Consider the following 56,249-nt stretch of genomic DNA (forward strand, 5'->3'; position numbering starts at 1 on the left):
GCGACACCTTCAAGCCGATGTCGGCGTACGGACCGATGCGGAGGTCGTGCTCAACGAAACCGGGTGGGGCGTGCTCGCCGAACTGCGCGGGGTCGAGCCGACGGTGCCGGCGCGCGCTGCGGCTGCTGGGCGGTGCGCCATCTGCCGCGCCGGCAGCGGGTGTGTGTCCGGTACGGGCGCCGGCTGCTGGACGCGAGTCCGACCTGCCGCTGGAACACCTCGACGTGTGCGGTGTCCCGGAGGCCGTCTGAGCACAGTGAGCCTGCTCTATCGAACTGATCCGCACTCATCGACGATCACGGTCGGCTCCGACAGGAAGGCATCCCGGTCGACGGGGCCATAGGCGATGTTGAACGTGTCGAGCCAGTACGACCACCCGCGGATCCCCAGCGCGCTGCTGAACCGGTAGTTCAACTGCCAGCGGACCCACTGCCCGGGAAGCAGCCGAACTGCCGGCGGCCTGCGTGGCCGAGGCGGCAATCCGAAGAGCGGCTCCACACGAGCGAGCACTCGGAGCCGATCGCCTTCGTCCCGCAGGCTGACACCGATCTCGCGAAGATCTTTCCGGCTCGAATGGGGCTCGAAGCCGTTGCGCTCGGACATCTGGACGAAGTGGGCAAACCCAGAGGGCTCCTGAGGCAACGAGAAGCCGACCGGCGCCGCGTTCCTGCGGGCAGCGGCCTCCCCGCCCCGAGACTGCTTCGTCCAGGACGTCTTGATCCACTGCACCGTGATGTCCACCGCACCTGCCTTCGCCGAGAGCCTACGGTCAACACTTGCTCGACGTCACTCGGGTTCCGACGCAACCGCCTGCTGCGGTCTCACCTACGTGGCCGGCTGCGAGCGGCGCCTGCTCGTCAAGGCATGGACCGCTGTGGCGACGGCCAACTCCGCGAACGCCAGGCTTGCCGTGCCGAGTACCGCCCAGGCGATCGACCGGGCGGCAGGCACATCGGCGCCGTGAACGGGACCGTCGCACTCGGGCCCTGTCAGCGACCGACCTCGAGCACCATTCGGAAGCGCGCGTCGCCGGACATCATCCGCGCGTACGCCGCTCCGGCCTGCTCCAGGGGAACGGTCTCGACCATCGGGCGGATGTTGTGGGCGTGGGCGAAGCCGACGTTGCTCTCGTTGTCGTGGGGTGTGCCGGTCAGCGAGCCGACGATGGACCGGGCGCCGAAGACGAGTGGCACGGTCCCGACTTCGATCGGGTCCTGTGCCACGCCCACGACGACGAGCTGCCCGCGGATGGCAAGCCCCCCGACCAGCGGAGACATCGAGGTGCCACTGCTGGCGGTGGCGAGAACGACCTTGGCGCCACCAAGTTCCTGCAGTGCCTGCGCCGGGTCGTTCGCGGTGGAGTCGATGTAGTGGTGCGCGCCGAGCTTGAGCGCGAGCTCCTTCTTGTCCCGGCCGCGGGCGATCGCCGCCACGCGGAATCCCATGGCTCGCGCGTACTGGATCCCGAGGTGCCCCAGGCCGCCGATGCCCTGAATGGCGACGAGGTCGCCGGTGCGGGCGGCCGAGGCGATCAGGGCGTGATGCACGGTCAGGCCCGCACACATCAGAGGGGCCAGCTCGGCCGCCGGTATGTCGTCCGGCACGGCGACGAGACCCGATGTCCGGGCCGTGATGTACTCCGCGTACCCACCCTGCCGGCTGTCGCCCAGCACCGGCTGGTCGGTGCAGTACACGAAGTCCCCGCGGCGGCACATCGCACACGCGCCGCAGTGTCCGCCCAGGTAGCCCAGACCGACCCGCTGTCCGACGTGCCACCCGGTAACGCCGTCGCCAAGAGCGTCGATCCGGCCGATGACCTCGTGCCCCGGCACCACCGGTACGCCGGACGGCCGACTGCCGGTCATGTTCATGATTCCGGCCACGTCGCTGTGGCAGACCCCGCATGCCTCTACGGCGATCCGGACCTGTCCCGCCCCTGGGTGCTCCAACTCTCGCTCGACGAGGGTGAAATCACCGTCAGCGGTCGCCTCGACGGCGCGATAGCCGCTCATGACGTCCTCCTGTTCCTGCCCGGACCTTGTCGGGTTGACGTCCGTCGCTTCACGAGACCGTGATGTCGGTGAGGGCGATGGAGATGATCACCGGTTCGGCGACCTTCTGGTTGTGCTCGTCGGTGAGGTGCACCGAGCGCTTGGTCGGGAAGACGAGGCCGCCGAAGGCATGGTGCTCGTACGTGTAGTGCGCCGAGTCGCGGTCGGCGGCACCGAACACGTCGGGCCGGTAGTCGTGGCGCCGGATGAGGCCCTCGGCGTCGATGTAGTAGGTCTGCACCCGGCTGTGAGTGGCGATGGGCTCGGGGAAGGTCACCTCCAGGCGCCGCCAGGTCTCGCCGCTCTCCTCCCACGGCTCTGTCTCCGTGGCGGTGAAGCCCGGCTCGGTGAAGACGAAGGGCTCGGTCAGATAGGTCCACATGGCGTACCCGGCGAAGTACGCCGCGTGCAGACGGTCCCACGGCGTCTCCAGCGTGTGGCCGGCGAAGGACTCCCGCGGCTGGACGCGTTCCTGCGTCACCTGGCCGTCGAGGGACTCGATCGCGACCCGGTCGGGGGTGTACATCGCGCGCAGCCCCGGCTCGGCGAACGGTGCGAGGGTGGCCGACTGCCGGTGCAGGTCGGCGGTAATGCTGTATCGGTCGAGCACCCCGGGCTGGCCCTTGAGGCCCCACAGCGCGCCGCCGGCCTGCACCTCGGCCGTGACGCGAGTAGCGGAGCGCCAGCGGTCCAGGCCGCCGTGGGCGGCGATGACGGTGTCGAGAAGATCGGACATGGGGGTTCCTCCCTGGTTTCACCGGTTGAATATGACCGGTCGTCTTAAACTTACGGTCGGATCGGCCCAAACACAAGAGAAGCCCCTCGGCGAGACCCAATGGGCCCCGGCGGAGCCGCACTTCGGTCGCACCGGCGACGGGTGGAGGCGCACCGCCGGCCTGGGGTGTGTGTGCGGGGCGGGCACGCTTCGAAAGGTGAGTGTTCGCGTGTCGACCCGTCGCCATTGCTGCCCACGCTTCAGGTGCTGGGGTTGACGGGATGCCCGGTGCGGGACCATTCCGCGGTCACCGCATAGCCCGCGCCACCCACATGAACCATGCGCGGCACTTCGAGGAGACACCCGCCGTGGGCAGACCCGCGCGGCGACACTCGGTCAACCGGGATGTTCCTTGGTGGAAACTGCTAGACGACGAGTGAGTCGAAGACGTCGAAGAAGCCGTCCAAAGGAGCCCGGCTTCGGGTTACCTTCGCCCGCAGCACCGCGCCTTCCCACCCGTCCACGAGAAACTGCCCAAGTTGGTCGGGGGCCAGGGGGCTTGTGAGGGTGCCGGCCGCACGAGCTTCTTCCAGGACCTGTGTGACGGCGTCGGCCCACGCGCTCAGCCGGGCATCGACTTTGCCTCGCATGGTGTCCGTCTGGTTCGACAGCTCCGCCCCGAAGTTTCCGAACATGCACCCACGCCCGTAGGAGAAGCGCTCCAGATCCGCGGCGAGGTACTCGAAATGGGCGCGTAGCCGTGGCACGGGCGCCAGGTTCTCGTCGCCCAGCATCTCCAGTCTGCGGGAGGCCGCGTAGCGGTCCATCACCTCGCCGGCAAGGGCTTCCTTGTTCTCGAAGTGGTTGTACACCGACCCCTTGGGAATACCGGCCGTGCGGGCGATGTCCTGGATCCCTGTGCCGTTGAAGCCGCGCTCGTGGAAGCACTCCATGGCGGCCTCGACCAACTGCTCACGAACACTGGGTCTGGGCATTCGAGCTCCCTTTCTCGCACATGAAGAATATGAACGGTCGTCTTGGGTGTCAAATCGGACGTTCCCAGATTGGTGGCAGCAGGCCGCCCATTCCTGAGACCGACGGACGCGGTGCGCACCTCGCCTATCAGCTGACGGAGGCCGCCGGCCTGCATCGCGGCCGCCTCACTGGCCTTGCCCTCGGTCCGTGGCAGGGCCGGGGCACGAAGCTTGCCGGCGGGCGTCCGGCAGCTTGCGCCCCGGCCCCCTGCACGGTCAGGCACCGGGACGCAGCACGCCTTCGGGGTCGTAGCGCTTCCACAACTCGGTGACGCGCGTACCGACGGACCCCGGATAGGTTCGCTCGAACGTGACCTTGTCCGGATCGCTCTCGAAGTTCACGTACGCCCCCTCCGTGTGCTCCGCCACCGGTTCCCATGCCTTCCCCAGCGCTTCGCGTCCATACGGAGGGAAGGACGAGGCGATGACGAGAGACCGCTGATGTCGGTGGGGGAACGCGGTTGCCGAGGCGGCGGTGTCGGCGACCGCGCCGCCGAGTGACCGCATCTGGATCAGCAAGGGAGTGGGTCCGCTTGCCGCGCCGACTATGGCGCGGGCCGCGGCGGGCGTCATGTCGGTGATGAGACCATTCGTCGTGGAGGAGGCCATCTGCCCGACATTGGCGTGCAGGTGGTGCCGTGGCACCAGGCTCCTGTACGGCGTGACCAGAGCCTGCTGGAGCGTCACATCGCCGATGCCGAGGAGGGGTTCGATCGCGTGGCGAATCGCCTGCTGATCGTCCGTGGCGACGACCGCGGTGATGAAGGCATTCGTCACGGACCCCTGCGAGGACAGCATGAGGGCGGTCGTGAGCTCCCGCGGCGCGTCCCTCAGAACCGCGTCCAGGCGCTGAAGCACCTGACCCGCCGGATCGACGCGGGCGGCGAGCTGCGCGTATCCCACGGAGCGCAGTTCCATCGCTTCGATCTCGAAGGCCACGACCACGCCCGCACCCGCACCCGCACCCCGCATCACCCACAGGAGGTCCGGCTCGTTGTCCGCGTCCGCGCGCACCACCGAACCGTCGGCCAGGACGACGTCGACGGCACGCACACGGTCGACCGTCAGACCGAAGCGGCGGACGAGCCACCCGACACCGCCGCCCGTGGCCAACCCACCGACACCGACATTGCCGTGGTCCCCTGAGCTGATGGCCAGGCCGTGCGGACTGAGTGCCTCCGCCACCTGTGCCCAGCGGGCACCGGCCTCGACACGTACGAGACGCTTCTCGCGGTCGAGCACCGTGACCTTGTTCAACCGTCGCAGGTCGATGACCAGCCCCTCGTCGTTGGTGCTTCTGCCGGCCAGGCCGTGCCCACCGCTGCGCACCGCGAGGGGAAGCCCGCGGTCCCGTGCCATGAGCAGGGCGGCGGCGACGTCACCGGCGGAGTCGGGTACGACCACGACGGCCGGGTGGCCCACCGTGGTGTAAGTGGACCGGAACTCGCCGTAGCGCGGGTCGGTCGGCGTGATCAGCTTGCCGGACAGCTCAGCCGGCACGGTGTCGAGTTCGAGGTTCATCGCTGCCCCCTGACGGCCGCGACGCGTGCGCGCACGGCGGGTACTACCTGTGAGGTGAAAAGAGCGAGCTGCGCTTCCGCGTCCCCTACGGGCCAGAAGACGAAGGTGTCGAAGCCCAGTCGCAGGGCCCAGTCGCTGAGCGTGTCCACCCACACGCCCACGTCCCCGACGAGCCCTTGGCCGGCAGCGTTCGTTCCGATGCTGCCGAGGACGTTGTAGACGCGCCGGATGGATCGGGGATCGCGCCCTGCGGCCGTGGCCGCGTCGTCGATGATCTGCTGACGCGCGGGTACCTCCTCGGGAGGCACGTAGATGTTCAGCGGGGAGATCCAGCCGTCTGCCGCCCGGCCGGTCACGGAGAGCATCTTCGACTTCTGGGCCCCCAGCCACAGCTGCACCGGCGCCGGCGGCAGTGGGCCGGCGCGATAGCCCGTAACGGCGTGGTGGTCGGTCTGCATGCGCACCACGCCGCCGGCCAGGGCCTGGTGCATGAGGTGAAGGGATTCCTCGGTGAAGGTGACCATCTCCGCGCCGCGCCGCGGGTGTCCGCCCATCGAGGCGATCGCCTCAGTGAACGCGCCACCGCCGACCCCGAGCTGCACGCGGCCACCGGTGAGCACGCTCAACGAGGCAGCGGCCTTGGCGAGCATGGTCGGAGGTCGCAGCTGGAGGTCGGCCACGTCGGTGAAGAACGAGATGTGGTTCGTCACTGCCGACAGGTTGCTGATCAGCGTCCAGGTCTCCAGGTAGCCGGGCTGGTACGGGTGGTCCTGGACGGCGAGGTAGTCCAGTCCGGCAGCGTCGGCCTGGCGTGCGAGCCGACGGGTCTCTTCGAGTGCGTCCGCTGCCGGGGTGAGGCTCAAGCCGAACGACAGCTGGTGTCCGTAGTCGGTCATGCACACCACATTGCGACAGCCGGCCGCCCCCCAACAAAGGGACCGTAAGGTGCTAATATTTAGTAAGTAGCTTAAGGAGTGATCGAATGTCGCTAGCACTTGAGCGCAGTTCCATCCACGACGACACCTGCCCGAACCTGATCGAGGCCATCGAATTGGTCGGTCGCCGATGGACGGGTTCAATCCTGGTCGCTGCCTCCCAAGGCGCCAGGAGATTCGGCGAGTACCGAGCCGTGATCGATGGCATCTCCGACCGCCTGCTCTCCCAGCGGCTCAAGGAACTCGAGCGGCAGGGCCTCATCAGACGGACGGTGATCCCGACGACGCCCGTTCAGATCCACTACAGCCTCGCGCCCGCAGGCCGTGCCCTGATCGACGCCCTTCAGCCCTTGGCCAAGTGGAGTATGCGTCGGGCCGTCGAGGCCAGTGCCGTAGGCACGGGTGCCGTGGCTGAGCCGGCTGACGCCTCGCGCTGACCCCCGCCACGCCGACGTCGGTGTCGCCCCTCCGGGAGGCACCGACGTGGTGCGGCGGACACGTGCGCCGTGCGCCCCGGGGTGAAGACCGACGCCGTCGCTCGGGGTGCGCCTCGATGGCGTGTGCCTCCGCCTTGCGACCTAGTTCCGCCGCCGGATGTGACCGAGCGCCTCACGCCATAGCCTCCCCGCATGACGGCAATCGACTCTCGCCCCAGCGGACCCCGCAGCCCGGAGCAGCGTAAGCGTGAGGCGCTGGAACGGCTTGCGCGGGACAACGACGTATGGGTCGCCACGGCCGATGCCACCGGCGAGCCGTGCCTCGTTCCGCTGGCCTTCTGGTGGGACGGCGAGGCGGTGTGGCTGTCCACCCGCGACACCAACCCGACCGGGCGCAACCTGTACGCCTCGGGCCGGGCTCGGCTCTGCTTCGGACATACCCGGGACGTGGTCCTGGTCCACGGCACCGCACGCATGCTGACCCGTGACGAGCTTCCGGCCGAGGTGGGCGACGCCTTCGCCGCCAAGGACGGCTGGGACCCCCGCGAGGACCACCCCTCGTACGTCTTCTTCCAGGTCACCCCACAGGTGCTCCAGGCGTGGGGAACGGTTCCCGAGATGGCCGGACGGACCCTGATGCGCGACGGGAAGTGGCTGGTCTAGGACCTGTCCGGCCGATCATGTGACTGCGCCGCACCTGGGCTGCTCCCGCGCCTTGGGGGATGGCTTACGGGTGTGCCGCGCGTCGCTCGCCGTGTCGTCTGCTGGTGCTGCGTGGAAGCCTGAGTGGGGGCCACGAGGGCCGCCAGGATCCCACGTATGCTCGTTGCTTTTCTCGTCGCTTCCCTTGGTCGCAATCGGCGCCGAGGCCCTGCCGAACCGTGCGGCAGGGCCTCGGTGTTCTCAGCGCAGGATCTCGATCCGCACCCGCTCGTCCGGCGTCGCGATGTCCCAGAAGCGGGCTGTGCCCCGCGCGTTGCGGTAGACGCCCGTGCCGCCGGTGACGGCCATGTCGAGGGAGGCCGCTCCCTTCGTCCACAGCGACTGCATCGTCAAGGAGCCCTGCTCGACCTCCATCGTGATCACGCACTGCGAGGTCGTCTTCTCGCCCTTGGTGTGGACGACCTGGCAGTGTCCGCCCCCGCGTCCGACGCTCCGGCCGTCCTCGACGGCGGTGCCGGAGTACACGTCCAAGTCGCCCAGGCTCGGCCCCGCGGGGCCGAGATCGACGGCGGTGTACTGGTCATTCCGCACTTTGAGCTCGAGGACCTCCGGCTTCTTCGTGGTCTCGGCGGCCGCGCCCTCGACCGCCCACACGCCGGCCGCGACCGCGGCAAGTGATGACAGGGCGGCGAGCCTCATCCCCTTGGTGGCCATGATCAATGCTTCTCGGTGTGAAGGAATTCCGTACGCGAACGGGGGTCAGGCGAGCTGGTCCTTGTCGGACGGGAGCCAGACCGTCATGGTGGCCGGGTCGATGGGGATCGAGATGTGCTCGTGCGTGATCGACCACGCTCCGTCCGTCCGCCGGAGGCAGACGCTCTCCCGTACCCATACCGAGGCCTGGAGACCGCCCTTCCGCGCCCCCGAGTCGCGGTGGAGCATGTGCGCGAAGGCGGTGTCCCCGCTGGTCACGAGGGTGAGGTCGTGCGTCTCCAGACTGATGGGGCCGACATATCCGTCGAACCACCGCAGGAAGTTGCGGCGGATCTCGTCGGTGCCGGTGAACCTCAGCGGGGGAACGACGTCGTAGTAGACGGCGTCGGCGGCGTAGAAGGACATGAGCCGGTCGATGTCCTTGGTCTGCTGGGCGTCGGCGCGGCTCGCCAAGAGCGCCCGGAGCTCGGACTCGTGGGTGGTGGTCATCGCGTACTCCTTCGGTGGTGTCGTGCTGGAGGGGGAAGAGAGAGGGCCGGCTTCAGCCGGCGCGTCCGGCCTTGAGCGCGGCGGCGACCTCGACGACCCGGCGAGCCTGGTGGCGAGCAGCCTCCAGGCTCACCTCGCCGGGCTCCGCGTCGCCGACCACGGCCGAAGTGCCGTAGGGATTGCCCGACTTGAACTGGATCGGGTCGGTGTAGCCGGGCGGCACGATGACGCCGCCCCAGTGGTAGAAGGTGTTGCCGAGCGCCAGGAGGGTCGATTCCTGCCCTCCGTGGGCGCTGTTGGAGGCGGTGAAGGACGAGTACACCTTGTCCGCCAGCTTGCCCGCGAACCACAGCGGCCCGGTGGTGTCGATGAACTGCCTCAACTGGGCTGCGGGGTTGCCGAATCGGGTCGGGGTGCCGAACAGCACCGCGTCCGCCCACTCCAGGTCGCCGTGCCCGGCCTCGGCGACCTCGGCGGTGTCCTGGTGATGCCGGGACCAGGCCGGATGGGCGTCGATCACCTCGGCCGGGGCGGTCTCGGCCACCTTGCGGAGCCGGACGTGCGCCCCGGCCTTCTGCGCGCCCTCGACGACGGCTCGCGCCAGGGCGTGCACGTTGCCGCTGGTGCTGTAGTAGATGACTGCGACGTTCACGGGCTCCATGCCGTTCTACCTCCGTCTGCTTCCGTCGCGTTCCTTTGCCGGGTACGACGAGACGGCCCGGCGGAATGTGAGGCGGGGTGGCGGAGTACGAGGCGGGCCGGCGAGCTCACGTTTCGGGGCGCTGCCGCGTCATGACGGTGAAGGAAGACCCGACCGAGGAGCCTCAGGACCATGACGCACCGTTCGACCGCGCCGCAGGACAGCCGACAGGACTCGACGACGAGCGCGCTCGCGGCCGAGCGCCGCCGGCTGATCAACCTCGCGTACCGAATGCTGGGCTCCCTGGCCGAGGCCGAGGACACCGTGCAGGAGACGTACGCCCGCTGGTACGCGATGTCCCCGCGGCAACGGGAGGCGGTGGCGTCCCCCGCCGGCTGGCTGACCAAGGTCGCCGGCCGCATCTGCCTCGACGTGCTGCGCTCGGCACGGGCCAGGCGGGAGCGCTACGTGGGGGAATGGGTGCCCGAGCCGCTGCCCGCGCGCACCGAGTGGCCCGCCGGCGCGACGGACGACAGCACGGCCGACCCGGCCGATCGGGTCACACTCGACGAGTCGGTCAGCATGGCCTTCCTCATCGTCCTGGAGGCGATGACCCCGGCGGAGCGCGTGGCGTTCGTGCTCCACGACGTCTTCCGCTACCCGTTCTCCGAGGTGGCCGACATCGTCGGCCGCACCCCGGCGGCTTGCCGCCAGCTGGCGGCCTCGGCCCGCCGCCGCGTCGACGCCTCACGGGCTCCCCAGTCTCCGGCGACCCAACGGGCAGGTGTCGTAAGGGCGTTCAAACAGGCGTGGGAGGCGAAGGACATCCCCGCCCTCATCGGCCTGCTCGACTCCGGTGCCGTCGCCGTCGGTGACGGCGGCGGACTCGTCACGGCCACGCTCCACCCGATCGAGGGCGCCGAGCCCATCGCCCGCTTCTTCGCCGACCGGACCCTCCCGGGCCGGCTCACGGTCCGGGAGTGCACGGTCAACGGCCAGCCCGGCCTGGCGGCCCACGTGGACGGCGCCGTCGTGTCGGTGTACGCCTTCGACATCGCGGACGGCCTGATCCGGCGGATCTGGGCCGTGCTCAACCCCGAGAAGCTCAGGCCGTGGAAGTCGGCCTGACCAGGGCCTCTTCGGGCGATCTGCGGCCGGCGCCCGCACCGAATTGTCGTCGGCCCCGCCTCAAAAGGCGGCGCAGCGGCAGAACACCGGCACGAGACGCCGTGGTGGTCTCACCTCCCGCCTGGTGGAAGTGGTGCAGGAGGTGAGGGCCTGGGCCGCTCGCGCGGCGGGTTCACCACCAAGCTTCACCTGAGCGCGGACGGCCGCTGCCGCCCGCTGTTCGTCCCGAACTGGTCGCAGTCACTCGTTGATGGCCGCGACCAGCGCGGTCGCCTCATGGCGGACCGCAAGCTTGCCGTACCTCGCGGCCATGGACCGGTGCCTGGTGAGGCCTACTTCTGGCGCCCGGGCGATTCCCACCCGACCGCGACGATCAGTTTCCCTGGCTGTAATCGAGAACGCCGTTCACCCTGAGGTAGGAGTAGGCGCTGATCCCGCCCGCCCCGACGTGGACGGTGGGACCGAAGCAGCCGCGCTGGAACCCCGGATTCAGCGTGGACGAGTAGCAATCGGCGTCCGCCCCGAAGTCGGTTCTGACACCACCGGAGAGCGTGATGGCGTCCTTGGAATTGTTCACCACGACAAGAACAGCCTGCGCGTCCGCGTTGCTGTTGACGACGACGCACGTCTGGAAGCCGACCCCGCTTTTCGCCTTGTGAATCTTGGTGGGGCCGCACAGCCACTGAGGGCCAGTGCCGGTGTCCACCACCTGCCAGTACGGCGCGGCGGATGCCGGTGAGGTGCCGAGCGTCATGATGCCGGCGGCCATGGCGCCAACCATGGCCGCAGTAAGCCGACGGCCCAGCTTCCGGTTCTTACGGATTCGCATGCGGGCTTCCTCCCTGGGTTGATGACGCGCGTGTTCGGTGCAGCCTGCAGCCGCGATCACACTGCAGACCTCTGCGTACCGAACCTCATTGAGCGTCTTCAGATCGACGCCGTCACGCTCAGCGGTCATCGTGATGGGTTTCCGCCATGCGGCACACCTATGAACTTCCAGGTTCGCAGTCCAGCACGCCCCCACTCGGGTGGCGCAGGAAAGAGTTGGCGGGCCGCCGCGAGACGCCGGCCGGCCCCACCCGTGGGGAACATGGCCCCTTCTGCCCGGAAATTTCCGGGGTGTGATGGTAAATCTTTCTTGCCCGTGTCCCAGGGGCTCGACCAGTGTTCCTCACGGGTGCAATCCGGGTCACACCCGGGGAATAGTCGTGCGTGCCCCACGACGCCAGGGTCTGCCTGGCTCCTAGCAAAGGTTGTCGCGGATGCTCACAGCCGGCGGAAGAGTCCTGCACGTCTCGCACCGGGCGGGCCACTTATGGCGCTGCCCCACGGACTCGTACGCATGGCAGCACGAGAGCACTCCGGTGGGAGGCGTGCTTCTCGGGCGACCCAGGTAGCCGCCTTCACCTTCTCGTCGAGCAACGCGACCACGGCCCCCAGAGGCGAGGACGTGCAGCGTCCGGAGCATGAACGCCCGCACCGGGAAGGGCTCTTGAGCCTTCTCCGACGACTCCTTCCGAGAGGCGGGGGAGTGGTGCACGGCCGCTCGGAGCTCGGCCGACCCCACTGCCAAGCCTTCCTTTCGTCGCGACGACGTCACCTGGACTCAGAATCGAGGCGCCATGACACACGCAGAGGCTGAGACACGCCCAACCGGCCAGTCGCCCCCCGAACTGCCACTCGTCGACATCACGCTCAAGGTGAACGGCACCTCCTACTCCCTCCGGGTTGACGCGCGCGTCACCCTCCTCGACGCGCTGCGGGACCACGTGGGCCTCACAGGCGCGAAAAAGGGGTGCGACCAGGGGGCGTGCGGAGCCTGCACGGTCATGGTCGACGGCAAGCGAATGGTGTCGTGTCTGGGCCTGGCCGCCCAATACCAGGGGCGGGAGATCACCACGATCGAAGGGCTGTCCGCCGACGGCGAGCTGCACCCCATGCAGGCCGCCTTCGCGAAACACGACGCCTTCCAGTGCGGCTACTGCACACCGGGCCAGATCATGTCGGCCGTCTGCTTGATCAAGGAAGGGCGGGCGGAGACCGACGAGGACATCTGCGAGTTCATGAGCGGCAACATCTGCCGCTGCGGCGCGTATCCGAACATCCGCGCGGCGATCCGCGAAGTCGCGGGGGAGGGCTGATCATGCACCCCTTCGAGTACACCCTCGCCGACGACGCTGACCAGGCAGTGGCCGTGGCCACGGCTGACCCGCACACGTCCTTCCTCGCCGGCGGCACGACACAGCTGGACCTCATGAAGGACGGAGTTCTCCGCCCCGAGCGGCTCGTCGACATCACGCGTCTGCCGCTCAAGGGGATCACGCACACCGACACGGCGATCAGGGTGGGCGCACTGACGACGATGGAGGAACTCGCGGCGGATCCCGTGGTCCGTGAGCGCCTGCCGTTCGTACGGGAGGCCCTCCTGCTCGGGGCGTCGACCCAGCTGCGGAACATGGCCACCATCGGCGGCAACCTGCTCCAGCGAGCGCGGTGCCGCTACTTCCGGGACCCCACCGTCCCGGCCTGCAACAAGCGCGACCCCGGCTCCGGATGCGCCGCCATCACCGGCATCCACCGCATGCACGCGATCCTCGGCACCAGCGACCACTGCATCGCCCTGCACGCCTCGGACGTCGCGGTTCCCTTCGCAGCCCTCGACGCGGTGGTGCACACCCAGGGGGCCGACGGCGAGCGCGCGATCCCCTTGACGCAGTTCTACCTGCCGCCGGACGACACACCGAACGTCGAGAACGTGCTGCTGCACGGTGAGCTGATCACGGCGGTTGAGATCCCCCTCCTCCTGGCGACGGCACGGTCGCACTACATCAAGGTCCGTGACCGCGTCTCCTACGAGTTCGCCCTGACCTCGGCCGGCGTGGCACTCGTGGTCGAGGACGGCATCGTGAGGGAGGCGCGTGTCGCGCTCGGCGGCGTGGGCACGCTGCCTTGGCGCGCCTGGGACGCGGAGGACGCGCTGCGTGGTTCCCGGGCGGACACGGAAGCGTTCCGCTCGGCGGCGGAGGCCGCCCTCCAGGGCGCCAGGCCCCTGCCGGGAACGGCGTTCAAGGTCGAACTGGCCAAGCGCACCCTCGTACGCACCCTCGAGACCGTGGCAGGAGCGCAGTCATGACCACCCTCGAAACCGGCAGGATCGTCGGTGCGGGCATCGACCGCGTCGACGCCCCCCTGAAGGTGACCGGATCGGCTCACTACCCCAACGACTTCTCGGTTCCCGGCATGGTCCACGCCGCCCTGGTGGGAAGCACCGTCGCCGCCGGACGCATCCGAGGCTTCGACCTGTCGGAAGCGCAGGCCGCACCGGGCGTACTGACCGTCATCACGCATCTGAACGCGCCCAGGCTGGAGCGGGGCCCGATGACGTTGCTGGGCGGATCGCCGCCGGCGCCGGTGCAGGACGACCGGATCCTCCACTACGGCCAGCACATCGCCGTCGTGGTGGCCGAGAGCGCCGAACAGGCCAGGCACGCCGCACGGCTGGTGCGTGTCGAGTACGACACGGACAAGGCCGTGCTCGACATCGACGACCCCCGCGCCCAGATCGTCGAGAACCCCTGGGGGCTGGACACGGAGCGCGGCGACATCGCCGCCGGCTTCGACCAGGCGGACGTCGTCGTCGAGGACACCTACACCACCCCCGACAACACCAACAACCCGCTCGGCCTGATGACCACCCTCGCCTCGTGGCAGGGTGACTCGCTCACGGTGCACGACTCCACCCAGTGGCCGCACAACGTGCGTACCACGCTGGCCACCGTCTTCAAGGTGCCCGAAAGCGGCATCAGGGTCCTGGCACCCTTCGTCGGAGGCGGCTTCGGAGCCGGATTGAGGGTGTGGTCCCACGTCATCCTCACCGTGCTGGCGGCCCGGCAGGTCAAGCGCCCGGTCAAGCTCGTCCTCACCCGCCCCGAGATGTTCACCTCGGTGGGACACCGGCCCAACAGCGTCCAGCAGATCAGGATCGGTGCCACCCGCGCCGGTGACCTCGTGGCCATCGAGCACCGCGGGATCTCCTCGGTGGCCATGGAGGACGACGACTACGAACCGGTGTCGTTCGGCTCGGCCGTCGCCTATGCCTGCCCCAACGTGCTGACACGGGACCGGCAGGCGCGGCTGAACATCCCGTGCCCGGGCTCCATGCGCGCGCCGGCCGAAGGACAGGGCAACTTCGCTCTGGAGTCCGCCATCGACGACGTCGCCCACGCCGTCGGTATGGACCCACTTGAATTCCGCCTGCGCAACTTCGCGGGGACGCACCCGGTCCTGGGCCTTCCCTGGTCGAGCAACGCACTCAAGGAGTGCTACACCGAGGGCGCCGAGCGGTTCGGCTGGGCACGGCGCACCCCGGAAACGGGCTCGATGCGGGACGGCCGCTGGCTCATCGGGTACGGCCTGGCCGCCGTCTCCTACCCCTTCTACCAGGTCCCCTGCCAGGCACGCGCCTCCGTGCGCCGCGACGGCTCGGCGCATGTGCGCAGTGCCGCCACCGACATCGGTACCGGCACCTACACGGTCATGACCCAGCTGGCGGCCGAGCTGCTCGGCCTCGATGTCACCCGGGTACGGTTCGACCTCGGCGACTCCGACATGCCCTACTCGCCGCAGGCCGGCGGCTCCGGTCTCACCGGCGCCCTCGGCAACGCCGTCCACACCGCCTGCCGTCGCCTGGTGCAGGAATTCCTCGACGTGGTGGCGGGCGACGCCGAATCCCCGTTGCGCGGATGCCTGCTCGACGACGTGACGGTCACCGACGGACGCGTCCACCGCGCCGACGACCCGGCACAGGGGGAGTCCTACGTGGACATCCTGGCCCGCCACGGCCTGGAGGAACTCAGCGCCGACGGCAGGAGCACACCCCCTCAGTCCGAGGAACTCGGGATGGCCACCGCGGGCGCCTTCGGAGCGAAGTTCGTCGAGGTCCGCATCGACCCCGACCTGGGCCTGCTGCGCGTGGCCCGGGTGGTCTCGGCGATCGACGGCGGGCGGATCCTCAACGAGAAGACCGCCGCCAGCCAGATCATCGGCGGCACCGTCGGCGGGATCAGCCAGGCCCTGTTCGAGGAGACCGCCACCGACCAGGGCACCGGGCGCATCGCCAACGCCACCTTCGGCGACTACCTGATGCCGGTCAACGCGGACGTGCCCGACCTTGAGGTGCTTTTCGTCGGCGGCCCGGACCGGGCCACCGCCGTCGGCACCAAGGGAGTCGGCGAGGTCGGGCTGGTCGGACTGGCCGCCGCCATCGGCAACGCCGTCTTCCACGCCACCGGGCGCCGCATGCGCTCCCTGCCCTTCACCATCGACCAGCTCATGCTCTGAGCGTCGGTGACCGTCCGGGCAACGAGTGGCTGTCGCCTTCCCGCCGGTCGGCGGGGAGGCGACGTGCCGATGAGTGACGGGCAAAACGACCTTCTTCACGGCTCCGGGCACGACGACTGAAGACAGTCCACAGGAGATGGAGATGCTGGATATCGCCGGAGACCTGAACCGCTGGCTCCGACAGGGGCACGACTTCGCGGTGGCCACGATCGTCTCGGTCAGCGGCAGCGCACCCCGCGAACCCGGTGCGGCCCTGGCCGTGAACGACGAGGGGACGGCCGTCGGCTCGGTCTCCGGTGGCTGTGTCGAAGGAGCGGTGTACGAGCTCTGCCGGCAGGCGCTTCAAGACGGCCGGACTGTCCTGGAACGCTTCGGATACAGCGACGAGACCGCTTTCGCCGCAGGTCTGACCTGCGGCGGAACTCTGGACGTCCTGGTCACGCCGGTGCGGGGCGGAGAGCCGGTGCGGGAGATGCTCGTCCCCTTCCTGTCCGCTGTGCGCTCGGGCGAGACGATCGCGTTGGCCCGCGCCGTCAGCGGTCCCGCCGAACTGATGGGCCTGCCGTTGGTCGTCAGGCCCGACGGAACGTACGAGGGAGCGCTGGGCGACCAGGTGCAGCTCACCCGAACAGCGGCCGCCGGGGCACGGGCCATGCTCGAGGTGGGGCGTACCGGCACACTGGTGGTGGGGGGAGACGGAAGCCACTGCCCCGAGCCGCTCACCCTGCTGGTCGAGTCCAGCGCCCCACCACCGCGCCTGATCGTCTTCGGCGCGATCGACTTCGCGGCGGCGCTGGTACGGGTGGGCAAGTTTCTCGGCTACCACGTCACCGTCTGCGACGCACGGCCGGTGTTCGCCACCAGGGCCCGCTTCCCGGAAGCAGACGAAGTGATCACCGACTGGCCGCACCGCTACCTGGAGACGGCCGACGTCGACGAGCGCACGGTGCTGTGCGTACTCACACACGACGCCAAGTTCGACGTACCCCTGCTCGAACGCGCGCTGAAGCTTCCGGTGGCCTATGTCGGAGCGATGGGCTCCCGCCGCACACACGAGGACCGTGTCGTACGGCTGCGCGAAGCCGGCGTGAGACAGCGTGAGTTGGACCGGCTGCGCTCGCCGATCGGTCTCGATCTCGGGGCACGCACGCCTGAAGAGACCGCCCTGTCGATCGCAGCGGAGTTCGTCGCCGCTCGGTACGGCGGCACCGGCCGACCGCTGACGGGCACGGCCAACCCCATCCATCGCGACACGGTGACCGGCGCACAGCTCACACATGTAACTTACAAAAAGTAAGGTACTTATCTGCCCTTTGTCCTTGAGGGGTGCTCGTCGCACTCTGGATGCACGGCGGCCGGGCCGGTGATCCCGTCCCGCGGCACGCACCGCCGCATCCGGCCACATGCACGTCGTGCGAGTTCTTCCCCCAGCGGCTGTTGAGGAGCATGAGATGAGTTTCCCGTTCCCCGTTCCCAGCAAGGACGATCCGCGCTGGACCACGCAGGGCGGTGTGTTCGTCCGGCATTCCGAGGGCACCCAGCGGTGGCTCGCGGGCGACACGTACACGATCAAGGTCACGGCCGAGGACACGAACGGCTCCCTCGGTTTCGCCGAGGCCGTGGTGCCACCCGGGGGCGGTCCCGTGGCGCACAGCCACGGCAAGGAGGACGAGGCGTTCTACGTCCTGTCCGGACAGCTCGAGTTCCTCAATGGCGACGCCCTTCAGATGGCAGGCCCGGGGGACTTCGTCTTCATCCCCCGCGGAACGCGTCACCGGTTCAAGAACGTGGGGGACAGCGACGCGAGGATGCTCTTCCTGTACACCCCGGGCGGACACGAGAGGTTCTTCGTCGAGAACGGAGACGTGCCCGAGCCCGGGAAGCAGTCGCCGCCCTGGGGCCCCGAGCGCTACGCCGCCTTGGTGGACGGACTGCTCGAGCAGCAGGTGACGATCCTTCCCGAGGACTAGCCGTACGGGACACGGCGACATTACTCGCATCTTCAAGGAAGCGGAGCTTCGCATCATGACGTTCAACATCGAACTGCCGGACAGGGACGATCCGATCTGGACGTCCGCCAACGGCTTCGTCGTGCGCAGCGACGAGGGAGCCGTTCGCGTGACCGGCGAAGAGCGGTTCACCATCAAGGTGACGGCCGTTCAGTCCAAGGGCCAACTCGGCGTCATGGAGGGCATCGTCGCGCCCGGGTACGGCAACGTGCCGCACGCGCACCTCGCGGAGGACGAGGCGTTCCTCATTCAGTCGGGCCGGTTCCGGTTCGTCAACGGTGACCGGACCTTCGAGGCCGGTGCGGGCGATTTCGTGTACATCCCCCGCGGCACGCGTCACGGCTTCAAGAACATCCTCGACGTGCCGTCGAAGATGATGGTGTTCTACAGCCCGGGCGGAATGGAGCAGTTCTTCGTCGACCACGGGATGGACGAACACAACTTCGACCCGGAGGAGTGGGAGAACCGGCTCAGGACCGATACCGCGCTCCAGCAGGCGCTGGCCGGTCTGAACGTGCAGTTGCTCCCCGGCGAGAACGACTACGCCTGAGGTCATGGGCGCCAGCCCTCAGTGACGGGACGAGAGGTGCGGCTACCGCCAATGCCGAATCGGCGAGCCGTGAACTGGCCGCACCTCGACTCCCTACGGCCGCGCGCCGAAGTCGCCGTCCGGCACAGCCTCTCGGGCATCGTGCGCATCGCGCACCGACAGAGGTTCGATCAGGTCGGCCATCGTGCAGTCCAGGATGTCCAGCAGCGCCATCAGCGCGCGGAGGTTGAGCCGCTCCGGCTTCTCCACAACTAGCCGGTACACCTGGCTCGTCGACAGATCAATGCCGCGCTCGGCCAGTAGCGGACGCAGATCCGCAGTGGAGAACATGCCCCGGCTGGCCATGACCCTCCGAAGATGCCAGCGGTAGTCCAGCTTGCCAGTCATCCATAGCCTTTCGCGCTTCGAAACAGCGTTCGTCCGGGTGCTCCGAATCCCGGCTGCCCACTCCTCGCATCCTCACACCGTGGCGCGACATCGGAAGTTCGCGGGATGGCGATACGCACGGCACGCAACAGAGAGTCGTGCAACCCGTGGGCGCTCGCATCCGTAGCGTCCCCGGCCACCCCCGTAGCCATCGGGCGTGCCATCGCGCATCTTGATCCTGATGTTGCATCTGATGAATGATTAGCTCATCAGGCGGTGGCATGCCGGCGGTCGGGCTTCGCGACGAGAGTCGCTCTCCGTTCGTGGTGGGGGAACGGAGGTCGTGCGCGCGATCGGCGCGCAATGGAAGGTGACTCTCGGGTGATCGGCGAAGCAGGATCAGGAACCGGTGCCGGGCGTCGCCTGGGACTGCTGGGCCGGGAGACCGAGTGCGAGCAGCTGGAACGGCTGCTGGCGGCGGTCCGGGCCGGTGAGAGCCGGTCGCTGGTGGTCCGCGGTGAGGCGGGCGTGGGCAAGTCCGCGTTACTGGAGTACTTGGAGAAGGCCGCTTCCGGCTGCTTCGTGGTGAGCGCCGCGGGAGTGCAGTCGGAGATGGAACTGGCGTTCGCGGCGGTCCATCAGCTCTGCGTGCCACTGCTGAACCGGCTCGAGGACCTGCCCGAACCACAGCGCGACGCGCTCGGCACGGCATTCGGCACGCGTGCCGGGCCGGCGCCGGACTACTTCCTCGTCGGCCTGGGCGTGCTGAGCCTGCTCGCGGCGGCGGCCGAGGAGCGTCCGCTGGTCTGCGTGATCGACGACGCCCAATGGCTGGACCGCGCATCCGCGCAGGTGCTCGCCTTCGTCGCCCGCCGCCTGTTCGCCGAGTCGGTGGCCATCGTGTTCGCCGTTCGCAGTTCCGGTGAGGAGGACGGGCTGCCCGGGCTGCCGGTGATGGACCTCGCGGGTCTGGGCGACGACGACGCGCGTGCGCTGCTGGGCACAGTGGTCCTGGGCCGACTGGACGAACAGCTTCGCGACCAGATTCTCAGCGAGGCCCGCGGAAACCCTCTGGCGTTGCTGGAACTGCCGCGCGAACTGCCTTCACTCAAGCTTGCGGGCGGATTGGTCGCGCCGGCCGCGCGTACGCTCTCGGGCCGCATCGAGAAGACCTTCCAACGACGGCTGGAGCGTCTGCCCGCACCCACCCGGCAGCTGTTGCTGTTGGCGGCCGCCGAGCCGCTCGGCGACCCAGTTCTGCTGTGGCGTGCGGCCGATGTGCTCGGGGACGGTGTCGGTATCGCCGCGGCCGACGCGGCCGAGGACATGATCGACGTCGGGGACCGGGTGCGTTTCCGGCATCCGCTGGTGCGTTCGGCGGTCTACCGGGCCGCGTCGCCGGAGCAGCGCAGGAAGGTCCATCTCGCCCTGGCGGAGGCGACCGACATCGACACCGATCCGGACCGGCACGCCTGGCACCGCGCACACGGCACCGCGCAACCGGACGAGCCGACCGCCGCCGAACTCGAACGCTCGGCCGAGCGTGCCCAGGCTCGCGGTGGCCTGGCCGCCGCGGCCGCCTTCCTGGAGCGGGCGGTGGCGCTCACCCCCGACCCCGGCCGCCGGGCCGAGCGCGCGCTGGCCGCTTCCCGGATGACGCACCAGGCCGGATCGCCCGACACCGCGCTGAGGCTGCTGTCCATCGCCGCGGCCGGCCCGCTCGATGATCGGAGGCAGGGCGAGCTGGAAGTGCTGCGCGCCCAGATCGCCTTCACCGTGGGACGGGGCGCCGAGGGCGCGGGCCTGCTGCTCAAGGCAGCCCGGCGGCTGGAGTCCTACGATGTGCCGTTGGCGCGCGAGACCTACTTGGAAGCGATCAACGCGGCGATCCTCGCGGGCTCGCTGGCCCCCGGTGGCGGCCAACTCGAAGCGGCCCAGGCCGCCCGGGCCGTATCGCCGCTGCCGCATGCGAGCCGGGCGGCCGACCTGCTGCTCGACGGCACGGTGCTCCGCATCACCGAAGGACAGGCCGCCTGTGTGAGCACGTTGACAGCGGCGATGGACGCCTTCAGGGCCCCGGATCTCACTGATGACGAAGGGCTGCCCTGGCTGTGGCTGGCGAGCATCACCGCCGTGGGCCTGTGGGACTACGAGACCTGGTCCCTGCTGGCGGCCCGGCACCTGACGATCGCCCGGGAGACCGGCCGGATCACCAACCTCCCCCTGGCCCTGAGCTCGCGAATGGCCGACCGGGTTCTGGGTGGTGAACTGGCCGAAGCCGCCTCGCTCGCCCAGGAGTTGACGGCTGTCTCGGAGGCGATCGGGATCAGCCCTCCGACCTACGGGGGCCTGGTACTGGCCGGCTGGCAGGGCCGAGAGGACGACTACGCCGAACTGGCCGGGCGTGCCGCCATCGACGCCGCCCGCCACGGCGAGGGCATTTCGCCGGTGATCAGCTCCCTGGCGGCCACTCTGCTGGCCATCGGCCACGGCCGGTACGAGCAGGCTCTGGCGGCGGCACTCGAGTGCAGCCGGGGCCGCGGTCCCGCCGAGCTCGGCACCCAGACCTGGGTGCTCACTGAAATCGTCGAGGCCGGCGTGCGGAGCGACAACCACAGGGCCGCGGCCGAAGCCTTCGAGCAGCTCGCCGATGTGACGACCCCGAGCGGCACGGACTGGGCGCTGGGCATCGAGGCCCGCGCTCGCGCCCTCCTGAGCCAGGGCACGACGGCGGAAGGCCGCTACCGGGAAGCGATCGACCGGCTCGGCCGCACGAGCGTGCGCGGGGAACTCGCCCGCGCCCACCTCCTCTACGGCGAATGGCTGCGCCGTGAGCGGCGCCGGTCCCAGGCACGCGAGCAGTTGCGCACCGCCCACGAGATGTTCATGGCCATGGGGATGGAGGCGTTCGCCGACCGGGCGGCGCGCGAACTGAGGGCAACCGGTGAGACCGCCCGCAAACGGACCGTCGAAACCGCGGGCCGGCTCACGCCGCAGGAAGCCCAGATCGTGAGGCTGGCCCGCGATGGACTGACGAACAAGGAGATCGCCGGCCGCCTGTATCTGAGCGCCCGCACCGTCGAGTACCACCTGCACAAGGTCTTCGCCAAGCTGGGTATCACCTCACGGAACCAGCTGGGACGGCTTCCTTGACCGGCGGCCACGGCGAAGGTGCCGATTCGGCGGAACCGGCCCACGTCGTGAGCACTGTGGAGATCGGCTAGGGACACCACGGATGCGAGTGCGCACCGGCCACAGAACCCTGTGACGCATGCTGTATGCACCCGCATCCCTCGCTTGCCCGGACAGGTCCCTCGTCCCCGTGGCCGCAGACCTCCCGGCACCGCTGGACCGTAAGCGCCCGCACCGCTGCCTGACCCACTTCGCACAGCTCCGTGTCGCGCTGGGCGCCCGGTGACGCCGGTGCGCGTTCTGGGGCGCAGTTGGGAGTGCGGGCAGCTCGAAGATCTGGTCGATGCCGTGCGCGGAGGTGAGAGCCGGGCGTTGGTACTGCGGGGCGAGCCGGGCATGGGCAAGACCACGTTGCTCGAATACCTGGTCGGGCGTGCTCGGGGCTTTCGTGTCGCCCGGGTCACCGGCGTTCAGTCCGAGATGGAGCTGGTATTCGCGGGCCTGCACCAGTTGTGCAGGCCCGTGATGAACAGGATCGCCGACCTTCCGGCTGTTCAACGTGACGCGGTGAAGGGAGCATTGGGGCTGGGATCCGAGCGGGCACCTTACGGCTCGCTTGTCGCCCTGGGTGTCCTCAACCTGTTGTCCGAAGTCGCCCGGGACCAGCCGTTGCTGTGTGTCGTGGATGACGCACAGTGGCTCGACCAGGCGTCCATGCAGGCGTTGGGGTTCACTGCACGACGCCTACTCGCTGAATCGGTGGCCATCGTCTTCGCGACCCGAGTAGGGGACGACGGGCTCCCCAGCACCGTCGAGCCAGTCGGTCTGCCCGAGATCCTGATCGAAGGACTGCCGGATCACGATGCGCGGGTGCTGCTGCGTTCCGTGCTCCCCGGGCCGTGGGACGAGCAGGCGCTCGGTCGCATTGTCGCCGAGACCAGGGGCAATCCGCTGGCGTTGCTGGAACTGCCGAAGACCTCGACTCTGCTGGAACTGGCCGGCGGCTACGGCCTGCCGAGCGTGCGGCCGGTCACGGACCGGATCAAGACAGAATATGTGGATAGGGTCGCGGGACTTCCACCGAAGGCGCGGCGGTTTCTGCTGGCCGCGGCAGCCGATCCGACCGGCCAACCGGCTCTGCTGTGGCTTGCGGCCGAGCAGCTCGGAATCGACATCGACGCCTCTGCCCCCGCCGTCGCGGCGGGCCTGCTCACGATTGACGATCGAGTCAGTTTCTCTCATCCGATGGTTCGGTCGGCGGTCTACTGGGCCGCATCCCCCGAAGACCGGCGCAGCACGCACCGCGCGCTGGCGAGAGCGACGGATGCGGCGGCGGATCCCGACCGCCGTGCCTGGCACGCGGCGCACGGTGCATCCAGCCCCAACGAGGTCGTAGCAGCTGAACTCGAACGCTCGGCCGACCGGGCGCGGAGACGAGGCGGAGGTGCCGCGGCAGCGGCCTTCATGGCACGGGCCGTGGAACTGACACCCCAACCGGCCCGTCGTCGGATGCGGGCGCTGGCCGCGGCACGAGTGGCGCACGAGGCGGGAAACCCCGAAACCGCCTTGAAGTTGCTGTCCATCGGCGAAGCGGGATCCCTCGACGAGCACCGACGCGGTGAGATCGATCTGATGCGCGCCCGGATCGCCTTCACCAGGAACCGGGGCAGCGAGGCTCCCGTTCTCTTGCTCGAAGCCGCGAACCTGCTCGCCCGACACGACGTGGCGCTCGCCAGGGAAACGTATCTGGAAGTCATCGACGCAACGATTTTCACCGGCCCGCATGCCTACAGCGGCGAGCAGCGTGAAGCGGCCACGGCGGCACGCCGCGTACCGGCCCCGTCCACTCCCCGTCCGACCGATCTCCTGCTCGACGGGATGGCGCTGCGGATCACCGAAGGCCATCCTGCCGCCGTGCCCAGCCTGCGCCTGGCCCTGCGTGCCTTTCACGAGCCGAGCCGCTGCCCGGAGGAAGGCCTGCGCTGGCTGTGGCTGATCTGTCTGACCGCTGTGGGGCTGTGGGACAAGGAAACGCTGTCCCACCTGGCGGACCGGTATCTTCGCTTCGTCAGGGAGACGGGGCAGATCGCGACGCTTCCGTTGGCACTGACCACGCGGTGCGTGGTCCACGTACTCGACGGGGAACTGGCGGAGGCCACCTCGCTGGCAGCGGAGGTGCAGACGGTCTCCGACGCGGTCGGAACGGCAGCGCCGCTGTACGCCGCGCTCTTCGTCGCCGCCTGGCGGGGCCGCGAAGCCGACTGCGTGGATCTGAGCAAGCGCGCCGACGAGGGCGCCGCCCGCCGGGGCGAGGGACTCGGACCGGTGGTCAGCGGGTGGGCGAGCGCCATGCTGTACAACAGCCTCGGCCGGTACAACGAGGCCGCCGAGGCAGCGAGCGCAGCCGGCAAGGAGTACCGCCAACTGGAAATGGGCGTCCCTACCTTGTCTCTCGTCGAGTACATCGAAGCCACTGCCCGGGGCGGCGCGCCCGAGCGTGCCCTTGACGCCCTGGACCGCCTCACCGAGGTGACTCGGCCAAGCGGCACAGACTGGGCCCTGGGCATCGAGGCCCGCTCCCGTGCTCTCCTCAGCGAAGGAACAGAGGCCGAAAGTCAGTACCTGCAAGCGATCGACCGGCTTGACCGTGCCGAAGTCCGCGGAGAGTCGGCCCGCGCCCACCTTCTCTACGGTGAGTGGCTACGCCGCAAGCGACGCCGCCGGGCTGCCCGCGAACACCTGAACACCGCATACGAACTCTTCGCCGGAATGGGCATGGAGGGCTTCGCCCAGCGAGCCGCACGTGAACTGGCCGCCACCGGCGAAAACAGCCGAAGACACTCGGACAGAACCAGCAGCGAACTCACAGCCCAGGAAGCGCAGATCGTCAGACTCGTCCGCGAAGGCCTCAGCAACTCGGAGATCGGAGCCCGGCTCTTCATCAGCCCACGCACGGTCGAATGGCACGTCAGCAAGGTCTTCGTGAAGCTCGGAGTCACTTCACGCAAACAGCTTCGGACTAGCCTCTCCGCAGGGGGGCTGTAAAACGTCCGGCAGGGGCAGACGGGCCCCACCGGCCAGCCAGATATCTGCCTTCTGCCAGCGGCAGAACACCGGCCCGACCGGGCTCCACGATCACTACAGTCCAGTCTTATGACGACGGTGACAACGCGCACGATCGAATACGCGGCCGACGGCCTGACGATGATCGGGCACCTCGCGCTCCCGGCCGGGGTCGACCGCCGGCCCGCGGTCCTGGTCGGGCCCGAGGGGGTGGGGCTCAGCGACGTCGAGCGCCGCCGGGCCGACGCGCTCGCCGAGCTGGGATACGTGGCGCTGGCCTTCGACCTCCACGGCGGGCGCTATCTGGACGACCCTGAGGAGATGCTGGCCCGTTGCATGCCGCTGCTCGCCGACCCCGACCGGATGCGAGGCATCGGCCACGCGGCGCTCGACGTGCTCCTCGCCGAGCCGCGTACCGACCCGGACCGGATCGCCGCCGTCGGCTACGGCACCGGGGGCGCAATCGCGCTGGAACTCGGGCGCGACGGCGTCGACCTGCGCGCGATCGCGACAGTCAACGGACTGACCACGGGCGGCCGACCAGGCGAGACGGCACGCATTCACTGCCCGGTGTGGGCCGGGGTCGGGTCGGAAGACCCGATCATGCCGCCCGCGCAACGGGACGCATTCACCGCCGAGATGCAGGCTGCGGGCGTCGACTGGCGCCTCGTGGTCTACGGCGGCGCCTTGCACGCCTTCCATCACCCACCGGTCGACCACGTCGTGCTTCCCGGGGTCGGTTATCACCCTCAGCACGCGCAGCGAGCTTGGCGGGACGTCGTCGACCTGCTCGCCGAGTGCCTGCCCACAACGGAGTGATCTGGCCAGAAGGGTTTGTTCGCAGACTCTGCCAGCTCGTTGCTTCGAGGCATAAAGGGCCTCGGACATGGCCGTATCTTGTCCTGCACGGAACGCAGTCATGCCCCGCCGCAGCAGGTGTCCATCCGGCACGGCGAAGGCCGCAGTGGCCTTGAGCGAATCCCGCAACGGACCGAAGACACTCCCCGGCATGCGGAACCGTGGACAGCCCCTGTGCCGGACGGGCGGTGACGGCACGGCACGTACAACTCCGCCCGTCAAACCGCATCCGCTGCTTCGGCCAGAATCCGGGCCAGTTCGGCGGGCCGGGTGATCATGGGCCAGTGGCCCGAGCCGATGTCGGCGAAGTCGACGTGTGCGGCCCGGGCGAGTTCCGGGACGTCGCCGGCGTTGATCCACTCACGTGCCTGCGCGGGCGTGAACTCCGGACAGACGACCACGGTCGGGACGTCGAACCGTCGTTCGTCCGTCAGTCGCACCATGCCCTTGGCCACACCCGAGGGCACGGGGATCGCCTCGGCCGCGAACTCTCGCCTGGCTTCGCCGTCGAGGTCGGCCGTGTCCGGCCCTTCGAACGGGTCCCAGCCGGGGAAGGGCATGACGCCATCCCTCACCTCGAAGAAGTCGGCGTACGGCTGACCGTCGGCCGTCGGGAAGCCTCCGATGAGGGCGACCTTGGTGACGCGCTCCGGCCGTCGGTCGGCGGCCAGCCAGGCCAGTGTGCAGGCGGCGGAATGCCCGGCCACCATCAGCTTGCCCGGTGCCGCGTCCACTGCCGCCAGCACCGCCGCCACCTGGTCGTCGAGCGTGGCGGACGCGGAGCCGATGCCCTGACCCGGCAGCGTGACCGGTACGGGACGGTGACCGAGGTCCTCGAGTGCGGACGCCACGCGGTCCCACACGGATCCGTTCAGCCACAGGCCACCAATGAGCAGGATGTCCATCGTCAGTTCCTCTCCAGTTGCTCGACGCATGCCACCGTAGGAGGAGATCCGGACAATCCGCTGCCGGATCGTACGGCGACCGCCGAACCCTTCGGTGGAGCGGATTAGCCTGCTCCCGTGCCGAACGATCTCAGCCCCACCGCCCGAGCGCTGCGCACCCTGGAGATCCTCCGGGCCCGCCCCGGTACGACGGCCGACGAACTCGCCGAACGACTGGGCGTCACGGAGCGGGCCGCACGCCGGTACGTCGGGATCCTGCGCGAGGCCGGCATCCCCGTGGAGTCGGCCAGAGGCCCGCACGGCGGGTACCGGCTCGGGCGCGGGACGAGGCTGCCCCCTGTGCACTTCACACAGTCCGAGGCCCTCGGCCTGGTGATGGCCGTCCTCGGGGGACAGCCGGCCGCCACCGACGCCGACGACCTGATCGGCACCGCCCTGGGCAAGGTCGTCAAGGCGCTGCCGGAGGGCGTCGGGCAGCAGGCGGCGAAGCTGCGGGAGTACGCGTCGGCCGCGCCGGACCCGTACTCGACCCGCCCGGACCCCGCCGTCACCAACGAACTCGTCGACGCCGTCGCCGCCCGCCGCCGCGTCTCGGTGACGTACCGCAGCGAGGCCGGAAACGAATGGGAGGCGGAGGTGGATCCCTGGTCCCTCGTGGTCCGTTACGGGCGCTGGTACCTGCTGTGCCACTCCCATCGCGCGGACGCGATCCGTACGTACCGGGTCGACCGGGTCCGCGCGGTCCGGCCGACCGGGCACGGGTTCGAGCCGCCGGAGGCCCTCGATCCGGTGGCGATGCTGGAGGAGAACCTGGGCCTCGGGTGGGATTTCCCCACGCGCGTGGTGTTCGACGCTCCGCTCACCGAGGTGGCCCCATCGATCCGGCCGCCCATGGGGCGGCTCGAACCGTTGGGCGACGGATGCGTGCTCGTCGGCAGCACTCGCAACCCGGCCATGTACGCACAGGAATGGCTGGCGGGAGTGCCGTTCGCCTTCCGCGTCGAAGGCGGGGAGGAACTGCGCGCCGCCGTCGCGACACTCGCGGCACGCTTCACCGCCGCCGTGGCGGACCAACCGTGACCGTGCCCCACCAGGTGCTTCAGTTCGCGTCGCCGTCGAACCTGGCCCGGTCCGGGTTCGGACCGATCCAGTCCTGCGCGCGGCGCCATCAGCCAGGCATGGCGTCGCCGGCCCCGTCACGCGCCGCGGACGGTGGGTTCTCCCGCCGGCCGGCGGGCCCGGCGCCGCGCAGGCCGAAGGCGGACACGGCCGCCCCGAGCAGCACCATGACCACCGGGACGACGAGCGCGGTGCGGTAGGCATCCAGCACCGCGCCCGGTGAGCCGTCGGTGTCGGCCACGGCGATCCCGTAGACCGCGGTCGCCGCGGAGATCCCCACCGCCGCGCCGAACTGGGTGAACGTGTAGAGCAACCCGCCGGCCAAGCCCTGCTCCTCCCTGGCCACGCTCTCGGTCGCCGCGATGGTGAGCGGACCGTAAGCGAGGGCGAAGGCCGTGCCGGCGATGAGCAGGCTCGGGAACATCGCCGCGTACGGCCAGTCCGTCCGGACCGGCAGGAAGAGTCCGTAGGCCGCGGTCGCCAGAACGAAGCCGCCGAAGATCACCCGGCTGTTGCCGTAGCGGTGGACCAAGCGCGGGGTAAGAGTCGGCGCCAGCACGGCGTCGCAGCCCATGGCGATCAGCGCGATCGCGGTCTGGAGGGAGGACCACCCGCGCAGCTCCTGCAAGTAGAGCGTGATGATGAACTGGAAGCCGAAGAACGCGCCCAGAAAGAGCATCGCCGCGACGTCCGCCCGCACCATCGCGGCCTTGCGGAAGATCTCCAGCCGGACGAGCGGCGCTTCGGCGCGCCCCTCGATCAGGATGAACACCGCCACAAGTGCCAGACCGGCGGCGAGGGTGCCGACGGTCAGCCCGACCCCTTCGCCACCGTGCTCGAGCCGGACAATGCCGTAGGCGAGCAGCAGCATCGCGGCGGCGGCGCTGACCGCGCCTGCCAGGTCGTAGCCGTCTCGTGCGGGCTCGGGGCGGGCCTCGTCCGGCAGCAGCCTGAGCGCCGCGAGCAGGATGGCGCCGGCCAGGAACACCGGCGCGAAGAACACCCAGCGCCAGCCGATCCCGGTCAGCAGCCCGCCGATGACGAGGCCGAGCGAGAACCCGCCGGCGCCGACGCCGGCGAAGACCAGCAGGGCCTTGTCGCGCTGCGGCCCCGCCGGGTACGACGTCGTGATGATCGACATGGCGGCGGGGGTCATGAAGGCCGCCGCCACGCCGGTGACGAAGCGGGCCACGACCAGCATCCAGCCGTCGGTGGCGAAGCCGCCCAGCATGGAGAAGACCAGAAAAACGCCCAGCCAGGTGAGGAACATCCGCCGTCTGCCCAGCAGATCGGCGGCGCGGCCGCCGAGCAGGGTGAAACCGGCGTAACCGAGTACGTAGCCACTCATCACCCACGCCGCGGTACCGGTGGTCAGTCCGAGGTCGGCGCGGATGGAGGGGACGGCGACGGCAAGCATGGCGACGTCGCTGCCCTCAAGGAAGATCGTTCCGCACAGTACGAGCAGCAGGGCCCAGCTTCGTTCGCCCTTGCCGGCCTCGGAGTTGGTGGACACGGATGCGCTCCTCACCGGTTGAGCCGCGTGGTCGGCTCCGGGGCCTCGACGATCGTCATGGCCGTGACCGTACCGAGCCGTCGGCGACCGGGGCCACACGTTTGTTCTCCACCGGAGGCTCGCGTGGGCGTCCCGTGGGACAGCGAACTCCGTTGCCACTGGCGCTCACCGGCGGTTCGTCGGTCGACTGTCAGTCGAAGTGTTGCTCCAGCCGGCTGAGCAGCGCGGCGAACGCCGGGGACATCGTGGTGTCCGACTCAGTGAGAACCGTGGTCGAGCCGCCCTCCTCCACCGTGATCGTGTAGCTCATCACATCGCGGGCCCGGCCCGGCCCGGACGAGGCCTCAGCGGCGTGCGAGGAGGCCGCGGTGACCAGCCGGGCCAGCTCCGTCGCGGCCTCGTCGGGCAAGTCATCGCTGTCCAACACCTTTGGTGGGAGGCGGCGGTGAATCGCGGCCGCCTGCCCACCGTGTGTCGTCAAGGTCACCCTCATCCTGCGTGTTCTCCCGACAGGCGGAGCCTTTCGCGTCCGCGGCGAGGCGATCGTGGAAGGACAGGTCGGCACCAGCGGCCAGTGGTCATGTGTTCGCCTTCAGCGAGGCCAGCTCGTTGGCCAGCCCGGTCACCTGGTCTTTCAGCGCGTCGACCTGCTGCGTCAAGGCAACCAGGCCATCTCCCTGTTCCTGGCCGCCGTTCCAGTGAGCCTCGAAGCTTCGCGCACGGGCGACTCCGACCGGGACACCGCTGATGTGGATGCCCACTTCCTGCCATGCCGACAGCACGGCCAGCTGCTCGGCGCTGCCGGAACCGTACAGTTCCCCGGCCTTCTGGTGGGTGGTGTCCGCGAAGTCCTGGAACTGAGTCTCTGGGTTCGAGGCCTTCAGCGACTCGTACCAGATGAGCCCGGGAGCCTGCCACGCGGGACCGCCGATGCGGACCGCCGTGAGGTAGAAGACCTTGTTGGGGATGCCGGAGTTGTCGTGCACCGCGCCCCAGTCGCCTTCCTCCGTGTTCGGCTGGTGCACGTATTTACTCATGTGATCCGGTTGGGGGTCCCGGCCGAAGAGGGCGTTGTCGTATGCCTCCCCGGGGGCCTTCATCGAGCGCAGGGCGTCGGCGCCGATTCCAGGAGTGAAGATCTCGGAGCCGATCAACCAACTCGCTGTCTCAGCCGACTGGTTCAGCGACCACTGCTCGACCAATGCCCCGAAGACATCGGACATCGACTCGTTCAGGGCGCCGGGCTGATCGTGATATGCGAGGCCCGCGGTGAACTCAGTGACTCCGTGCGTCAATTCGTGGGCGATCACGCTGAGTGATCCGGTGAAATTGGTGAACCTCTTCCCGTCACCGTCACCGAACACCATCTGCCGTCCGTCCCAGAACGCGTTGTTGTACTTCTTCCCGAAGTGGACGTACCCGTCCAGGCGCATGCCCCGGTTGTTGAGCGAGTTGCGCTGGAACACCTGCTGGTAAAAGTCTCGTGTGGTGCCGAGGCCGTCGAACGCTCGATTGACCGCCTGATTCCCGGACGGCGCCCCGTTCTCCGACCGTGCGAGATCAGCGAGCGGAAGGAACCTGGTCCCGTGGCAGTCGAAGATGGTCCGCCGGCCGCCGCCGGGGGCTGCGGCGCCGGCGAAGGACGACCAGACCGCTCGCTCTCCCCGCAGCCGAGTCGTGGTCAGCAGGGTGTTCAGCGCAGTTTCGCGCACCTCACTGTCGTCGCTCTTCAAGAGCCTGAGCAGGAGCTGTGGGGGGATGATGCAATTCACGCGGCCGATGCCATTCATGGCATGCCTCCTGAGTGAGAGGGGCAGCGGCGCTCACCGCACCTCGAGGTTGAAGATGACGGGGCAGTGGTCCGACGCCTTGGGCTTGTCCTCCCCCACGCCCGGGAAGCGTGGACCCTTGTACTTGGTGGCGCGCAGCGGCAGCCCTTTGCGGAAGATCTCGGGCAGCCCTTCCGGGTCCGCCTGGGCGAGTGAGGTCGACAGCAGGAGGTAGTCGAGCTGCCGGTACTCGTCGCCGCCCTTCCAGTAGTGCGTCCACTGGTCGGCGGCGGGCAGGCGGGTCACCACGTTGTCGACCTGGTCCCAGGTGACGAGCTGATCGATGCCGGAACTGCCGTCGCCGTCGGGCTCCGGATAGTCGTTGAGGTCCCCCAGAATCGCGAATGGACGGGCTCCCGGCTCCCGCCCGAAGCGGTCGGTGACGATTTCCATCACCTTGGCGGACTGCCGCTCCCGCTTCGGCCGGGTTTCTGCGCGTCCGCCCAGCATCGACTTGAAGTGATTGACGAAGAGTGTGACAGGTACCTTTTGCCCCTGGCCCACCTCGATCTCGACGTCGACCTCGAGACAGTCGCGGGAGAACAGCGCGGCGGTCGGGCTCGCGGCATCCATGAAGTGCTGGTACGAGCGGACGTGGGTGATCGGCCACTTCGACAGCACCGCGACGTCGATCAGGCGGGGATCGTTGCCGTCCACTCCGGCCACGTACGGGTACTGGGACCTTCCGCCCAGCGCCTGGGCTCGGAAGTGCTTCAGAGTGTCGATGTTCTCCACTTCCTGGAGGCAGAGCACATCGGCCTTGATCTCCCGTACCGCTGCCCCAGTAATGGCTTTGTCATCGACACCCAGTTCCTCGAAGCGAGTCTGGTCGACGATCCAGCCCCGTGAGTTTGCGGTCGCGGGGTCTACGTTGTCCTTGAACCGCCAGCGCGCGAAGAGGTTCTCGACATTGAATGTGGCCAGTCGCAGCGTCGTCACGGGGGCCTCCCGAGTACATCGGGGTAGATACTCGGCCGTAGCAGCAAAAACAATCTGCACCGTGAGGCAGCAGCAACATGACGAACGTCGGTGCCTACCAGCCCCCTTTGTCCGGCAGCAGGCCCACGCGGATACCCTCAGTTTCCCGCCACTCACGGAGACTGGCAAATGCAGCGCGCGCACTTCTGGCCCACACGGTCCCGGGCCGCCTGGTCCGGGTCGTCGACAGTCCGTCCATAGCCGGTCGACTTCCTGTCCTGTAAACAATCCAATCCCAGCCCGCCCCCGGCGCGCAGTGCAGACGTATGCCCCGACCGAAATTGACACGGTCTGCGCACCGGGTGAACCTGGAATCGGTGCGCCTGCACGGCCCTCAGAAGTTCGCATTTCAATGAGCCTTGCGTTCGTCGACCTGGCCGCTTTCCGCACGTCCTCCGACGAGAATTCCGGCCGCGCCCGAGAGGGGACTCTCATGCACGGGCATGTGCGAACCATCACGGGGAACGAGCCGATCGCCATGATCAAGGTCAGCGTCTACCGCCCCGCCCTCACGCTCATCGACCGTGCCTACACCAACGACGACGGCGCGTACAGCGTGGACGTGCCCGCCGGTGAGACGGTCACCGTCCGGTTCGACACCCATCACTCGCTCACCAACGCGGACGACTGGCAGCCGTCACTGGTCACCGACGTGGTCGCCGACGACACCGTCCCGCTCGACCGCCACCTGGTCTCCGTGGGCCAGTTCGCGGATACGGCGCGCGGCATCGACGTACTCGCTGCCTTCCTCCAGGCCTCGGCGGTGGAAGGACCGGAGTACGCCGCCCACGCCACCACCCGGCTGTCCCAGCTCAAGCAGAACACCCTGTTCCTCCAAAAGATCCAGGGAGCCCTGCTCCAACACTTCACGGAGCAGGCCGACGCCTGATGGGCCGTACCCGACCCGGCATCTCTGCGCGGCAATTGTCCGAGTCCGCCCCGCCTGCGGCGGGGCCTGGGCGAAGGGAAGCAGGGGGAGACGCGGTCATGACTCAGCTGTCGTGGCGTCGGTCAGCGGCTTCCGAGGGTATGCGCGCAGCACGAGGGACGTGGTGACAGGCCCGTAACGGGCCAGTGCGTCGACAACCTCTTCAAGTCGTCCTGCCTGCGGGCAGTGGACGTCGAAGATGAGGCAGTCCTCCCCGGTGACTCTGAGGGTGGAGACGATCTCCGTGGTCTGGGAGGCGAAGTCCAGAGCGCGTGAGAGCTGGGCATGCGTGGTGCGCAGCCGGATGACCGCGTGAATGTTCAGACCGAGGGCTGCGGGGTCGACCACGGCTCGGTAGCCGGTGATGACCCCGTTCTTCTCCAGCCGCTGGATGCGCGAGCCGGCCGCGGGCTGCGAGAGTCCGACACGGCGTCCCACCTCCGCGCCGGTCAGTCGGCCGTCGGCCTGGAGCAGGGCGAGGATGTCTCGGTCTATCCGGTCGAGTGATTCCATCGTCGTCCGCACCACTTTCCTTGAGATCACTTGTGCCACTGCCGCAGTACTGCTGCATCCAACACAATCTGGGCCAGACGCCCCCGTAATCCTGGGGAGCGACGAGTGAGATGGTGGTGGGCAGTGACCGCGTACGTCATCATCCCGGGCATCGACGGCTCGGACGAGCAGCACTGGCAGACCTTGTGGGAGCGACAGTGGGGCACCTCGGCGGTGAGAATCTCGCCTGCCTCGTGGTCCGCCCCCGACCTGGACGACTGGGTCGACGCGGTCCAGGGCGCATACGACGAGGCTTCCCGGCGGGGCGGCCCGGTTGTGCTGGTGGCCCACAGCTTGGGCTGCTGGGCGGCATCCACCTGGCTGAACAGGAACCGCTCGAGCCTGAGGGGTGGCGCGTTCCTCGTCTCACCGCCCGACCCGCGCGGGCCGGCGTTCCCACACAACGCGGCAGCGACGTTCACCGAGGTGTCGGCACAACCGTTGTCGTGCCCGGCCCTGGTGGTGGGCAGTGCCGACGACCCGTTCTGCACCCCTGAGGCGGCTGTCGGTTTCGCGACTCGGTGGGAGGCGCGCTGGCACCTGGTCGGTGAGTGCGGACACATCAACTCCGCCAGCGGGCTGGGCTCGTGGCAGCAAGGGCGTGAACTACTGGACTCGCTGACCCCGCGATGAGCAACCATCGCCTGGAACGCATAACCACCAGATACCGCCCGGCGGTTCCCCCCACCACGAAGTCGCGGTCTGAGGCCCCGGAACACTGGGCCACAGGCCGGACGCCAGTGGCGTGTACAAAGGGTTCAGTCGAAGGGCTTCTCGATCATTGCGGACAGCCCTTAGCCCAGCCCACTCCGAGACGATGATTCGACCACGATCGGCGTCATGGTCCGTCGGCTCGTCCGGGGCCGTGTTGCGACACGTCCTCGCCCACGACCGCTCGTGCGACGCTCCTGGGAGACAGCCTGTCAGCCCCTCGACGTGGTAGCTGCCGTCAGCCGGTGTTGCCTGGCGCCGAAAAATGCCGAAGAAGGGGGACGACGACGCCCCGCCGGCGGGTGGTCCGGCGGGGCGTCGTCGGCAAGGGCGGCAAACAACGGCACTCGAATGAGGTGCAGCCCCGCCACCAGGTTCCCGAGCGGCGGGGCCAGCAGTGCCCGTGTTGGTCAGACTTCCGCCGGTTCAATGACGGCATCCGGGCCCGGGTACACGAGTGCCTCGTGGCCATCGTCGAACCGGACCACGTAGGGCGGCGACCCTTCGGGGCCACGCACCTCGATGATCTCGCCTTGCCGATCGCCCTGACCTACGACAGCGCCGTGCACGTGGATGCGGTCGCCGACCTTCGCCTCCATCAGCAGTGCTCCTCTCAGAGATCTTCGGCCCTGAAGCGGGCCGATCCACCACCTGAATCACATCAGACAGTGACCAAACCGGCACGTATTGTTGTTAGGTCACTGGAGCGCGAATCCGAATGATCGGGAACAGGGGCGGACCGTTCGGGCACCAGGTCCTGGGCCATGATGCTCACCAGCAGTTCTGCGATCGGTCCAACTTCAGCACCGATGGGCGGTTCCGCTGGAAGCGCGCCCGCTGCGGCCCCGCCTTCCGTCGGGGACATGGGGTGATGGTGCCGGCGGCTACGCGGTGGCCGGGTGCCGGGCGGAGTCCAGCTCCGTCAGGCGGGTCACCAGCAGACTGGCTTCCTCGGGGTCCGTGCGGATCCCGAAGACGTCGTCGAGCAGCTTGGGCACCTCGTGCGGCCGGACGGTCTCCGTCACCGGGTCCCGGCCCGGGCGTTCCGTCGTCCAGACCAGCGCGTCGAGCGTGTCGTGCCGGTCCGTGCCCAGCCGCTGGATGTACGGGCGGGTGACGAACGGGGAGCGGTCATGCGTGGCCACGAAGTGGTTCCCGACCGCGTAGTCGACGGGGTACTGCGGGGTCTCGGTGAAGACCTGCCGCACGACCCAGCCTTCCGGCCCTTCCGCATCGTCCCCGGGCTGGTGCACAGCCCAGCCCGGGGAGCCGTGAGTGATGTCCTGCCACCGCAGCAGGTACGGCCACGGGCCCGCTTCGCTGCGGCCGCCGTCGACCAGCTCGATGGGCTCCAGAGGGCTGGCACCGAAGCCGACGTCGCTCAGCCAACGCGTGCCGTCCAGGTCCACGATCAGCATCGCGTGGGTCGCCGGGCGGGGCGTGGTGGAGTCCGCGCCGAGTTGGACCCGGCCTGAGACGGCGGTAAAGCGGAAACCGAGCTTCTCCAGCACGGCGGCGAAGAGCACGACGTGCTCGTAGCAATAGCCGCCCCGGCCCCGGCGCACCAGCTTGTCCTGGACCGACGGCACGTCGAGCCGCACCTCGCGGTACAGGAAGCTGTCAAGGGTGTCCCAGCGCACGGTCAGCACATGCGCGCGTTGCAGGGCGCGCAGCGTCTCAAGAGTGGGCGCCCGGTCACCCTCGTACCCGAGGTGCGCGAGGTAGGCGTCGAGGTCGAGATGTTCGCTGCTCCACATATTCGGATCAACTTCATCGCTTCCAGCAGCTATTCCCGGAGCCCGTCGATGCAGGCTGGGGCTCGAGGGCCAATGGCGTCAACGACGAGCTCACCCAGGCAGCCAAGGTCGTGGGCCAATTCCACGCTCGTCCGCGACGACGCGGTAGAGGCGGCCCGCGCCATGAAGTCGAGCGGCTCGGGGCTCCTGAGCACGATCGGTAGCCTCAGCCTGTGCCGGTCCCTGCGGAGCAGGACGGTCTTCAACGAATGAGCGCGTTCTGGGCGTGGCTCATCTCGAAGTGCGCTCAACAATCAGGTCATGACACTGCCGCGCACGATCGGCCATCCCATCTCCCGCGGCAGCCAGCTCTGCCAGATAGGCCAGCGCATGGGTGATGTCCTCGTGATCCGGATGTGCGAAGAGGAACTCCTCGGTTGCCTCTGTCACCCCGCTTTCCGGTTCGAGTAGCACGATGCGGAAAAGGCTCAAGAACTTGGTGGCAACGTCGTCGGGTGGGTTCACCGGGGACGCGAATAGCCGACTCCACTGCTCCGCACAGGCTTCGGGACCCCCCTCCACAGTGTCGAGCATGAGTTTCTCGAACATGCCGTAAACATCTTCGGGGTCTGCTTCGACGGCCCGTTTCAGGTCCTCGCGTGCCTCTTCGTACCGGCCGGCCTGGCGGTGGGATCGGCCCCGTTCGGTAAGGGCCCAGGCGAGTGTGGGGTCGAGTTCGAGTGCGGCGGTGAGGTCGGTGACGGCCTGCTCGTGATGGCCCGTCTGGCGGTGGGTTTGGCCGCGGGAGCCAAGGGCCCAGGCATAGGTCGGGTCGATGTCGAGCGCCGCGGTGAAATCGGCGACGGCCTGCTCGTACTGTCCCCGCTGGCGGTGCGCTTCTCCCCGTTCGGCGAGGGCCCATGCGTAGGCGGGGTCCAGCTGGAGTGCGGCGGTGAGGTCGCTGACGGCCTCGTCGTACCGGCCGGCTTCGCGGTGTACCTGACCGCGGGAGGCGAGGGCCCAGGCGAGTGTGGGGTCGAGTTCGAGTGCGGCGGTGAGGTCGGTGACGGCCTGCTCGTGATGGCCCATCTGGCGGTGGGTTTGGCCGCGGGAGCCGAGGGCCCAGGCATAGGTCGGGTCGATGACGAGCGCCGCGGTGAAATCGGCGACGGCCTGGTCATACTGCCTCCGCTGGCGGTGGGTTTGGCCCCGCTCACCGAGGGCCCAGGCGTAGGCGGGGTCGAGTTCGAGTGCGGCGGTGAGGTCGGCGATGGCCTGCTCGTGATGGCCCGTCTGGCGGTGGGTTTGGCCGCGCGAGGCGAGGGCCCAGGCATAGGCCGGGTCGAGGTCGAGTGCGGCGGTGAAGTCTGTGATCGCTTGGTCGTACCGGCCGGCTTCGCGGTGTGCTTCTCCCCGGTGGGCGAGGGCCCATGCGTAGGCGGGGTCCAGTTCGAGTGCGGCGGTGAGGTCGGCGACGGCCTCGTCGTACCGGCCGGCTTCGCGGTGTGCCTGACCGCGGGAGCCGAGGGCCCAGGCGAGTGTGGGGTCGAGTTCGAGTGCGGCGGTGAGGTCGGCGATGGCCTGCTCGTGATGGCCGGCCTGCCGGTGGGTTTCTCCCCGTTCACCGAGGGCCCAGGCGTAGGCGGGGTCGAGTTCGTATGCGGCGGTGAGGTCGGCGACGGCCTCGTCGTACCGGCCGGCTTCGCGGTGTGCCTGACTGCGGGAGGCGAGGGCCCAGGCGAGTGTGGGGTCGAGTTCGAGTGCGGCGGTGAGGTCGGCGATGGCCTGCTCGTGATGGCCGGCCTGCTGGTGTGCCTGGCCGCGGGAGCCGAGGGCCCAGGCGTAGGTGGGGTCGATGTCCAGTGCGGCGGTGAGGTCGGCGATGGCCTGCTCGTGATGGCCGAGCCAGCGGCGGGTTTCTCCCCGACGGGCCCATGCCCGGGCGTTGCGGACGTCGTGCGCGAGGGCACGGTCGAACTCGACAAGGGCCTCTTCGTCCCGGTCGGAGAGGTAGAGGCGCTGGCCGCGATAGGTATACGCCCAGCTCCTGGCCGACGTACCTATCTGGCCGTGGGTAAGTAGACCACCCAGGCATGCAAGGACAGGGTCGTCGTCGGAGAGAGCGTTCCGCAAGCGCAGGGACCAAGCGAGCAGGGCAGTGTCCGTGGTGTCCTGAGCGGCTTGGTCCAGAATCTCGACCCACTGTCGCAGCACCGCCTCGTCCTGGCCCGCAGCATGCACCACCTGCTCAAGAGCGGACGTCAGATGCATTCCCGGACGCGCGCACAGCCGGTGGTACGTCTCATCCAAGCGATGCCGGCGCCATTCAGAGTCCTTCCACCGTTCCGCCTCGGGAAGCCGTTCCTCGACTGCGGCACGCCAGGCGGCATGAGTGTCCGCCAAGCGCAGATGCGCCGAAGCCCAGCCTTGAGGAGAGTGGGTGCGCTGCTGGCGGACCATGCTGGCACGGACCACCGCGTGATAGTGCTTGAAGTCGCCGCGGCCGCTGACGAACGGCTGTCCGCACAGCCACTCCCACAGCCCCTCTGCCCCAGGCCCAGTCGCGGCAGCGAAGACGTCCTCGTTCAGCTGCAGCGGCAACGCACACGCCCGCACAGCCTCACGCTGCTCAGGGTCCGTGATCCATTGCACGAACCGTTCCATCGCCACGTCCGCGAGGTCTCCGCCCGCGTCCACTTCCTCAACAGTCCGGGGGCGGGCCAGGGAGAGGAGCTCCACGAGCAGAGGCAGCCCCATCGACAGCTGCAGCACCGCTTCCACCACGTCTGGATCGGTCACGCCCCGCGAAGTCAGCAGCGCACGCGTCTCCACCTCCGTGAAGACCTCCAACGGCACGTCCGCGACCTGATCCCGCAGCGGCGACCACTCCCGCTCCGCGAGTTCGTCCCGGCCCGCCAGCACGACGATGACGTTTGCCGGCACCGCACCGAACTCTTCGTCCAGCAGACTCAGCAGCCACCCGTCCAGGTACTGGGCAGTCTGTTCCCACGTGTCGAAGAACAGCACCACCCACCGATGAAGACGGCATAACCGATCCAACTCGGCAACGAAAGCCCGGCTCACATCAGCCCCATCACTTCGGGCTCCCCGCCGCCGCGCACGAGCCTGGGATGAGGACCGGAGCCGGTCCAGCCCCTGGGCCGCGGCATCCGGATTCGCCATCGCCGTCACGACGCCGGCGCCCGGAATCAGCGACGCGGCTCCCAAAGCGGCCTGCGTCACCAACCGGCTCGACATCGACGCCTCGCCCTCCACGGGCATCGGCTCCCCTCGAGCCGCCTGCTCCCGCCGGAACTGCTCGACCGCCTTGTCGAACTCCTTGCAGGGACCGGCCTGCTCCGCCAACTGCCTGACCAGCTCGCTCAGGGCCTGCTGTACCCCGTGGACGTCGTTCTCGTCCACCATCGCCGTCACCGCATCCGCACGCCGGGCCGCCTCCTGCCACTGCCGCAGCAGCGTGGACTTCCCCACCCCACCCACACCACGCACATGGAACAGAAACTCCGCCGGATCATTCCCAGACTGCGGGTCCTTCGACAAATTCTCTGCGAACAGCGCCAATTGCGCCCGCCGGCCCACGAACCGCGCCTTCGCACGCTGCCGGATCAGCGCACCCCTCGACAGACCCCGATTCCCCGACCCCGGCATCGCCGCCCCCTCACTTCGCACGCCCCGCCCCGAGGCCCGCAAACACACCCGCCCGAAGCAGACGCGTCGGACGCAGGTCATCAGTGTCCGATCCAGGCCTCTCGCTTGTCAGCCAAGCGTAGGAGACAGCACTTGCGCAGGGGCCGGCTCCTGGGCGTGACCAGTGCGTCCCAGTTGTAGCCCGGCTCAATTCTGCCGTTCAGTTCTCCGGACCGGCAGTGAGCGAGCCGCCGACGCCCACTGCACGGCGTGATGTTGCCGCGACTGCGGCCGGCCGACGTTGCGTGGCGAGGCGTGACCTTCGGCCTGCTGGGCGTGGTGCCGCTCATGGTGGCGACTTTGAGTATCAGCGGTAACAGCGACCGAGGAGATTTCCTGTCCGTCGTCAGTGCTCTGGGCCTGTTCGGTGCGATCTTCCTTGTGATCGGTGCTGGCTTCTGGTGGGCCAGCGCGGGGGACATCCGACGCCTGCGGGACTGGCGCACTCTCACAGGGCAGGCCGTCTCAGTGACCGTCGTGGGTCCGGTGTTCCTGCGCTCCGGGCTGTTCCTCCTTGTCCTCGGAGCTGCCGCTCTCGGGCTGTACCAACTCGTGGACGCTGCGCCTTACGGCAGTTGGTTGTACGGCTAGAACTCGCCCTCAGCGGCAAGCGGTCACATGAATCGGCGGGCAGTGAGTCAGGGCGTTGTCAGGTATCCGCAAGGGGCGGGTGCGGGCGGCCAGGGGTGTGCTTCTGCGGTACGGGATGACGTCGGACAGCTCGCTGCGAGATGATGGCCGCGTGATTTCGGATCGCGGTGGTCGACATCTTCGATCTCTCGAGCGTCAAGCCGCGCACGCGCACAGCCACTGCCAGTTCCTGGCCGACCGGATGCGGCTGCTGGCCGGGTGGATCGACGCGGGGGACATGGCGCTGTGGGAAAGAGCGCAGCACCTACGGCGCTTGTTCGAGGATGTAGAGGAGCACTACCGGCGGGTGACGAGGGCGGCGGAGCGGCCGCCGCCGGACGACCGACGCGCTCGGCGAAGCCAACGGCGGGAACTCCGGGCGACTGTGGAGGAAATGCGCCGTAAGGTAGATGAGTTGGACAGAATGATCCTTGGGTTGGAGGTCGAGCACAGCCGTCAGGCCGGCACGAGCGGTCAGCGTCCGCCCGAAGCCGGCAACTGAGCGGATGGGACGCGCACGCGCCGTACCGTCGATGTCCCCTCGAGCAACCGGGATCGGCGCACTCGCCCGGGGCCGACAGCCACATGACTTCGGAGCGCTCGGCCCCCGCAGGGCGGCTGTATGTGCGCGGTGTCCTCATGGCCTCCTCTTTGACCCCCTATTCGCGTAGGCGGAAGGCTGCTGCGGACACCGCAACTGCACTGGAGACGAACGCGCTTGCTGACGGCGTCCGATGAGGCTGCTCTGCCTTCCCGCAGCGCCGCGCGCTGAACGTCCGGCATCAGGACGAGACCGGTGGCGCGGTGAGGTACGAAGGCTCAGCGGGGCGCTGGCGTGGGATCCTCGACCCTCCGATCCCGCCGCAAGTAGAGTCTTCTTCGAGACCTGACCGGTGACGTGCAGTCATGGATTCCAGAAGTCGATCCGGAGTCTGTTCTCGGGTTTCGGCACGACTTCCGCGCAGCGGCCGCCCATCGAGGGGTGGCTGGGCTACCCGGAGCAACGCAGCGTCGGAAGCCGACCCGGCAATCAGCCGTCGCAGCGCCCACTCCAACCGAGCCGTGCTGCACCATTTCTGCCGGGTGAGAGGCACCGTGTCGGGCCCGGATTACAAGAACACGCAGGGTTTGCCGGCGCCGCCGTCCAGGAAGTGCGCGTCATAGATCCAGAATCCGCGCAGCCCGATGTAGGACCAGGTGTTCCCGTAACTGTTCTCCACGTAGCACGACACGTAGAGCGGGGTGTCAGCCGGGATGGTGGCGACACGGGAGCAGGCCTCGTACGGACCCGTCCGGCCAGGTGAGGAGTCAATCGTGTAGTCGATGGTATTCAGGTCATCGTTGAGTGGTGTGCCCAGGTTGCAGTCGACGGCGGGCGCAGCCTGGGCGGGCATCGCTGCGAGACCGACCGTGAGAGCCGCAGCAGCCAGCGTGCCGACGAACGCGCGTAAGGGTCTCAACACGGTTTCACCTTCCTGCCGTTGATGACATGGGGTGCCCAGTGTCGGGGAGGAATGCCCTCCTCAGCAGCACTTGTTCAGGACATGCCCACGAACTGGAGCGGCGAGATACTCCTGGGGGCGCTGCTGGCCCGTCTGGAGGAACGGGAGCGCGAGATCGCCGTGCAGGCGGACGCGATCCGCGAGAAGATCGCCGAACTCACCGCAGTGGTGGACGGGAGTATGGGTTTCGCCAGGGTCATGTCGCGCAGGAGTAGCCCTGGGGAGCGCTGCGCGCCGGTGAAGCGGCAGCGCAGGCGGGCGGTGAGAAATTCCAGCCAGGAGGCAGGGTCTTCGCCAGTGACGGGCGCGTACCGGATCGGCAGGGTCCGCCCTCCTCGTGGGCCTGCGCACAGGCGTCGTCGTAGCAGTCCGCCGTGGTGACGGTGCCCGGTTCGGGGCGACGCACACGTGCAGGTGGTCCGCGTAGGATCATCTGCCGAGGGGTGATGGCATGACCATGAAGAACTATCGGTGGTGCGCGGCGGCCGCGGCCGTACTGCTGGTGGTCGGCTGTGGCGGCGGCGCGGAGAGCGACAGCGGGAACGGCAAGGCAGCGGTGCTCACGAAGGAGCAGGCACAGCGGACGTTGCCGGACGGCGAGGCCATGACGGGATGGAAGGAGGCCGCTCCGCCCAAGGCCGTCGAGATGAACAAGCTCTACCGTTCGCAGGCCTGCCCCATCAAGGAGAACGCGGGCTGCGAGGAGTCCCGCTTCTACGGCGCCTCGACCTTCCGACACGACGACAACGCCGCCACCGTCACCTTCCTGATCATCGCCTACGACAGCGAACAGGCCGCCCGGGATGCGTACGAGGTGCTCTGGGACGGCTACTACGGCAAGAGGGCGGGAGAGAGGGCCAAGACGTTCGAGCTCGGCCCGGTCGGCGACGAGCGGGACGCCCGGTTCGGTTCCTCCGGATTCCGCGGCGAGCCCGGCGCCGTGACCCAGACACGGGTCGGCACGACGCTCCTGTGGACCCTGGCGGCTTCCGCGGACCAGGGCGGCATCGACGAGAACGGTGTCAGGGATCTGGCGACGCTGCACGCCAAGCGGGCCCGGCAGGCCCAGAACGGGGACACACCCTCCGCCGCGCTCGACGGCTGACCGAGCGGAGCGGCCGCCGACGCAGGTCGGTCCTCTGGAGGAGGCCTGCCGTGCTGCCTGGGAGGCCGTGAGCGGCGCCCGTCAGGGAACGGCGGGCGTCGGAAGTGGACCGGCTCGCCGCCACGCTGGCCACCGCGATCGATCAGGCGCACCGCGTGGGCGAGCCGCTGACCAGGGGATACCAACGGCCACGGCGCGAGTGTGGGGCATGCACGCACGCGATGGGCGCGCAGACGCCCGCCAGGTCGGCGACGGCGGGCGTCCGATCGGCGGACGGGGCGACGTCACGCGGGGACGCCGAGCGGCGGGTGCTCGAGTACGCGGGGCTTGTACTCGACCAGCTGGATGCGGCCGTCGAAGGTGCGGTGCTCGGTCATTTCGAGGGCAACGTCCGGATAGCCGTCGTAGATGCGTTCTGCGCCTGTGGCTCCGGTGATCACCGGGAACATCACGACCCGGAAGCGGTCGACGAGTCCGGCTCGTAGCAGGGACCGGCACAGGCTGAGGCTGCCGATCGTGCTCAGGAGCCCCGAGCCGCTCGACTTCACGGCGCGGACCGCCTCGACGGCGTCGTCGCGGACGAGCGTGGAGTTCGCCCATGTCAGTGGCTCCTCGAGCGAGGAGGAGAACACGACCTTGGACGCTTGCGTGAGCTCGTCGACGGACGCCTCTTCTTCGGGCCGGAACTCGTCCTGGCCATCCGGGACCTCGCCCGCGGCGAAGCCCGACATCAGGCGGTAGGTGTTCGCTCCCATCAGGTAGGTGGCCTTGGGCTGCTCGCCGAGCCATGCGAGGTACTCCGGGCCCTCGAGGCCCCAGAACCCAGGCCATCCCTCTCCTGATGCGTAGCCGTCGAGGGAGGTGATGAAGTCGACGAGAAGCTCCGACATGGCGGTGTCCTTTCCTGGTGGTGTTGTCACGAGTTTGGACCGGCCGGGAGCCACAAACTCATCGGCCGCGCTGGGAGTGACGGGAAAACTCATGACGCTGCAGAGGACAGCGGTGGCGGAGGGAGTTTCGTCGTTGATCTCGATGGGGCGATGATCGGCCACATCCTGCGGCGGGGGGCAACGGAGCATCGGCGCCCGGTTGGCAGGGAAGGCCGATGCTGGCCGCCTGTTCCTTCCGCGCGAGAGGCGTGCCCGGCGGCACCCGACTGACGAAGCCGCGCGGGATTACGGTCGTATAGGCGCCTGAAGGGGCGGCGCGAAGGCGCGTTGTCCGTCGAACGGCTGCCGAGTCCGGAGGCAGGAGTGGGCCGGCTCGGGGCGAGGGGTTGAGCAGGCGGCGCCGGCCGGCGTTGTGCCGGATTTCGTGCTCGCGTCGACGTCGGTGGTGGGCGTTCGTGCAGGGCCTCACTGCCACGGAAGCGTGGCCTTGAGTCTTGGCAACCGCGACACCTGGATCACCTTGACCACCATCACGGCGCTCAGCGCGTCGCTGCCCCAAGAACCCCGGGCATCGTGGGCCCGTGACACCTCAGCCTTTCGAGGTCATCTCCTGAATGCCGATGGTGGACAGGAGATCGAGTTTGCTCCTGGCGTCCGTGTCGCGTGGGGTGTCCACGACGAGACGGAGGTTCGTGCTCTGAGTGGTGAGCACGTTGGAGTCGAGAGCGATGTCTCCCACCACCGGATGTGCGACGACCTTGCGCACGCCCTGGTGGTCACCCACCGATCGAAGCGCCCAGAGTTCACGGAACCGGTGACTGCCGTGCAGCCGCGAGATCAACGCCCTGATGTCGGGGTCGTTCGGGTACCGGCTCGTCGTGGCGCGCAGGTCGGCGACCAGGGATTCCTCGAACGCGGCCCGCTCCGCCGCGGTCTGCCGGATGCGGCTCGGCCGGTTCTCGAACTGAAAGATCAGCGCGTTGCGTTCATCGTCGCCTCCTCTCGTGGGATCGCCGAAGGTCGCCGCGAACAGCGGGTTCCAGTGCAACAACTGCCAGGCGGCGTCGCACACCGCCACCGGGCTGCCGACGAGTTGCTCCACGATCCGGTGCACGCTGGTCGGGACCAGGCGCGGAATACGGTCCGGGTCCGCGGCGTGGCCGGCCAAGCGCAGGAGATGGGCCTGCTCATCGTCGGACAATTGCAGCGCGCGGGCGAGTGCCGTGCAGACTTGCGCCGACGGCCTCGATGCCCGGCCCTGTTCGAGCTGGACCACATACTCGGGAGAGATTCCGGCCAGCTGCGCCAATTCGCCCCGCCGCAGGCCAGGGACCCGGCGGGGGGAATAGCGGGGCAGCCCAACGGCGCCGGGGTCGAGCCGATCCCGCCAAGCCCGCAACGCGACACCGAGTTCGTTCACAGGCGCCATTCTTTCGCCCGCCCGGCCGTCGTGTCCTGGTACCAGCTGTACCAGGAAGACCTTTGGCTTCCAACGGACCTGCCCGCGGGCGCACCGTCGAGCTCATGGACAACACACTTGACCGCCCTGCCACCGTGCTCCTGGAGCTCGTCGCGGGCATCGTCACCGCGTCCCGCGATGACCCGGGCGGCATCGACGACGGGCCCCACGAGGTGGAATGCCAGCCGACCTCTTCCTCATTCTCGGGTCCGGGGCACGCACGCAGCATGTGAAGGCACCTGAAGACCACCCGACGGCGCGACATGGTGCCCCGACCGGCGGATCAGGAACGCCGACCGGTCCTCTCCGGCGGCCGGGCACTCCCTTTCGCGGTGTCGGCACACCTCTCCGTGCCCGCAGCGCGCACACCACATCGACGTACGAGACGGCCATCAAGGACCAGGGAACCCACATGGACATATTTCTCACCGGCGGCAGCGGATTCGTCGGACAACAGCTCATCACCCGTCTGATCGCCGACGGCCACACCGTGTGGGCACTGGCCCGCAGCCCCGAGGCCGAACAGCGAGTGGCGCGAGCAGGAGCCACGCCCGTACGCGGTGATCTCGCGGACCTGCGCGGGCCGGGTCACCACCCCGGCGATACCCCCACGGGGACGCCACGCCCGGCACCGACCTGGACGGCTGTCCTGGACCGGTGTGAAGCGGTGGTTCACTCGGCTGCCCGCATGGATTTCTGGGGGCCGGACGCCGCATTCGAGCGGGACAACCACTGGCCGACCGTGTCCCTGTTCACCGCCGCGGCCTCCGCAGGTGTCAAACGATTCGTGCTGATCAGCGCCGCCGCCGTGTCGACGGACCGGCACCGCAAGCCGGCGGTGGTCACCGAGGCGACGCCAACCGGCCGGCCGATCATCGCGTACGGCCGGGTCAAGCTGGCGACCGAGCGGGCGTTGGCGAACATCACGACCCCCGGGATGACGCTGATAACACTGCGCCCGCCGTTCATCTGGGGCAAGGGAATGACAACGCTGCGCGACGCGGCGACCTCGGCCGCCGCCGGCCGATTCGCCTGGATCGACAACGGACGTCACATCATGGACTTCGTGCACGTCGACAACCTCGCATCCGCGACGGTCGCCGCGCTGAGCCGGGGCTACGACCGCAGGGTCTACTACATCACCGACGGCGCCCCGATGCCGATCCGGGACTTCTTCACCCCGGTCCTGGAGATCATGGGCGCCGATGTCAGCCGCGCGCGAAGCGTTCCGCTCGCAGTCGCCTCGCCGGTCGCCGGACTCCTCGATCGGACATGGCGACTGCTGCGCCGTCCTGCTCCGCCGCCGCTGTACAACTGGCTGGTTGCGATCATGGGGCGCGACCGCAGCTACGACATCACACACGCCCGCGCCGACCTGGGCTACCGGCCGAGCGTGACCTTCTCGGCAGGACTGGACGAGCTGCGCACGTCTGCGGGATAGCCACCACCCGCACAAAGACGCACCCGGTCGTCACCGTGGCGTGGGCCTGGCCCACCCATCACTGAGAGCGTCAACAGGCAGGGCGATGCCGACGCCGGACGCCAGTAGCTCTGGCTGAACCGGCAAGAACCCCATGAATGTGGGACGGCACCGACGTCTACTCCTGGGCGGCGGGGACGGAGGAATTCGCCCACCGTGGCGCCGTCCTGCTGCGCCCGCTGACGTCTCAGCTGCCGCGGCAACCCGGGCGTGATCGGTGATGTCGAGGCGGACCGGAACCACGTCGGGTTCGCGGACCGACCGCGGGTCGCGGGCTGCACCGTAGACGCGCCGTGCGCGGCGTTGGACGAGCAGCCGTGGCCATCACCTGTCCGAGCCCTCGGTTCGCGCCGGTCACGAGCGCCGTTTGCTCCCTGGATCTGCGTGGTTTCCCCATCTCGCCCGGCCGTTTGGTCGGCAGATTCCCGATCATGTACTGGACCATTTGAGATGAACAGCGGTCTCGTGGAACCCCAGAGCGCGATAGAAGTCGGCCGCTCTGCGGGTCGGCACGGTCACCTCGACGTCCTTCGCCCCCCGGGCCTTTGCCTGTACGGCCCGGATCAGCGCGGAACCCGCACCGCGGCCCCGCATTGGCTCGTCCACGGTGAGTTCGAGCAATTCGAGGATCGTCCCGCCGGCGAACAGGGTGGGCATGCGCACCGCAAGCAGGTACCCGACGACGCGCGAGTCCTGCTCGGCGACCAGGAACTCGGCGCTGCCGTCCGAGGCGGCCTCGATGATCCGGGGGAACGTGGCATCGTCGAAGACTGCTCGGTCGGGCCGGCGCCTCGTCACGAACCCGCTCAGCAGACGGTAGATGTCACCGGCGTCCGAGGGTGTGGCCTCGCGGATGGTCGTCACACCAACTCATCCGCCGGGAAGTCGGCGATCGACGCCGTAGCGGCCCCCGGGATGGCTGCCATGAGCTCCGCTGCCTCGATTTCGATGCTGCTGCCGGGCCGGCCGCTGCCGCAACGTACCCGTCCCAGTTTGCTGACCGTCCCGTCGAACACCACCACCGCGGTCCGGTCTGCGGATCCGGGACACGCTCCGCTCCGCTGCATTCCCGCCGGCGGAACGCCCAACACGGCCCAGACCTCCTGAGGGCTGGTCACGTCAGGGTGCTTGTGGAGCTGGAAGGACACACCGAGCGAAGCGAGGAGGTCCGGTGGATCAACGGGCGCGAGACCATTCACCTCGCCTAGATTACCGCGCTCCATAAGGAAGTTGATCGCGGTCGGCGGAGCAGAAGTCGGGCACGCCGCTGCACCGTACTTGCCCCGCGCACTGGCGGAGGCCCGCAGCCCGGTGAACGTCTCCACCCACACCCGCTCGGCCCTCAACACCCCAGCCATACAGCGGAGATGCCCGCGGTGGGGCGCCTGGTGCCTCAGGCACCGGGGGTCCCCGGCGCACCGTATCGGGCGAGCATGGTCAGCACCGCTTGGTCGACCGCGTTGGTGATGGCGGAGTCGTCGGGCTCCCAGCGCGCGAGCAGCATCCGCGGCCAGAACACGTAGTTGGAGATCATTCCGAGGAACTGGGTCGCCGCCATCTCCGCATCGTCAAGCCGTGCCGCGCCAGTGGCGTTCTCCGCTTCCAGGTAGCGGCGGACCGATTCGAAGTAGGGCATCTTGCCGAGATTGAACTGCGTCTCGCCGAGCTCGGGGAAGCGCGGTACCTCGGCGATGACGATACGGAATAGGGCGGCCATGCCGGGCTGGGTGAGAAGGTCCACGTAGCGGCGTCCGATGGTCTCAAGCCCGGCGCGGAGGTTCCCCGGCTCGGGGAGGGGCGCCTCCTCGTCGTCGACCTTCCAGTGTTCGGTGACGATCGCCTCGAACAGGGCCGCCTTGGTGGTGAACTGCTTGAACAGAGTCGCCCTCGACACTCCGGCCGCCTCGGCGATGCGGGCCAGCGAGGTTCCGTCGTAGCCGGAGTCGAGGAACAGCTTCGTCGCTGCCTCGATGATGGACGTCCGCTTCTGCGCTGCCACGCGCCGGTGGTATTCCGAAGGCTGTGCCGTCATGCCCTCCAGTATGCCTCCCATCATGAGGTGAGTCACTTGACTCACCTCTGGCCCTCCTCTTACCTTGAGAGAAGAGGTGAGTCACTCGGCTCACCACTAGTGGAAGCCTGGAAGGTAGCATCATGGGACGCTTTGAGGGCCAGACCGTCATCGTCACGGGCGGCAGCGGGGGTATGGGCAGCAGTCATGTGCGGGGCTACCACGCCGAGGGGGCGAACGTCGTCATTGCCGGCCGCGACGCCGCCGCCGGCCGCGCTCTCGCTGCTCAGCTCGGTCATCGAGCCCTTTCCGTTCACCTGGATGTCGCCAGCGAGGACGACTGGGCGGCGGTGGTACGAGAAGTCGAAGACTACTTCGGGCCGATCACCATCCTGGTGAACAACGCGGGCGTCCAGAACCCGGCGGCCCCTATCGAGCACACCGAACTCCGCACCTGGGAGCACACCTTCAGCGTCAACGTCACCGGCCAGTTCCTCGGCATCAGGGCCGTGGCTCCATCGATGCGCAGGGGCGGCGGCGGAACCATCGTCAACATCGCCTCGACCATGGCCCACGTCGGCGCGGCCTTCTACGCCCCCTACACCGCCAGCAAGTGGGCCGTGCGCGGGCTGACCAAGACGGCCGCGCTGGAGCTGGGGCGGGACAACATCCGAGTCAACTCCATCCACCCCGGCGTCGTCTCCACACCGCTGGTCAACGAACCCACCGTCGCAGGCCAGCCGGCCATCGCCGACTTCTACTCGCCGGATCCCTTCGCCATCCCCCGCCTCGCCGAACCCTCTGACATCACCCGCCTGTTGCTCTTCATCACCTCCCAGGACGCATCTTTCGCCACGGGCTCGGAATTCGTCCTGGACGGGGGCCTGCTGCTCGGCCCTGCACTGCAACCCGAATCCGACATCGCGGCTTGAGCCGGCATTGCAGTACGGAGCGTGCCGTCGCCGGCGCCCATCTTGTCCAAGGCGAAGCGATCTTGACTTGCGACGATGACGGGCTTTGGCAGTTGTGATCACGGCGTCCGAGCCGTCCTGGACAGCTCCGTTCACTGGGCTGAGCCCGCGCTGCTCCGACAGGTTGGTGGCCGCCGGCTTTGTCCATGGGAACGGGTGCCGGCTCAACTTATGTGACGCGGCCACTCTGAGTGAAGTGACAGCCGGGTTCCTTCGAGCTCGTAACACGATCACGATCCGGGCTTCGTGAGGCGTGTCCACGCACACGCGGGTCGTTGGCGGTGCGCGCCCCGAAGACGCCAGGTCCTTCGGGGCGCGGCAGGGGTTCGAGTTCAGGCGTTGTAGCCGCCGTGGGCGTCCAGCACCGCGCCCGTGACGTACGAGGCGGCGGGGCTCGCCAGGAAGGCGATCGCCGCGGCGATTTCGTCGGGGTGCCCCATCCGTTGCAGGGACAGCGAGCTGAGCAGGGCCTTGAGGGTCTCGGGGTCCGGCGGCTGCATGCCGCTGTCCATCAGCCCGGCTTCCACGACGTTGGCCGTGATGTCTCGGGGCCCGAGGTCCCGTGCGACCCCCATGGTGTACCTCTCGATGCCTGACTTGGTCGCCGAGTAGTCGGCAACGCCCGGGACGCCGACCCGGGAGCCCAGTCCGGAACTCACCGTGATGATGCGGCCGCCCGTGCGCAGCACTCGGGAGGCGGCCCGGATGACGGCGATGACGCCGAGGTAGTTGGTGGCGTGCATCCGGTCCAGCGCGGCGGTGTCGGCGTCCGGGTCGTCCACCGTGCGGCCCTGCTCCACCGAGATCGCCGCGTTGTTGACGAGGATGTCCAGGCCGCCGAAGTGCGCGACCACGTCGTCGATCAGTGCCGGCGCCCGGCTAGTGTCCGCCTGGTCGGACTGGAAGGCGACGGCCTTGGCTCCCTTGCCGTGCACCTCGTCGACGACGGCCTGCGCCTGCTTCTCGGAGCTGACGTAGGTGAAGGCGACGTCGGCGCCCTGCTCGGCCAGCAGCCGTACGGTCGCGGCTCCCAGTCCGCGCGATCCCCCGGTGACCAGGGCGACCTTGCCTGTGAGTGGCTTGCTCATTCTTCTCACCTCGTTGATTGACCCTTTCCCGACAGTCGCAACGTTAATTGTTACGACAGCCTGTTGCAACTTTCACTGTTACGACTGCGCTGTCGTAACATGAAGCGTTGCGGCCGGGAGGAGGGGCTCATGAGTGCCAACAGCAGGTTGACCATTGCCGCCCACGCGCTGGCCTGGATCGGTCTCTATCAGCGTCAGGGTCATGAGGTCGCCACCTCCGAGCAGATCGCGACCAGCGCGAACACCAACCCGGTGGTGATCAGGCGGCTGCTCGGCGAGCTGCGCAGGGCCGGGCTCGTGGAGTCCCGGCGGGGCGTGGGCGCGGGCTGGTCACTGGCGCGCGAGCTGGAGTCGATGACCCTGCTCGACGTGTACGAGGCAGTGGAAACCGGCCCGCTGTTCGCCATGCACCGCACCACCCCGGACCAGGAATGCGTGGTGGGCCACGGCATCCAGCCGGCCATGCAGAACATCTACGAGGGCATCGAGGAGACCCTGAAACACGAGCTGGCCCGCGTCACGCTCGCGAACGTACTCCAGGACGTACTCGCGACACCTCGCTAGCCTCTCCGTTACGCCCTGACATCACCGAGATACGGCTCCGCCGTCGAACTCGGCACCACGCACATCACGAACACGCTCATCGACAAGCAACCGTGCGCCGGGGAACGTCAGTAGCGGCCCCGGCCCTCGGCCGGGGCCGTGCCCCCTTACCGGTCTCGGCGGTACTGCGCGGGCGAGTTCCTCGTCGCCGGATCCTCGTACGAGCCGACCGTGCCGCGGTCCACATGGAACGTGGTGAGCGTGGTGACGGGCGAGACGGGGTCGCGGCGGTCGGCGATCACCCGCATGTGCGCGCTGAACCGCTCGGGGGTGACCTCGTAGACGTCGTAGCCGTAACGGTTGCCCTCGAAGTACTTCAAGTGCGGGTTGGCCGCGCCCATCACCGGGCCGTTCTCCCTGTTCCAGTCCGGTGAGTACGCCGCGGAGCTGACCGAGTGGGCGGTGAACTCCGTGCCCACGACCGGCGAGGACGGGTCGTCGAAGTCGGTCCTGATGTCGTCGACGAACGCGGAGTGCCAGTCACCGGTGATGACGCCCAGGTCCTCCAGGCCGCTGCTGTGCACATGGCCGAGGACCTCCTTGCGCTCCGCGAGGAAGCCGTCCCACTGGTCGGTGAACATGTACGGGCCGCCGGGGCTGCCGCGGAGCTGGCTGAGCATGATGGAGTTGGCCCACACGTGCCACGCGTCCGGAGCCCGGTCGATGCCGTGCTTCAGCCAGGCCTTCTGCCCGGCGCCGAGGATCGTGCCGTCGGCCAGGTTCTGCGCCGAGCGGTAGGAGCGCAGGTCGAGGACGGTCAGCTCCAGCAGGCCGCCCCACCGGCGGACCCGGTGGATCTCCGGATCGGGCAGGGCGAACGCGCTGCTGTCGCGGTGCGGCATGTTCTCGTACCAGGCCTGGTACGCGGCGGCGCGGCGCCGCATGACCGGGGCTCCGCCGCCGGTGCCCGAGTAGTCGTTGGCCACCTCGTGGTCGTCCCAGGTCAGGAACCACGGGTGGGCGGCGTGCGCCTCGCGCAGTGACGCGTCGCCCTTGTACAGGGCGTGGCGGCGGCGGTAGTCGGCGAGGGTGAAGACGGCGGGCCCCTCGTGGTCGCGGACATGGTCCGCGGGGACACCGCCGACCTGCCCGTGCTCGTAGATGTAGTCGCCGAGATGGACCACGAAGTCGACGTTCTCCCGGGCGATGCCGCGGTGGGCGGCGTAGAAGCCGTCGTGGAACGCCTGGCAGTTGGCGGCGGCGAAGCGGACCCTGTCGACCCGCCGGCCCGGAGCGGTCCTCGTGCGGCCGATCCGGCTGGTTCTGCCGAGTGCCTTGAAGCCGTACCAGTAACGCGTGCCGGGGCGCAGACCCTGAACGGGGACGTGGACGCTGTGGCCGAGCGTCGCGGAGGCGGGCGCGGTGCCGCGGGCGACGACGCGCCGCAGCTCCCGGTCCAGGGCGACGGTCCACTCCACCTCGACCACCTCGGGCATGGGCTGCTCGGCGGCCAGGGGTTCCGGCGCGAGTCGTGTCCACAGCAGGACGCTGGTCGGCTGGGGATCGCCGGACGCGACACCGAGGGTGAACGGCGCCCCGTCGTAGGTGGCTCCGAGCGCCTCCGCCGCCTCCCGTGCCTGAGCTGGCGTCAGTCCCGCGCTCAGCGGCCACGCCAGGTTGAGGGCACCGGCGGCCGCGGCGGCCCTGAGCAGTCCCCGTCGGTCGATCCTGGTCATGCGTGTCCTCCAACAGGCGTGAGTGTCAGGGAGACGGCGTCGGCGTAGCCGTCGTTGGACGTCCCGCCGCCGCTGCGGGTGAAGACGAGCAGCACCCGGGCGGTGCGGGCACCGGGCGGCACGGCGGCGGACGCGGTTCGCTCCAGCAGCCCGGTGCGCGCACCGCGTTCGGCGGCGGTGACGGGGCCGAGTACGCTGAGCGCCACCGGCGTCCCGGCCCGGTCACGGAACTCGACCGACAGCCGGGCGCCGTCCTCCTGCCCGGCGTACCCGCCCAGCCAGGCGGTCAGCGTGTACCGCACCCGCCCGGCGTCGAGCGCCGGCCGGCCGGTGGACCCGCGGGCCGGCAGGGTGATGTCCTGGACCAGGGCGGTACGGGGCGAGTTCCCGCCGCTGAAGAACCGGCTGCCGCGACGGGTAGGCCCTGGATCTCCGGCGGTCGGATAGCCGCCGCCCACGCCGTAACCGACGAGCGCCGGAGCACCCTGGGCGATCACCCAGCCGGTCACGGCGTCGACCGGGTCGGCACTCCCTCCGGGACCACTCTCGGCATCACCATTGACGACTCCGATTCACAAGCGCCGCCTGAGCAACGAGCGTTGGCGCGGCACATCACATCAGCGCGAGATGAACCCGAGGAGTCCGCGGCGGGAATGACCACCGCGATCCGGCCACGGGCACGACCGGGGGCCCGCCTGCGGCAGCTGAACGGTGCACCTGCGGCCGGCGGACGGAGAGGGACAGGAGATCACGTGGCCGGCCGCCAGTGGTGGACGGCGAGTGCGGTGGTGCGGGCGTGTTCCTCCAGGACGGTGAAGTGGTCTCCCGGGACGGTGACTTCGGTGTGCGGCAGACTCCAGGGCGGGGCGGGTTCCACGCCGGGCAGCCGGTCCCGGGCCCGGAGGAACAGCGTGGGGGCAGCCGGGCGCGTGGGCTTCCAGCCGGCGAAGAGCTCCAGGTACCCGGCCATGGCCGTGAGCCGGTCCGGATCGGCGGAGGAGAACTCCGCCGCCCGGTGCAGCATGTCCGACGTCATCGCGGAGAGCGCCTGCCCGCGGTCGTCCGTACCGCTCGGATAGGTGTCCACCAGGACGACGCCGGCCGGTGCGCAGCCCTCGGCCGCCAGCCGCTCGGCCACGGCCTGAGCCACCCAGCCACCGGCAGAGCGGCCCAGCAGCACCGGTGGTCCGTCACCCGCGAGGGCACGGACGGCCGCGGTCAGGGCGGTGACCAGGGCGTCCAGGCTGCCCGGCAGCGCCTCCCCGGTCCCGAACCCCGGATAGCGCAGTGCCGAGACGGAGCGCAGGTCCCGCAGACCGGCGCCGAAGCGCGCGTACTCCTGCGGTCCGGAGAGCGCGCTGAGCGCAGGGAAGCAGATCAGCGGGGCGCCGACCGCGCCGCCCTGCGCGAGGGTGACGGAGGCCGGCGCCGCACCGGGCGCTCCGGCGTCGTCGAAGACTGGGCGCAGACGTGCGGCGATGGTGAGTAACACCATGCCGTCCCAGGTCCGGCCCCGGGCACATGCGGTTCGGAACAGCTCCCCGAGGGAATCCGGAACGCCGCCGTCGCCCCGCGCCGATCCGGTCCGGTCCGGGACATCCGCCCGTCCGGCCGCAACTGGGCCGTCAGAGACTCCCTCGTCCCACTGAGCTCCGGGCCCCGCCGGAGGTCCGGAGGAGTCCGGTCGGCCGGAGATGCCCGGCCGGGCTGCGGGGTCCGGACGGTCCGAGGGATCCGGTCGTCGCCGGCTGCCGGAGGAGTGGGCACGGGCAACCTCCCGTGTGAACCGCTCCGCCAGCTCGGCGGCGACCGCACGCGGCGTCGGGAAGTCGAACAGCAGCGTGGGCGGCAGCGCCAGGCCCGTCGACGCCGCCAGCAGGTTCCGCAGATCGACCGCGGCCAGCGAATCGAGCCCCGAATCCGCCAGCAGATCGTCCGCGTCGATCGCGCCGGCCCCCTCCGGGTGGCCCAGGACCGCAGCCGCCCGGGCTCGTACCTCCGCGAGCAGCAGCACACCGCGCTCGTCCGGGGCAGCGGCGGCCAGCCGTCGGCCGAACGGATCCCCGCCTTCGTCGCCACCGGGCGCCCGGCGGTGACGCGCAGCCGGTGCGCCACCGGTCATTGCGGTCGCATCGAGGCGGGCAGCCACCACCACCGGGTCGTCGCCCGCCACGGCGGCGTCGAAGAGCGCCAGGCCCTCGTCCGCCCCGAGCGGGGTGAATCCGGAGCGGGTTATCCGCCGCAGGTCGGTGTCGGAGAGGTGCGCCGTCATGCCGTCGGTCTGCCGCCAGGGGCCCCAGGCGATGGACGTGCCGGGCAGGCCGAGCCGCCCGCGGTGTGCGGCCAGCGCGTCCAGCACGCAGTTGGCCGCCGCGTAGGTGGCCTGACCGGCGGAGCCGAAGGTGCCCGCCACCGAGGAGAACAGCGCGAACATCGCCAGATCGTGTCCCCGGGTCAGCTCGTGCAGGGCGAGGGCGGCGTCCGCCTTGGGCCGCAGCACCCGCTCCAGACGGTCCGCGGTGAGCGCCGGGACGATGCCGTCGTCCAGCACTGCCGCACTGTGCACCACACCGGTCAGCGGATGCGCCGCCGGTACCGAGTCGAGCAGCGCGGCGAGCGCCGCCCGGTCCCCGACGTCGGCCGCCCGGACGGTGACCCGTGCGCCCGACCCGCCCAGCTCGGCGGCGAGTTCCCGCACCCCCGGCGCGTCCGGCCCGCGTCGGCCGACCAGCATCAGATGCCGGACGCCATGGGCGGTGACCAGGTGACGGGCCACCAGCATGCCCAGTGAACCGGTGCCGCCGGTGATCAGCACCGTGCCCTCGGGATCGAGCCGCCGCCGAGGCGGCTCCTGCGCCGCCCGGGCCACGCGGACGAGGTCCGGTGCGTACGCCGTTCCCCGCCGTACGGCCGTCTCCGGCGCCGCGGCGGCGAGAAGGGCGGGCAGCACGCGCCAGGAGTCGGGGTGGCCGTCGACGTCGACCAGGGCAAAACGGCCCGGATTCTCCCGCGCGGCCGAACGGACCAGTCCCCACACCGCCGCATGGGCAGGTACGTGCTCCCTGGGACCGGTGCCGTCGTCGGCCGGACGACCGTCGAGCGGGTCGACGGCGCCGGAGGTGACGACAACAAGGCGGGAGCCCGCAAGACGGGGTGCGGCGAGCCACTCCCGTACCAGCTCCAGCGCCCGAATCGCCGCCCACCGCGAGT

52 protein-coding genes and 2 pseudogenes (1 of these 54 only partly in view) are annotated in these 56,249 nt (G+C 69.2%); 24 read left to right on the forward strand and 30 right to left on the reverse strand.

The features are described 5' to 3' along the window. Positions 1-267 precede the first annotated feature (267 nt). From ACZ470_RS18520 to ACZ470_RS18545, 6 genes are all read right to left on the reverse strand, one after another. The gene (locus ACZ470_RS18520; protein WP_468428398.1) at positions 268-741 is read right to left on the reverse strand and encodes a hypothetical protein; all 474 of its coding nucleotides are present in this window, start codon (positions 739-741) and stop codon (positions 268-270) included. Positions 742-989: 248 nt separating this feature from the next. After that, entirely contained in the window at positions 990-2,012 is a 1,023-nt protein-coding gene (locus ACZ470_RS18525; protein ID WP_468428400.1) for an alcohol dehydrogenase catalytic domain-containing protein, read from the reverse strand. A 49-nt stretch (positions 2,013-2,061) separates the two neighbouring features. Beyond that, positions 2,062-2,787 carry a hypothetical protein gene (locus ACZ470_RS18530; protein WP_468428401.1) on the reverse strand — a complete coding sequence of 242 codons (726 nt, stop codon included), beginning with the start codon at positions 2,785-2,787 and terminating at the stop codon, positions 2,062-2,064. A gap of 404 nt (positions 2,788-3,191) precedes the next feature. After that, entirely contained in the window at positions 3,192-3,761 is a 570-nt protein-coding gene (locus ACZ470_RS18535; RefSeq protein WP_468428403.1) for a TetR/AcrR family transcriptional regulator, read from the reverse strand. A gap of 255 nt (positions 3,762-4,016) precedes the next feature. Next, positions 4,017-5,321 carry an FAD-binding oxidoreductase gene (locus ACZ470_RS18540; RefSeq protein WP_468428404.1) on the reverse strand — a complete coding sequence of 435 codons (1,305 nt, stop codon included), beginning with the start codon at positions 5,319-5,321 and terminating at the stop codon, positions 4,017-4,019. Then, a complete protein-coding gene (locus ACZ470_RS18545; RefSeq protein ID WP_468428406.1) occupies positions 5,318-6,217 on the reverse strand; it encodes an LLM class flavin-dependent oxidoreductase in 900 nt (299 codons plus the stop codon). Before ACZ470_RS18545 ends, ACZ470_RS18540 begins: the two co-directional genes overlap by 4 nt. 86 nt (positions 6,218-6,303) lie before the next feature. Here ACZ470_RS18545 and ACZ470_RS18550 point away from each other — a divergent pair, with 86 nt between their 5' ends. Both ACZ470_RS18550 and ACZ470_RS18555 read left to right on the forward strand, forming a co-directional pair. Next, positions 6,304-6,693, forward strand: a complete 390-nt coding sequence (locus ACZ470_RS18550) for a winged helix-turn-helix transcriptional regulator (protein ID WP_468428408.1) — start codon at positions 6,304-6,306, stop codon at positions 6,691-6,693. Between the two features lie 192 nt (positions 6,694-6,885). Continuing rightward, positions 6,886-7,356, forward strand: a complete 471-nt coding sequence (locus ACZ470_RS18555) for a pyridoxamine 5'-phosphate oxidase family protein (protein ID WP_468428410.1) — start codon at positions 6,886-6,888, stop codon at positions 7,354-7,356. A 240-nt stretch (positions 7,357-7,596) separates the two neighbouring features. Here ACZ470_RS18555 and ACZ470_RS18560 read toward each other — a convergent pair whose 3' ends face one another. Genes ACZ470_RS18560 through wrbA form a run of 3 tightly spaced genes read right to left on the reverse strand, consistent with a single transcriptional unit; the run spans position 7,597 to position 9,220 of the window. Continuing rightward, complete coding sequence (locus ACZ470_RS18560; RefSeq protein WP_468428411.1) at positions 7,597-8,070, reverse strand: allene oxide cyclase barrel-like domain-containing protein; 474 nt, start codon at positions 8,068-8,070, stop codon at positions 7,597-7,599. Between the two features lie 45 nt (positions 8,071-8,115). After that, on the reverse strand, positions 8,116-8,559 hold the full coding sequence (locus ACZ470_RS18565; protein ID WP_468428413.1) for a YybH family protein: 444 nt from the start codon (positions 8,557-8,559) through the stop codon (positions 8,116-8,118). Positions 8,560-8,611: 52 nt separating this feature from the next. Continuing rightward, a complete protein-coding gene (gene wrbA, locus ACZ470_RS18570; protein ID WP_468428414.1) occupies positions 8,612-9,220 on the reverse strand; it encodes an NAD(P)H:quinone oxidoreductase in 609 nt (202 codons plus the stop codon). A 171-nt stretch (positions 9,221-9,391) separates the two neighbouring features. On the opposite strand from wrbA, the gene sigJ reads away from it, so the two are divergent. Continuing rightward, positions 9,392-10,327, forward strand: a complete 936-nt coding sequence (gene sigJ / locus ACZ470_RS18575) for an RNA polymerase sigma factor SigJ (protein ID WP_468428415.1) — start codon at positions 9,392-9,394, stop codon at positions 10,325-10,327. Positions 10,328-10,700: 373 nt separating this feature from the next. On the opposite strand, the gene ACZ470_RS18580 is transcribed toward sigJ, so the two are convergent. Next, on the reverse strand, positions 10,701-11,285 hold the full coding sequence (locus ACZ470_RS18580; protein WP_468428417.1) for a hypothetical protein: 585 nt from the start codon (positions 11,283-11,285) through the stop codon (positions 10,701-10,703). Positions 11,286-11,949: 664 nt separating this feature from the next. Between ACZ470_RS18580 and ACZ470_RS18585 the strand changes: the two genes are divergently transcribed. From ACZ470_RS18585 to ACZ470_RS18610, 6 genes are all read left to right on the forward strand, one after another. After that, positions 11,950-12,468 carry a (2Fe-2S)-binding protein gene (locus ACZ470_RS18585; RefSeq protein WP_468428418.1) on the forward strand — a complete coding sequence of 173 codons (519 nt, stop codon included), beginning with the start codon at positions 11,950-11,952 and terminating at the stop codon, positions 12,466-12,468. Positions 12,469-12,470: 2 nt separating this feature from the next. Next, positions 12,471-13,460: an FAD binding domain-containing protein gene (locus ACZ470_RS18590; protein WP_468428420.1), complete on the forward strand. Its 990-nt coding sequence runs from the start codon at positions 12,471-12,473 to the stop codon at positions 13,458-13,460. Further along, positions 13,457-15,667, forward strand: a complete 2,211-nt coding sequence (locus tag ACZ470_RS18595) for a xanthine dehydrogenase family protein molybdopterin-binding subunit (RefSeq protein WP_468428422.1) — start codon at positions 13,457-13,459, stop codon at positions 15,665-15,667. The genes ACZ470_RS18590 and ACZ470_RS18595 overlap by 4 nt, the downstream gene beginning before the upstream one ends. 142 nt (positions 15,668-15,809) lie before the next feature. Then, on the forward strand, positions 15,810-16,964 hold the full coding sequence (locus ACZ470_RS18600) for an XdhC family protein (RefSeq protein WP_468428423.1): 1,155 nt from the start codon (positions 15,810-15,812) through the stop codon (positions 16,962-16,964). Between the two features lie 154 nt (positions 16,965-17,118). Beyond that, the gene (locus tag ACZ470_RS18605) at positions 17,119-17,637 is read left to right on the forward strand and encodes a quercetin 2,3-dioxygenase (protein WP_468428425.1); all 519 of its coding nucleotides are present in this window, start codon (positions 17,119-17,121) and stop codon (positions 17,635-17,637) included. Between the two features lie 55 nt (positions 17,638-17,692). Then, positions 17,693-18,226 carry a cupin domain-containing protein gene (locus tag ACZ470_RS18610; RefSeq protein WP_468428427.1) on the forward strand — a complete coding sequence of 178 codons (534 nt, stop codon included), beginning with the start codon at positions 17,693-17,695 and terminating at the stop codon, positions 18,224-18,226. Positions 18,227-18,319: 93 nt separating this feature from the next. On the opposite strand, the gene ACZ470_RS18615 is transcribed toward ACZ470_RS18610, so the two are convergent. After that, the gene (locus tag ACZ470_RS18615; RefSeq protein ID WP_468428428.1) at positions 18,320-18,613 is read right to left on the reverse strand and encodes a helix-turn-helix domain-containing protein; all 294 of its coding nucleotides are present in this window, start codon (positions 18,611-18,613) and stop codon (positions 18,320-18,322) included. Between the two features lie 360 nt (positions 18,614-18,973). Between ACZ470_RS18615 and ACZ470_RS18620 the strand changes: the two genes are divergently transcribed. From ACZ470_RS18620 to ACZ470_RS18630, 3 genes are all read left to right on the forward strand, one after another. Further along, positions 18,974-21,745: an ATP-binding protein gene (locus ACZ470_RS18620; protein ID WP_468428429.1), complete on the forward strand. Its 2,772-nt coding sequence runs from the start codon at positions 18,974-18,976 to the stop codon at positions 21,743-21,745. Positions 21,746-22,015: 270 nt separating this feature from the next. Next, positions 22,016-24,769: an AAA family ATPase gene (locus ACZ470_RS18625; protein ID WP_468428662.1), complete on the forward strand. Its 2,754-nt coding sequence runs from the start codon at positions 22,016-22,018 to the stop codon at positions 24,767-24,769. A gap of 108 nt (positions 24,770-24,877) precedes the next feature. After that, on the forward strand, positions 24,878-25,606 hold the full coding sequence (locus ACZ470_RS18630; RefSeq protein ID WP_468428431.1) for a dienelactone hydrolase family protein: 729 nt from the start codon (positions 24,878-24,880) through the stop codon (positions 25,604-25,606). Between the two features lie 257 nt (positions 25,607-25,863). On the opposite strand, the gene ACZ470_RS18635 is transcribed toward ACZ470_RS18630, so the two are convergent. Beyond that, complete coding sequence (locus ACZ470_RS18635) at positions 25,864-26,550, reverse strand: alpha/beta fold hydrolase (RefSeq protein WP_468428433.1); 687 nt, start codon at positions 26,548-26,550, stop codon at positions 25,864-25,866. Positions 26,551-26,667: 117 nt separating this feature from the next. Here ACZ470_RS18635 and ACZ470_RS18640 point away from each other — a divergent pair, with 117 nt between their 5' ends. Next, positions 26,668-27,630, forward strand: a complete 963-nt coding sequence (locus ACZ470_RS18640) for a helix-turn-helix transcriptional regulator (protein ID WP_468428434.1) — start codon at positions 26,668-26,670, stop codon at positions 27,628-27,630. Positions 27,631-27,718: 88 nt separating this feature from the next. Here ACZ470_RS18640 and ACZ470_RS18645 read toward each other — a convergent pair whose 3' ends face one another. The 4 genes from ACZ470_RS18645 to ACZ470_RS18660 all read right to left on the reverse strand — a co-directional run bounded on the left by ACZ470_RS18645 (position 27,719) and on the right by ACZ470_RS18660 (position 31,950). Beyond that, positions 27,719-29,182, reverse strand: coding sequence for an MFS transporter (locus ACZ470_RS18645; protein ID WP_468428436.1), 1,464 nt, complete (start codon positions 29,180-29,182; stop codon positions 27,719-27,721). A 190-nt stretch (positions 29,183-29,372) separates the two neighbouring features. Continuing rightward, entirely contained in the window at positions 29,373-29,675 is a 303-nt protein-coding gene (locus ACZ470_RS18650; RefSeq protein ID WP_468428437.1) for a protealysin inhibitor emfourin, read from the reverse strand. A gap of 85 nt (positions 29,676-29,760) precedes the next feature. After that, the gene (locus ACZ470_RS18655; protein WP_468428438.1) at positions 29,761-30,972 is read right to left on the reverse strand and encodes a M4 family metallopeptidase; all 1,212 of its coding nucleotides are present in this window, start codon (positions 30,970-30,972) and stop codon (positions 29,761-29,763) included. A 33-nt stretch (positions 30,973-31,005) separates the two neighbouring features. After that, positions 31,006-31,950, reverse strand: coding sequence for an endonuclease/exonuclease/phosphatase family protein (locus ACZ470_RS18660; RefSeq protein ID WP_468428440.1), 945 nt, complete (start codon positions 31,948-31,950; stop codon positions 31,006-31,008). Between the two features lie 484 nt (positions 31,951-32,434). Between ACZ470_RS18660 and ACZ470_RS18665 the strand changes: the two genes are divergently transcribed. Continuing rightward, the gene (locus ACZ470_RS18665; protein WP_468428442.1) at positions 32,435-32,878 is read left to right on the forward strand and encodes a carboxypeptidase regulatory-like domain-containing protein; all 444 of its coding nucleotides are present in this window, start codon (positions 32,435-32,437) and stop codon (positions 32,876-32,878) included. Positions 32,879-32,974: 96 nt separating this feature from the next. On the opposite strand, the gene ACZ470_RS18670 is transcribed toward ACZ470_RS18665, so the two are convergent. Beyond that, positions 32,975-33,430: an Lrp/AsnC family transcriptional regulator gene (locus ACZ470_RS18670; protein WP_468428444.1), complete on the reverse strand. Its 456-nt coding sequence runs from the start codon at positions 33,428-33,430 to the stop codon at positions 32,975-32,977. Between the two features lie 123 nt (positions 33,431-33,553). On the opposite strand from ACZ470_RS18670, the gene ACZ470_RS18675 reads away from it, so the two are divergent. Further along, positions 33,554-34,102, forward strand: a complete 549-nt coding sequence (locus ACZ470_RS18675) for an RBBP9/YdeN family alpha/beta hydrolase (RefSeq protein ID WP_468428446.1) — start codon at positions 33,554-33,556, stop codon at positions 34,100-34,102. A gap of 488 nt (positions 34,103-34,590) precedes the next feature. Here ACZ470_RS18675 and ACZ470_RS18680 read toward each other — a convergent pair whose 3' ends face one another. Beyond that, positions 34,591-34,779 (reverse strand): DUF1918 domain-containing protein, encoded by a 189-nt coding sequence (locus ACZ470_RS18680; RefSeq protein WP_468428447.1) that lies wholly within the window; start codon positions 34,777-34,779, stop codon positions 34,591-34,593. A gap of 285 nt (positions 34,780-35,064) precedes the next feature. Next, positions 35,065-35,937, reverse strand: a complete 873-nt coding sequence (locus ACZ470_RS18685) for an arylamine N-acetyltransferase family protein (protein ID WP_468428448.1) — start codon at positions 35,935-35,937, stop codon at positions 35,065-35,067. Between the two features lie 102 nt (positions 35,938-36,039). Here ACZ470_RS18685 and ACZ470_RS18690 point away from each other — a divergent pair. Then, positions 36,040-36,162: pseudogene (locus ACZ470_RS18690) on the forward strand (dihydrofolate reductase family protein); the annotation flags it as partial. Between the two features lie 45 nt (positions 36,163-36,207). Here the strand turns inward: ACZ470_RS18690 and ACZ470_RS18695 are convergent. After that, positions 36,208-39,516 (reverse strand): tetratricopeptide repeat protein, encoded by a 3,309-nt coding sequence (locus ACZ470_RS18695; protein WP_468428450.1) that lies wholly within the window; start codon positions 39,514-39,516, stop codon positions 36,208-36,210. 321 nt (positions 39,517-39,837) lie between these two features. Here ACZ470_RS18695 and ACZ470_RS18700 point away from each other — a divergent pair, with 321 nt between their 5' ends. Beyond that, positions 39,838-40,215 (forward strand): DUF6336 family protein, encoded by a 378-nt coding sequence (locus ACZ470_RS18700; RefSeq protein ID WP_468428663.1) that lies wholly within the window; start codon positions 39,838-39,840, stop codon positions 40,213-40,215. A 115-nt stretch (positions 40,216-40,330) separates the two neighbouring features. After that, a complete protein-coding gene (locus tag ACZ470_RS18705) occupies positions 40,331-40,756 on the forward strand; it encodes a hypothetical protein (RefSeq protein ID WP_468428452.1) in 426 nt (141 codons plus the stop codon). Positions 40,757-41,363: 607 nt separating this feature from the next. Here the strand turns inward: ACZ470_RS18705 and ACZ470_RS18710 are convergent. After that, complete coding sequence (locus ACZ470_RS18710; protein WP_468428453.1) at positions 41,364-41,717, reverse strand: hypothetical protein; 354 nt, start codon at positions 41,715-41,717, stop codon at positions 41,364-41,366. A 490-nt stretch (positions 41,718-42,207) separates the two neighbouring features. Between ACZ470_RS18710 and ACZ470_RS18715 the strand changes: the two genes are divergently transcribed. Next, positions 42,208-42,861: a hypothetical protein gene (locus ACZ470_RS18715; RefSeq protein ID WP_468428455.1), complete on the forward strand. Its 654-nt coding sequence runs from the start codon at positions 42,208-42,210 to the stop codon at positions 42,859-42,861. 284 nt (positions 42,862-43,145) lie between these two features. Here the strand turns inward: ACZ470_RS18715 and ACZ470_RS18720 are convergent, their stop codons facing one another. Both ACZ470_RS18720 and ACZ470_RS18725 read right to left on the reverse strand, forming a co-directional pair. After that, positions 43,146-43,751, reverse strand: coding sequence for a dihydrofolate reductase family protein (locus tag ACZ470_RS18720; RefSeq protein ID WP_468428456.1), 606 nt, complete (start codon positions 43,749-43,751; stop codon positions 43,146-43,148). Between the two features lie 589 nt (positions 43,752-44,340). Then, positions 44,341-45,180, reverse strand: coding sequence for a helix-turn-helix transcriptional regulator (locus ACZ470_RS18725; RefSeq protein WP_468428458.1), 840 nt, complete (start codon positions 45,178-45,180; stop codon positions 44,341-44,343). A gap of 95 nt (positions 45,181-45,275) precedes the next feature. Here ACZ470_RS18725 and ACZ470_RS18730 point away from each other — a divergent pair, with 95 nt between their 5' ends. Further along, a complete protein-coding gene (locus tag ACZ470_RS18730; protein ID WP_468428460.1) occupies positions 45,276-45,443 on the forward strand; it encodes a hypothetical protein in 168 nt (55 codons plus the stop codon). A gap of 179 nt (positions 45,444-45,622) precedes the next feature. Continuing rightward, on the forward strand, positions 45,623-46,651 hold the full coding sequence (locus ACZ470_RS18735) for an NAD-dependent epimerase/dehydratase family protein (RefSeq protein ID WP_468428461.1): 1,029 nt from the start codon (positions 45,623-45,625) through the stop codon (positions 46,649-46,651). Positions 46,652-47,119: 468 nt separating this feature from the next. On the opposite strand, the gene ACZ470_RS18740 is transcribed toward ACZ470_RS18735, so the two are convergent. The 3 genes from ACZ470_RS18740 to ACZ470_RS18750 form a co-directional block, all read right to left on the reverse strand. Next, entirely contained in the window at positions 47,120-47,554 is a 435-nt protein-coding gene (locus ACZ470_RS18740) for a GNAT family N-acetyltransferase (RefSeq protein ID WP_468428462.1), read from the reverse strand. Next, positions 47,551-48,015, reverse strand: a complete 465-nt coding sequence (locus ACZ470_RS18745) for a hypothetical protein (protein WP_468428464.1) — start codon at positions 48,013-48,015, stop codon at positions 47,551-47,553. The genes ACZ470_RS18740 and ACZ470_RS18745 overlap by 4 nt, the downstream gene beginning before the upstream one ends. A 68-nt stretch (positions 48,016-48,083) precedes the next feature. Further along, complete coding sequence (locus ACZ470_RS18750) at positions 48,084-48,722, reverse strand: TetR/AcrR family transcriptional regulator (protein WP_468428466.1); 639 nt, start codon at positions 48,720-48,722, stop codon at positions 48,084-48,086. Positions 48,723-48,844: 122 nt separating this feature from the next. Here ACZ470_RS18750 and ACZ470_RS18755 point away from each other — a divergent pair, with 122 nt between their 5' ends. Continuing rightward, positions 48,845-49,633: an SDR family oxidoreductase gene (locus tag ACZ470_RS18755; protein WP_468428468.1), complete on the forward strand. Its 789-nt coding sequence runs from the start codon at positions 48,845-48,847 to the stop codon at positions 49,631-49,633. Between the two features lie 85 nt (positions 49,634-49,718). Then, a pseudogene (locus ACZ470_RS18760) lies at positions 49,719-49,802 on the forward strand (IS5/IS1182 family transposase); the annotation flags it as partial. Between the two features lie 202 nt (positions 49,803-50,004). Here the strand turns inward: ACZ470_RS18760 and ACZ470_RS18765 are convergent. Continuing rightward, positions 50,005-50,760, reverse strand: coding sequence for an SDR family NAD(P)-dependent oxidoreductase (locus ACZ470_RS18765; RefSeq protein WP_468428470.1), 756 nt, complete (start codon positions 50,758-50,760; stop codon positions 50,005-50,007). A gap of 129 nt (positions 50,761-50,889) precedes the next feature. On the opposite strand from ACZ470_RS18765, the gene ACZ470_RS18770 reads away from it, so the two are divergent. After that, on the forward strand, positions 50,890-51,324 hold the full coding sequence (locus ACZ470_RS18770; RefSeq protein WP_468428472.1) for an Rrf2 family transcriptional regulator: 435 nt from the start codon (positions 50,890-50,892) through the stop codon (positions 51,322-51,324). 146 nt (positions 51,325-51,470) lie between these two features. On the opposite strand, the gene ACZ470_RS18775 is transcribed toward ACZ470_RS18770, so the two are convergent. The 3 genes from ACZ470_RS18775 to ACZ470_RS18785 all read right to left on the reverse strand — a co-directional run. Next, entirely contained in the window at positions 51,471-53,039 is a 1,569-nt protein-coding gene (locus ACZ470_RS18775; RefSeq protein ID WP_468428473.1) for an alkaline phosphatase D family protein, read from the reverse strand. After that, the gene (locus ACZ470_RS18780; RefSeq protein ID WP_468428475.1) at positions 53,036-53,548 is read right to left on the reverse strand and encodes a phosphoesterase; all 513 of its coding nucleotides are present in this window, start codon (positions 53,546-53,548) and stop codon (positions 53,036-53,038) included. Before ACZ470_RS18780 ends, ACZ470_RS18775 begins: the two co-directional genes overlap by 4 nt. A 239-nt stretch (positions 53,549-53,787) precedes the next feature. Continuing rightward, positions 53,788-56,249, reverse strand: the 3' end of a protein-coding gene (locus ACZ470_RS18785) for a type I polyketide synthase (RefSeq protein ID WP_468428476.1). Its footprint extends 5,833 nt past the window's final position; 2,462 of the gene's 8,295 nt are visible here — the last part of the coding sequence; its start codon lies beyond the right edge, outside the window; it ends in the stop codon at positions 53,788-53,790.

This window comes from Streptomyces sp. NPDC031111, assembly GCF_055570675.1.

Excerpts from the sequence above, each read along its gene's own strand:
- ACZ470_RS18525 (WP_468428400.1), bottom strand. The coding sequence starts at position 2,012 with ATGAGCGGCTATCGCGCCGTCGAGGCGACCGCTGACGGTGATTTCACC.
- ACZ470_RS18530 (WP_468428401.1), bottom strand. The coding sequence starts at position 2,787 with ATGTCCGATCTTCTCGACACCGTCATCGCCGCCCACGGCGGCCTGGAC.
- ACZ470_RS18535 (WP_468428403.1), bottom strand. The coding sequence starts at position 3,761 with ATGCCCAGACCCAGTGTTCGTGAGCAGTTGGTCGAGGCCGCCATGGAG.
- ACZ470_RS18540 (WP_468428404.1), bottom strand. The coding sequence starts at position 5,321 with ATGAACCTCGAACTCGACACCGTGCCGGCTGAGCTGTCCGGCAAGCTG.
- ACZ470_RS18545 (WP_468428406.1), bottom strand. The coding sequence starts at position 6,217 with ATGACCGACTACGGACACCAGCTGTCGTTCGGCTTGAGCCTCACCCCG.
- ACZ470_RS18550 (WP_468428408.1), top strand. The coding sequence starts at position 6,304 with ATGTCGCTAGCACTTGAGCGCAGTTCCATCCACGACGACACCTGCCCG.
- ACZ470_RS18555 (WP_468428410.1), top strand. The coding sequence starts at position 6,886 with ATGACGGCAATCGACTCTCGCCCCAGCGGACCCCGCAGCCCGGAGCAG.
- ACZ470_RS18560 (WP_468428411.1), bottom strand. The coding sequence starts at position 8,070 with ATGGCCACCAAGGGGATGAGGCTCGCCGCCCTGTCATCACTTGCCGCG.
- ACZ470_RS18565 (WP_468428413.1), bottom strand. The coding sequence starts at position 8,559 with ATGACCACCACCCACGAGTCCGAGCTCCGGGCGCTCTTGGCGAGCCGC.
- wrbA (WP_468428414.1), bottom strand. The coding sequence starts at position 9,220 with ATGGAGCCCGTGAACGTCGCAGTCATCTACTACAGCACCAGCGGCAAC.
- sigJ (WP_468428415.1), top strand. The coding sequence starts at position 9,392 with ATGACGCACCGTTCGACCGCGCCGCAGGACAGCCGACAGGACTCGACG.
- ACZ470_RS18580 (WP_468428417.1), bottom strand. The coding sequence starts at position 11,285 with ATGACCGCTGAGCGTGACGGCGTCGATCTGAAGACGCTCAATGAGGTT.
- ACZ470_RS18585 (WP_468428418.1), top strand. The coding sequence starts at position 11,950 with ATGACACACGCAGAGGCTGAGACACGCCCAACCGGCCAGTCGCCCCCC.
- ACZ470_RS18590 (WP_468428420.1), top strand. The coding sequence starts at position 12,471 with ATGCACCCCTTCGAGTACACCCTCGCCGACGACGCTGACCAGGCAGTG.
- ACZ470_RS18595 (WP_468428422.1), top strand. The coding sequence starts at position 13,457 with ATGACCACCCTCGAAACCGGCAGGATCGTCGGTGCGGGCATCGACCGC.
- ACZ470_RS18600 (WP_468428423.1), top strand. The coding sequence starts at position 15,810 with ATGCTGGATATCGCCGGAGACCTGAACCGCTGGCTCCGACAGGGGCAC.
- ACZ470_RS18605 (WP_468428425.1), top strand. The coding sequence starts at position 17,119 with ATGAGTTTCCCGTTCCCCGTTCCCAGCAAGGACGATCCGCGCTGGACC.
- ACZ470_RS18610 (WP_468428427.1), top strand. The coding sequence starts at position 17,693 with ATGACGTTCAACATCGAACTGCCGGACAGGGACGATCCGATCTGGACG.
- ACZ470_RS18615 (WP_468428428.1), bottom strand. The coding sequence starts at position 18,613 with ATGACTGGCAAGCTGGACTACCGCTGGCATCTTCGGAGGGTCATGGCC.
- ACZ470_RS18630 (WP_468428431.1), top strand. The coding sequence starts at position 24,878 with ATGACGACGGTGACAACGCGCACGATCGAATACGCGGCCGACGGCCTG.
- ACZ470_RS18635 (WP_468428433.1), bottom strand. The coding sequence starts at position 26,550 with ATGGACATCCTGCTCATTGGTGGCCTGTGGCTGAACGGATCCGTGTGG.
- ACZ470_RS18650 (WP_468428437.1), bottom strand. The coding sequence starts at position 29,675 with ATGAGGGTGACCTTGACGACACACGGTGGGCAGGCGGCCGCGATTCAC.
- ACZ470_RS18655 (WP_468428438.1), bottom strand. The coding sequence starts at position 30,972 with ATGAATGGCATCGGCCGCGTGAATTGCATCATCCCCCCACAGCTCCTG.
- ACZ470_RS18670 (WP_468428444.1), bottom strand. The coding sequence starts at position 33,430 with ATGGAATCACTCGACCGGATAGACCGAGACATCCTCGCCCTGCTCCAG.
- ACZ470_RS18680 (WP_468428447.1), bottom strand. The coding sequence starts at position 34,779 with ATGGAGGCGAAGGTCGGCGACCGCATCCACGTGCACGGCGCTGTCGTA.
- ACZ470_RS18685 (WP_468428448.1), bottom strand. The coding sequence starts at position 35,937 with ATGTGGAGCAGCGAACATCTCGACCTCGACGCCTACCTCGCGCACCTC.
- ACZ470_RS18700 (WP_468428663.1), top strand. The coding sequence starts at position 39,838 with ATGTTGCCGCGACTGCGGCCGGCCGACGTTGCGTGGCGAGGCGTGACC.
- ACZ470_RS18705 (WP_468428452.1), top strand. The coding sequence starts at position 40,331 with ATGACGTCGGACAGCTCGCTGCGAGATGATGGCCGCGTGATTTCGGAT.
- ACZ470_RS18715 (WP_468428455.1), top strand. The coding sequence starts at position 42,208 with ATGACCATGAAGAACTATCGGTGGTGCGCGGCGGCCGCGGCCGTACTG.
- ACZ470_RS18720 (WP_468428456.1), bottom strand. The coding sequence starts at position 43,751 with ATGTCGGAGCTTCTCGTCGACTTCATCACCTCCCTCGACGGCTACGCA.
- ACZ470_RS18725 (WP_468428458.1), bottom strand. The coding sequence starts at position 45,180 with ATGGCGCCTGTGAACGAACTCGGTGTCGCGTTGCGGGCTTGGCGGGAT.
- ACZ470_RS18730 (WP_468428460.1), top strand. The coding sequence starts at position 45,276 with ATGGACAACACACTTGACCGCCCTGCCACCGTGCTCCTGGAGCTCGTC.
- ACZ470_RS18735 (WP_468428461.1), top strand. The coding sequence starts at position 45,623 with ATGGACATATTTCTCACCGGCGGCAGCGGATTCGTCGGACAACAGCTC.
- ACZ470_RS18750 (WP_468428466.1), bottom strand. The coding sequence starts at position 48,722 with ATGACGGCACAGCCTTCGGAATACCACCGGCGCGTGGCAGCGCAGAAG.
- ACZ470_RS18755 (WP_468428468.1), top strand. The coding sequence starts at position 48,845 with ATGGGACGCTTTGAGGGCCAGACCGTCATCGTCACGGGCGGCAGCGGG.
- ACZ470_RS18765 (WP_468428470.1), bottom strand. The coding sequence starts at position 50,760 with ATGAGCAAGCCACTCACAGGCAAGGTCGCCCTGGTCACCGGGGGATCG.
- ACZ470_RS18770 (WP_468428472.1), top strand. The coding sequence starts at position 50,890 with ATGAGTGCCAACAGCAGGTTGACCATTGCCGCCCACGCGCTGGCCTGG.
- ACZ470_RS18775 (WP_468428473.1), bottom strand. The coding sequence starts at position 53,039 with ATGACCAGGATCGACCGACGGGGACTGCTCAGGGCCGCCGCGGCCGCC.